The sequence below is a fragment of the Burkholderia sp. AU19243 genome, assembly GCF_018148075.1.
Lineage (GTDB): Bacteria > Pseudomonadota > Gammaproteobacteria > Burkholderiales > Burkholderiaceae > Burkholderia > Burkholderia latens_A.
The window spans coordinates 229,056-274,985 of record NZ_JAGSTV010000009.1 but is presented as its reverse complement, the minus strand read 5'-3'; the positions used below and the strand labels follow the sequence as shown (position 1 = coordinate 274,985).

The 45,930-nt window shown below is 66.5% G+C and carries 37 protein-coding genes, 1 tRNA gene and 1 pseudogene (1 of these 39 cut by a window edge); 15 read left to right on the top strand and 24 right to left on the bottom strand.

Features of this window, described 5'->3' with window-relative positions; translation table 11 throughout:
- Together KDW55_RS19040 and KDW55_RS19035 are read right to left on the bottom strand one after the other, a co-directional pair.
- Positions 1–157: pseudogene (locus tag KDW55_RS19040) on the bottom strand (succinate dehydrogenase, cytochrome b556 subunit); the annotation flags it as partial.
- Between the two features lie 170 nt (positions 158–327).
- Positions 328–1,143, bottom strand: a complete 816-nt coding sequence (locus tag KDW55_RS19035; RefSeq protein WP_040141020.1) for a GntR family transcriptional regulator — start codon at positions 1,141–1,143, stop codon at positions 328–330.
- A 297-nt stretch (positions 1,144–1,440) separates the two neighbouring features.
- Between KDW55_RS19035 and KDW55_RS19030 the strand changes: the two genes are divergently transcribed.
- From KDW55_RS19030 to acnA, 5 genes are all read left to right on the top strand, one after another.
- Positions 1,441–2,427 (top strand): malate dehydrogenase, encoded by a 987-nt coding sequence (locus KDW55_RS19030; protein WP_040139409.1) that lies wholly within the window; start codon positions 1,441–1,443, stop codon positions 2,425–2,427.
- Between the two features lie 181 nt (positions 2,428–2,608).
- A complete protein-coding gene (locus KDW55_RS19025; protein WP_212149814.1) occupies positions 2,609–3,613 on the top strand; it encodes an aldolase/citrate lyase family protein in 1,005 nt (334 codons plus the stop codon).
- A gap of 223 nt (positions 3,614–3,836) precedes the next feature.
- On the top strand, positions 3,837–4,346 hold the full coding sequence (locus KDW55_RS19020) for a hypothetical protein (protein WP_040139407.1): 510 nt from the start codon (positions 3,837–3,839) through the stop codon (positions 4,344–4,346).
- Between the two features lie 22 nt (positions 4,347–4,368).
- Positions 4,369–5,820, top strand: coding sequence for a bifunctional 2-methylcitrate dehydratase/aconitate hydratase (locus KDW55_RS19015; protein ID WP_212161608.1), 1,452 nt, complete (start codon positions 4,369–4,371; stop codon positions 5,818–5,820).
- A gap of 52 nt (positions 5,821–5,872) precedes the next feature.
- The gene (gene acnA / locus KDW55_RS19010) at positions 5,873–8,590 is read left to right on the top strand and encodes an aconitate hydratase AcnA (RefSeq protein ID WP_040139405.1); all 2,718 of its coding nucleotides are present in this window, start codon (positions 5,873–5,875) and stop codon (positions 8,588–8,590) included.
- Between the two features lie 164 nt (positions 8,591–8,754).
- Here the strand turns inward: acnA and KDW55_RS19005 are convergent, their stop codons facing one another.
- Genes KDW55_RS19005 through KDW55_RS18995 form a run of 3 tightly spaced genes read right to left on the bottom strand, consistent with a single transcriptional unit; the run spans position 8,755 to position 9,946 of the window.
- The gene (locus KDW55_RS19005) at positions 8,755–9,195 is read right to left on the bottom strand and encodes a DUF1801 domain-containing protein (protein WP_069242758.1); all 441 of its coding nucleotides are present in this window, start codon (positions 9,193–9,195) and stop codon (positions 8,755–8,757) included.
- Entirely contained in the window at positions 9,192–9,623 is a 432-nt protein-coding gene (locus KDW55_RS19000; protein WP_059544801.1) for an SRPBCC domain-containing protein, read from the bottom strand. Before KDW55_RS19000 ends, KDW55_RS19005 begins: the two co-directional genes overlap by 4 nt.
- The gene (locus KDW55_RS18995) at positions 9,623–9,946 is read right to left on the bottom strand and encodes a metalloregulator ArsR/SmtB family transcription factor (RefSeq protein WP_059544753.1); all 324 of its coding nucleotides are present in this window, start codon (positions 9,944–9,946) and stop codon (positions 9,623–9,625) included. The genes KDW55_RS19000 and KDW55_RS18995 overlap by 1 nt, the downstream gene beginning before the upstream one ends.
- 667 nt (positions 9,947–10,613) lie before the next feature.
- Here KDW55_RS18995 and KDW55_RS18990 point away from each other — a divergent pair.
- Positions 10,614–12,353 carry a S53 family serine peptidase gene (locus tag KDW55_RS18990; protein WP_212161607.1) on the top strand — a complete coding sequence of 580 codons (1,740 nt, stop codon included), beginning with the start codon at positions 10,614–10,616 and terminating at the stop codon, positions 12,351–12,353.
- Positions 12,354–12,442: 89 nt separating this feature from the next.
- Here KDW55_RS18990 and KDW55_RS18985 read toward each other — a convergent pair whose 3' ends face one another.
- The 4 genes from KDW55_RS18985 to KDW55_RS18970 form a co-directional block, all read right to left on the bottom strand.
- Positions 12,443–13,279, bottom strand: a complete 837-nt coding sequence (locus KDW55_RS18985) for an ABC transporter permease (protein WP_040141016.1) — start codon at positions 13,277–13,279, stop codon at positions 12,443–12,445.
- 37 nt (positions 13,280–13,316) lie between these two features.
- Positions 13,317–14,573 carry an ABC transporter permease gene (locus tag KDW55_RS18980; RefSeq protein ID WP_212161612.1) on the bottom strand — a complete coding sequence of 419 codons (1,257 nt, stop codon included), beginning with the start codon at positions 14,571–14,573 and terminating at the stop codon, positions 13,317–13,319.
- Positions 14,574–14,675: 102 nt separating this feature from the next.
- On the bottom strand, positions 14,676–15,722 hold the full coding sequence (locus KDW55_RS18975; protein WP_040139401.1) for an ABC transporter substrate-binding protein: 1,047 nt from the start codon (positions 15,720–15,722) through the stop codon (positions 14,676–14,678).
- A 76-nt stretch (positions 15,723–15,798) separates the two neighbouring features.
- The gene (locus tag KDW55_RS18970) at positions 15,799–16,893 is read right to left on the bottom strand and encodes an ABC transporter ATP-binding protein (protein ID WP_059544759.1); all 1,095 of its coding nucleotides are present in this window, start codon (positions 16,891–16,893) and stop codon (positions 15,799–15,801) included.
- 179 nt (positions 16,894–17,072) lie between these two features.
- Between KDW55_RS18970 and KDW55_RS18965 the strand changes: the two genes are divergently transcribed.
- A complete protein-coding gene (locus tag KDW55_RS18965; RefSeq protein ID WP_040139399.1) occupies positions 17,073–18,596 on the top strand; it encodes a PLP-dependent aminotransferase family protein in 1,524 nt (507 codons plus the stop codon).
- 33 nt (positions 18,597–18,629) lie between these two features.
- On the opposite strand, the gene KDW55_RS18960 is transcribed toward KDW55_RS18965, so the two are convergent.
- The 5 genes from KDW55_RS18960 to KDW55_RS18940 all read right to left on the bottom strand — a co-directional run bounded on the left by KDW55_RS18960 (position 18,630) and on the right by KDW55_RS18940 (position 24,264).
- Positions 18,630–19,670: a lipase secretion chaperone gene (locus KDW55_RS18960; protein WP_209822327.1), complete on the bottom strand. Its 1,041-nt coding sequence runs from the start codon at positions 19,668–19,670 to the stop codon at positions 18,630–18,632.
- A gap of 3 nt (positions 19,671–19,673) precedes the next feature.
- On the bottom strand, positions 19,674–20,768 hold the full coding sequence (locus KDW55_RS18955; protein WP_209822326.1) for a triacylglycerol lipase: 1,095 nt from the start codon (positions 20,766–20,768) through the stop codon (positions 19,674–19,676).
- 227 nt (positions 20,769–20,995) lie between these two features.
- Positions 20,996–23,128, bottom strand: a complete 2,133-nt coding sequence (locus KDW55_RS18950) for a TonB-dependent copper receptor (protein ID WP_212198013.1) — start codon at positions 23,126–23,128, stop codon at positions 20,996–20,998.
- An 82-nt stretch (positions 23,129–23,210) separates the two neighbouring features.
- On the bottom strand, positions 23,211–23,570 hold the full coding sequence (locus tag KDW55_RS18945; RefSeq protein WP_040139395.1) for a DUF2946 domain-containing protein: 360 nt from the start codon (positions 23,568–23,570) through the stop codon (positions 23,211–23,213).
- Between the two features lie 157 nt (positions 23,571–23,727).
- Complete coding sequence (locus tag KDW55_RS18940; protein WP_040139394.1) at positions 23,728–24,264, bottom strand: cytochrome b; 537 nt, start codon at positions 24,262–24,264, stop codon at positions 23,728–23,730.
- Between the two features lie 232 nt (positions 24,265–24,496).
- On the opposite strand from KDW55_RS18940, the gene KDW55_RS18935 reads away from it, so the two are divergent.
- Positions 24,497–25,135: a Pr6Pr family membrane protein gene (locus KDW55_RS18935; protein ID WP_059544771.1), complete on the top strand. Its 639-nt coding sequence runs from the start codon at positions 24,497–24,499 to the stop codon at positions 25,133–25,135.
- A 46-nt stretch (positions 25,136–25,181) separates the two neighbouring features.
- On the opposite strand, the gene KDW55_RS18930 is transcribed toward KDW55_RS18935, so the two are convergent.
- The gene (locus KDW55_RS18930; RefSeq protein ID WP_069242753.1) at positions 25,182–25,916 is read right to left on the bottom strand and encodes a peptidoglycan DD-metalloendopeptidase family protein; all 735 of its coding nucleotides are present in this window, start codon (positions 25,914–25,916) and stop codon (positions 25,182–25,184) included.
- Between the two features lie 452 nt (positions 25,917–26,368).
- Between KDW55_RS18930 and KDW55_RS18925 the strand changes: the two genes are divergently transcribed.
- Entirely contained in the window at positions 26,369–26,689 is a 321-nt protein-coding gene (locus KDW55_RS18925; protein WP_059544775.1) for a hypothetical protein, read from the top strand.
- 127 nt (positions 26,690–26,816) lie between these two features.
- On the opposite strand, the gene KDW55_RS18920 is transcribed toward KDW55_RS18925, so the two are convergent.
- The 5 genes from KDW55_RS18920 to KDW55_RS18900 form a co-directional block, all read right to left on the bottom strand.
- Positions 26,817–27,161, bottom strand: a complete 345-nt coding sequence (locus tag KDW55_RS18920) for a DUF4148 domain-containing protein (RefSeq protein ID WP_059544777.1) — start codon at positions 27,159–27,161, stop codon at positions 26,817–26,819.
- A 200-nt stretch (positions 27,162–27,361) separates the two neighbouring features.
- A complete protein-coding gene (gene gndA, locus KDW55_RS18915; protein ID WP_040139389.1) occupies positions 27,362–28,774 on the bottom strand; it encodes an NADP-dependent phosphogluconate dehydrogenase in 1,413 nt (470 codons plus the stop codon).
- Between the two features lie 97 nt (positions 28,775–28,871).
- A complete protein-coding gene (locus tag KDW55_RS18910; RefSeq protein ID WP_212161604.1) occupies positions 28,872–29,513 on the bottom strand; it encodes a DUF938 domain-containing protein in 642 nt (213 codons plus the stop codon).
- Positions 29,510–30,406, bottom strand: a complete 897-nt coding sequence (locus tag KDW55_RS18905; protein WP_212161603.1) for an NAD-dependent protein deacetylase — start codon at positions 30,404–30,406, stop codon at positions 29,510–29,512. Before KDW55_RS18905 ends, KDW55_RS18910 begins: the two co-directional genes overlap by 4 nt.
- Positions 30,407–30,490: 84 nt before the next feature.
- Positions 30,491–30,835, bottom strand: coding sequence for a hypothetical protein (locus tag KDW55_RS18900; protein ID WP_212161602.1), 345 nt, complete (start codon positions 30,833–30,835; stop codon positions 30,491–30,493).
- A gap of 608 nt (positions 30,836–31,443) precedes the next feature.
- Here KDW55_RS18900 and KDW55_RS18895 point away from each other — a divergent pair.
- The gene (locus tag KDW55_RS18895; protein WP_212161601.1) at positions 31,444–32,403 is read left to right on the top strand and encodes an LLM class oxidoreductase; all 960 of its coding nucleotides are present in this window, start codon (positions 31,444–31,446) and stop codon (positions 32,401–32,403) included.
- A 355-nt stretch (positions 32,404–32,758) separates the two neighbouring features.
- Complete coding sequence (locus KDW55_RS18890) at positions 32,759–35,248, top strand: mechanosensitive ion channel domain-containing protein (RefSeq protein WP_212161599.1); 2,490 nt, start codon at positions 32,759–32,761, stop codon at positions 35,246–35,248.
- 63 nt (positions 35,249–35,311) lie between these two features.
- Here the strand turns inward: KDW55_RS18890 and KDW55_RS18885 are convergent, their stop codons facing one another.
- Entirely contained in the window at positions 35,312–36,106 is a 795-nt protein-coding gene (locus tag KDW55_RS18885; protein ID WP_040139383.1) for a CerR family C-terminal domain-containing protein, read from the bottom strand.
- 92 nt (positions 36,107–36,198) lie between these two features.
- On the opposite strand from KDW55_RS18885, the gene KDW55_RS18880 reads away from it, so the two are divergent.
- From KDW55_RS18880 to KDW55_RS18865, 4 genes are all read left to right on the top strand, one after another.
- A complete protein-coding gene (locus tag KDW55_RS18880; protein WP_040139382.1) occupies positions 36,199–37,317 on the top strand; it encodes an HlyD family secretion protein in 1,119 nt (372 codons plus the stop codon).
- A complete protein-coding gene (locus KDW55_RS18875) occupies positions 37,310–38,890 on the top strand; it encodes an MDR family MFS transporter (RefSeq protein ID WP_212161598.1) in 1,581 nt (526 codons plus the stop codon). Before KDW55_RS18880 ends, KDW55_RS18875 begins: the two co-directional genes overlap by 8 nt.
- A gap of 13 nt (positions 38,891–38,903) precedes the next feature.
- Positions 38,904–40,391: an efflux transporter outer membrane subunit gene (locus tag KDW55_RS18870; RefSeq protein WP_212161597.1), complete on the top strand. Its 1,488-nt coding sequence runs from the start codon at positions 38,904–38,906 to the stop codon at positions 40,389–40,391.
- A 767-nt stretch (positions 40,392–41,158) separates the two neighbouring features.
- The gene (locus tag KDW55_RS18865; RefSeq protein ID WP_212161595.1) at positions 41,159–42,994 is read left to right on the top strand and encodes a S53 family peptidase; all 1,836 of its coding nucleotides are present in this window, start codon (positions 41,159–41,161) and stop codon (positions 42,992–42,994) included.
- A gap of 79 nt (positions 42,995–43,073) precedes the next feature.
- Here KDW55_RS18865 and KDW55_RS18860 read toward each other — a convergent pair whose 3' ends face one another.
- The 3 genes from KDW55_RS18860 to rpoD form a co-directional block, all read right to left on the bottom strand.
- Entirely contained in the window at positions 43,074–44,624 is a 1,551-nt protein-coding gene (locus KDW55_RS18860; protein ID WP_040139378.1) for a phospholipase D family protein, read from the bottom strand.
- A 282-nt stretch (positions 44,625–44,906) separates the two neighbouring features.
- Positions 44,907–44,985 (bottom strand) — tRNA-Ile (locus KDW55_RS18855).
- A 138-nt stretch (positions 44,986–45,123) separates the two neighbouring features.
- Positions 45,124–45,930: the end of an RNA polymerase sigma factor RpoD gene (rpoD, locus tag KDW55_RS18850; RefSeq protein ID WP_209822290.1), read on the bottom strand. The gene runs 1,611 nt beyond the window's last position; the window shows 807 of its 2,418 coding nt (coding positions 1,612–2,418); the start codon falls outside the window, past its right edge; its stop codon occupies positions 45,124–45,126.

Sequence of the window (45,930 nt, the reverse complement as noted above, 5' to 3'; positions counted from 1 at the left end):
GAAACAGCAAGAACGGCAGGAACAGGAACAGCAGCGCGCCGCTGACTCGGTGGAGAATCGACAATATCGCCGCCAGCGGCATCCGATATTTCAACGTGATGTCGCCGATTCCGATGTTCCGGTATTCCGGCCTCGGCTTTCTTACTGCGTCAGTCATGCTAGACCCCTACTATGTTGTCACACTAATCCGCGATTTTAGCGCCTTTTTATATCGCGCTGCAGCGAAAGTCTGCTCTGGATCGTTACGCGAACGGGAATAAAGGCGGCCCGAAACGTGCTATGCGAGCGTGGGAAACGCACATGCACGCCGCTTGTGCCGATACGTCGTCAGCTCAAGTCATTGTGATAGTAATACCCGGTCGTGACATACCATCCGCGCCGCACTTCCACCGGACGGTCGCCGTATGTATACGACACGCGCTCGACCGACAGCAGCGGAAAACCGGCGGGTACGTGCAGCAGGTCGGCTACCGCCGGCTCCGCCGCAACCGCGCGGATCTTCTCCGTCGCGCGGATCATCCGCGTGCCGAATTCCGTTTCGAACATCGCGTAGAGCGGCCCCTTGTACTCGCTCAACCGCTCGAACGTAAGGCCGCGGAACATCGCGCCCGGCAGCCAGATCTCGTCCAGCACCGTCGTTTCGTTCTCGAATTCCAGCAGCCGGCGCACCTGCACGACCGGATCGGCCGGCTTCAGATCGAGCTGCCGCGCGATCTCGGCCGGCGCACGCAGCCGCCGGCATTCGAGCAGACGGCTCACGTGCGGATGCTCGGCACCATCGTCGGCCAGCAGGCGCAGAAACCGGAACTGCGCGCGATCTTCGTTGTGCGTCGCAACAAAAGTACCCTTGCCCTGCCGCCGTACCACGAGGTTTTCGGCGGCCAGTTCGTCGATCGCCTTGCGAACGGTGCCCTGGCTGACCTTGTAACGGGCCGCGAGCTCCACCTCGCTCGGAATGATCTCGCCCGGCTTCCACTCGCCGGACTCGAGACTCTGCGTGATCAACGACTTGATCTGCTGGTATAAAGGACTGAACGTCGGCGACGTCGCGGCCGCCGTGGCCGGCACGGAATCACCCGCGCCCGGCTGCCCTGGGCCGCCTGCGCCGGTTGGATTCGCGTTGTTCGCCTGGTTCGATGTCATGGCGCGCATTTCATCACAAACCGCGCTTTTTCGTCCACTCAAATTCCGCAAAACATCTGTCTTATATAAGACATATGATACCGTTTGACTTTGCACGCGGCGGCTCCTACACTCCGGGGCGAGCAAGGGTTCGCGGGTGCAAAACGCGTCCCCGGCTACGTGCCACGGCCGTCTCCAGGTTCACCGCGTCTGCCTTTCGCGAGTCCTCCGCCCTGCTTCAATGCAACGCTACGCGTAACGCGCATAGAATGGCGTTTTGCCTAGCGTCCACCGCTTCACCCGTCCTGGAGATTTTCAATGGCTAAGCCCGCAAAGCGCGTTGCCGTCACCGGCGCCGCAGGTCAAATCGCTTACTCCCTGCTGTTCCGCATTGCGAACGGCGACCTGCTCGGCAAGGACCAGCCGGTCATCCTGCAACTGCTTGACCTCCCGCAAGCCCAAGCCGCCGTCAAAGGCGTCGTGATGGAACTCGACGATTGCGCGTTCCCGCTGCTCGCGGGCGTCGTGATCACCGACGATCCGAAGGTTGCATTCAAGGATGCAGACGTCGCGCTGCTGGTCGGTGCACGTCCGCGCTCGAAGGGCATGGAGCGCAAGGACCTGCTGTCGGCGAACGCCGAGATTTTCACGGTCCAGGGCGCCGCACTGAACGAAGTCGCAAGCCGCGACGTGAAGGTGCTGGTCGTCGGCAACCCGGCGAACACCAACGCGTACATCGCGATGAAGTCGGCTCCGGATCTGCCGAAGAAGAACTTCACGGCAATGCTGCGCCTCGACCACAACCGCGCGCTGTCGCAGCTCGCGGCCAAGTCGGGCAAGCCGGTCGCGTCGATCGAGAAGCTCGCGGTGTGGGGCAACCACTCGCCGACGATGTACCCGGACTTCCGCTTCGCAACCGCCGAAGGCGAGTCGCTGCTGAAGCTGATCAACGACGACGTGTGGAACCGCGAAACGTTCATCCCGACCGTCGGCAAGCGCGGCGCGGCGATCATCGAAGCGCGCGGCCTGTCGTCGGCGGCGTCGGCAGCCAATGCGGCGATCGACCACGTGCGTGACTGGGTTCTCGGCACGAACGGCAAGTGGGTCACGATGGGCATCCCGTCGGATGGCTCGTACGGCATCCCCGAAGACATCATCTACGGCGTGCCGGTCACCTGCGAAAATGGCGAATACAAGCGCGTCGAAGGCCTCGAGATCGACGCGTTCTCGCGCGAGAAGATGGACGGCACGCTGGCCGAGCTGCTCGAAGAGCGCGACGGCGTCGCCCACCTGCTGAAGAACTAAGCAGGCTGCACGGCCGGCCGCCTTCGGGCGGCCGGTCACGGCGCGAGCGGCGGGCCGACAGCCGGCCCGCCGCCCGATCCGATTCGCGCACGTTCTGCCGCTTCAGGCGCTCCACGCGCCGGCCCAGAGCGCGCCCGAATCCGATTTTCTCCACGTTGGCCGCTTCCTTGACGTAGAAGAGATGTCCGCGCTCACTCCTGCACAAGTGCTGTACGACGGCGCGTCGCCGCCCGCGATCCTGCCCTGCTGCGATCACTACGCGGGCAGCGAGAAGCTGATGCGCAAGTCGCTCGCGCTCCAGGCCGAACTCGGCCCGGTATTCGACATCACGCTCGACTGCGAGGACGGCGCCGCCGTCGGCCAGGAAGCGGCGCACGCGCAACTCGTCGCCGACATCCTCGGCAGCGCCGAGAACCGCTTCGGGCGGGTCGGCGTCCGCATCCACGACTTTTCCCATTCCCACTGGCGCGACGACGTCCGCATCGTGCTGCGCGCCGCGCGCGCACCGGCCTACATCACGCTGCCGAAGATCGCGAACGCCGCCGACGCGGCCGAAATGATCGCGTTCATCGAAGGCACGCGCCGCGAGCTCGGTCTCGCGCAGCCGATCCCGGTCGACGTGCTGGTCGAGACGCACGGCGCGCTCGCGCAGGCGGCCGCTCTTGCCGCGCTGCCGCTCGTCGGCACGCTGAGTTTCGGGCTGATGGACTTCGTCTCCGCGCATCACGGCGCAATTCCCGATGCGGCGATGCGCTCGCCCGGCCAGTTCGACCACCCGCTCGTGCGCCGCGCGAAGCTGGAAATCGCGGCCGCGTGCCATGCGCACGGCAAGACGCCGTCGCACAACGTGACGACCGAGGTCCGCGACATGCGCGTCGTCGCCGGCGACGCGCGCCGCGCGCGCGACGAATTCGCGTTCACGCGGATGTGGAGCATTCATCCCGCGCAGATCCGACCGATCGTCGACGCGTTCGCCCCGCGCACCGATGAAGTCGCGGTGGCAACCGAGATCCTGCTGGCCGCGCAGGCCGCCGACTGGGGCCCGACGCGCCACGGCGACACGCTGCACGACCGCGCGAGCTACCGCTATTACTGGTCGGTCCTGCGCCGCGCGAAGGGGACCGGCCAGCCGGTGCCGGCCGACGCCGCGCCGCTGTTCGGCCCGGCCGCCGGGAACGTTCGGTGAGCACGCGCCGACACACGGATTTCATCGAAGCGCGCACGCGCGAACCGGCGACACGTTTGCGAAACGACAAAAAACGTAACGGAGCCCGAAAACCTGAAATATGCGCGGCCAAATAGGTGAAAATAGCGGCCGCTGCGCGCTTCCGGGGCGCGTGCAGTTTCAAACCGGCCGGCGGCGTCGGCTGTCGGCCCTTGTCAACTGATAATCGAAAGGTTCTGACTCCATGAAGAAACTCCTGATCGCTACCGCCATCGGCGCGTTGTCCGCCACGATGCTGGTGTCGGCTCCGAGCGCGTTCGCGCAGGGCACGGCAACGACCGCGAAGAAGACGGCCAAGCGCCCGGCACCGGCGAAGCGCCTCGTTCCGCGCAGCAAGAAGGCGCAGGCACGTGCCGCAGCCAAGGTCGATCCGGTACCGGACGGCGCCGTCAAGTGGTCGTGCAAGGAAGGCCTGTCGTTCAACCTCGCCGGCGACATGAAGCGCGACCAGGTGGTCACGGTCCACTGGGCGAACAAGAACTACAAGCTGCCGCGTCAGGCGACGACGACCGGCGCAGACACGTTCTACGATCCGGCCGCCGGCTTCAAGCTGGTCGTGATCCCGACCAAGGCGATGCTGTTCAGCGACGCGAACGGCGGCGAGCGTCTCGCCGACGAGTGCATGACGCCGGAAATGGCACAAGGCGGCGCAGCGCCGACGCAGTCGAACGAGCTGAAGCCGGCAACGAACTAAGCGCGTTCCCCAGGGCTCCTCGATGTCCGCCTCGGTCTCCAACGTCCGCCCCGCTCCGGATTCGGTTCTCGTCGATATCGTCGACTACGTGCTGAATACCGGAATCGACAGCGCGCTTGCGCTGGAGACGGCGCGTCATTGCCTGATCGACACGCTCGGATGCGGCCTCGAGGCGCTGTCCTACCCCGCCTGCACCAAGCTGCTCGGCCCCGTCGTGCCGGGCACGATCGTGCCGAACGGCGCGAAGGTGCCCGGCACGTCTTTCCAGCTCGACCCGGTCCAGGCCGCGTTCGACATCGGCGCGATGATCCGCTGGCTGGACTTCAACGACACCTGGCTCGCCGCCGAATGGGGGCATCCGTCCGACAACCTCGGCGGGATCCTGGCGACGGCCGACTGGCTGTCACGCACGGCCGTCGCGGCCGGCAGGCAGCCGCTGACGATGCGCGACGTCCTGGTCGCGATGATCCAGGCCCATGAGATCCAGGGCTGTCTCGCGCTCGAAAATTCGTTCAACGCGGTCGGGCTCGACCACGTGCTGCTCGTGAAAGTGGCGTCGACGGCCGTCGTCGGCCGCCTGCTCGGGCTCACGCGCGATGAACTGATCAACGCGGTATCCAACGCGTTCATCGACGGCCACGCGCTGCGCACCTACCGCCACGCGCCGAACACCGGTTCACGCAAGTCGTGGGCGGCCGGCGACGCGACGTCGCGCGCGGTGCGCCTCGCGCTGATCGCGAAAACCGGCGAGATGGGTTATCCGTCGGCGCTCACCGCGAAAACCTGGGGCTTCTACGACGTGCTGTTCAACGGGCAGCCGTTCCGCTTCCAGCGCCCGTACCGCACGTACGTGATGGAGAACGTGCTGTTCAAGATCGCGTTCCCCGCCGAATTCCATGCGCAGACGGCCGTCGAGGCCGCGCTGCAGCTGCACGCTCGGCTCGCCGAGGTGGGCCGCACGACCGACGACATCAGCCGCATCACGATCCGCACGCATGCGGCCGCGCTGCGCATTATCGACAAGCAGGGGCCGCTCGCGAATCCGGCCGACCGCGACCACTGCATCCAGTACATGGTCGCGGTGCCGCTGCTGTTCGGCCGGCTGACCGCGGCCGATTACGAAGACGCGGTCGCCGCCGACCCGCGCATCGACGCGCTCCGCGCGAAAACCGCGTGCGTCGAGGATCCGCAGTTCACGAAGGATTACCATGACCCGGCGAAGCGCTCGATCGCGAATGCATTGACGATCGAATTCGCGGACGGATCGACGCTTGCCGAAGTGGCGGTCGAATACCCGATCGGCCATCAGCGACGCCGTGCGGACGGCATCCCGCTGCTGATCGAGAAATTCCGGACCAACCTTGCCCGCCGTTTCCCGGCAAAGCAGCAACAAGCGATTCTCGACGTGTCGCTGGACCAGGCAAAGCTCGAAGCAATGCCGGTCAATGAGTACGTCGATCTGTATGTGATATAGCCGTCATCTACAGGACACGTAGTTTCCTAGCCTTAAACCCAGGAAAATCACCATGGCCCACAATCTCCACAAGACTCTCAAGGAATTCGACAGCGGTTCCGGCAAAGGCAAGTTCTACTCGCTGCCGCAGCTCGGCAAGGAACTGAAGACGAAGATCGAACGCCTGCCGGTGTCGATCCGTATCGTGCTCGAGTCCGTGCTGCGCAACTACGACGGCAAGAAGATCACCGAAGAGCACATCGAGCAGCTCGCGAACTGGCAGCCGACCGCGAAGCGTGTCGACGAGATTCCGTTCGTGGTGTCGCGTGTGGTGCTGCAGGACTTCACCGGCGTGCCGCTGCTCGCCGACATCGCGGCCATGCGCGGTGTCGCCGAGCGTTCGGGCAAGAATCCGAAGAAGATCGAGCCGCTGGTGCCGGTCGACCTCGTCGTCGACCACTCGGTGCAGATCGACTACTTCCGTCAGAAGGATGCGCTCGACCTGAACATGAAGCTGGAATTCCAGCGCAACAACGAGCGCTACCAGTTCATGAAGTGGGGCATGCAGGCGTTCGACACGTTCAAGGTCGTGCCGCCGGGCGTGGGCATCGTCCACCAGGTGAACCTCGAATATCTCGCGCGCGGCGTCCACAAGAAGACGGACGGCGGCGACACCGTGTACTACCCGGACACGCTCGTCGGCACCGACAGCCACACGACGATGATCAACGGCATCGGCGTGGTCGGCTGGGGCGTGGGCGGCATCGAGGCTGAAGCCGGCATGCTCGGCCAGCCGGTGTATTTCCTGACGCCGGACGTCGTCGGCGTCGAGCTGAAGGGCAAGCTGCGCGAAGGCGTGACGGCCACCGACCTGGTGCTGACGATCACCGAAATGCTGCGCAAGGAAAAGGTCGTCGGCAAGTTCGTCGAGTTCTTCGGCGAAGGCACGCGCTCGCTGTCGCTGCCGGACCGCGCGACGATCGGCAACATGGCGCCGGAATACGGCGCGACGATGGGCTTCTTCCCGGTCGACGAGAAGACGATCGAGTACTTCGAAGGCACTGGCCGCACGAAGGCCGAGATTGCCGCGTTCGAAAACTACTTCAAGGCGCAGAACCTGTTCGGCATTCCGAACGCCGGCGACATCGACTACACGAAGACGGTGACGCTCGACCTCGCGACGGTCGCACCGTCGCTGGCCGGCCCGAAGCGCCCGCAAGACCGCATCGAGATCGGCAACGTCAAATCGACGTTTACCGAACTGTTCTCGAAGCCGGTCGCGGAGAACGGCTTCGCGAAGAAGGCTGAGGACCTGAACGCGCAGTACACGACGAGCAACGGCGTGAACGTGAAGAACGGCGACGTGCTGATCGCCGCGATCACGTCGTGCACGAACACGTCGAACCCGAGCGTGCTGCTGGCCGCCGGCCTGCTCGCGAAGAAGGCCGTCGAAGCCGGCCTGAGCGTCGCGCCGCACATCAAGACGTCACTCGCGCCTGGATCGCGCATCGTCACCGAATACCTGACGAAGACGGGCCTGCTGCCCTATCTCGCGAAGCTCGGCTTCGAAGTCGCGGCTTACGGCTGCACGACCTGTATCGGCAACGCAGGCGACCTGACGCCGGAGCTGAACGAAGCGATCACGAAGAACGACATCGTCGCGGCGGCCGTGTTGTCGGGCAACCGCAACTTCGAAGCGCGGATCCACCCGAACATCCGCGCGAACTTCCTCGCGTCGCCGCCGCTGGTCGTCGCGTACGCGATCGCCGGCAACATCACGCGCGACCTGATGACCGAGCCGGTCGGCAAGGGCAAGGACGGCTACGACATCTACCTCGGCGACATCTGGCCGACGAGCGAGGAAATCCACGCGCTGCTGAAGTTCGCGCTGGATCCGAAGAAGTTCGAGGACAACTACTCGAAGCTGACCAAGAAGGGCGATCTCTGGAGCAAGATCGAGGGCGAGACGGGCCAGGTTTACGACTGGCCGAAGTCGACCTACATCGCGGAGCCGCCGTTCTTCGGCAACGACTTCTCGATGGAGCCGGCCGCATCGATCCCGACCGTCAAGGGCGCACGCGCACTCGGCATCTTCGGCGACTCGGTGACGACCGACCACATCAGCCCGGCAGGCTCGATCAAGGAAGACTCGCCGGCAGGCAAGTGGCTGAAGGAGAACGGCGTGCAGAAGGCCGACTTCAACAGCTACGGCTCGCGCCGCGGCAACCACGACGTGATGATGCGCGGCACGTTCGCGAACGTCCGGATCAAGAACCTGATGATTCCGGCAAAGGCGGACGGCACGCGCGTCGAAGGCGGCCTGACGATTCATCAGCCGAGCGGCGAGCAGCTGTCGATCTACGACGCGGCGATGAAGTACGTCGACGCCGGCACGCCGACCGTCGTGTTCGCGGGCGAAGAGTACGGCACGGGCTCGTCGCGCGACTGGGCCGCGAAGGGCACGCAGCTGCTCGGCGTGAAGGCCGTGATCGCACGCAGCTTCGAGCGCATCCACCGCTCGAACCTCGTCGGCATGGGCGTGCTGCCGCTGCAATTCAAGGGTGCTGACAGCGTCCAGTCGCTCGGCATCACCGGCGAAGAGACCTACGACATCGAAGGCCTCGGCGACGACTTCAAGCCGCAGCAGGACGTCACGCTCGTGATTCACCGCAAGAACGGCGAAACGACCCGCGTGCCGGTGCTGCTGCGCATCGATACGCCGATCGAAGTCGACTACTACAAGCACGGCGGGATCCTGCCGTTCGTGCTGCGTTCGCTGCTCGCAGCGTAAGCGCCCTGCGTTTGCAGGTGCCGCAGCCGCCTCGCGGTGGCTGCGGCCGATTTGGATGCCCGACCTCGTGTCGGGCTTTTTTTCGTGCCGGTCGGTGGGCGGCTGCCGCCGCGCCGATCGCACGACGGCGCCCGGCTAGCGCGGGACGTCGTCCGCGTCGCGCGTCACGCGGCGTTGCCGGTTCGCGCCTTCGCGCCGGCGGACAAACGCGCTCGCGCGTTCTTCTTCAGATGCGCGCGGTTGTAATCGATTGCCGCGCGCACGAGACGCTTCAGCGCCGGCTCGTCGAGCTTGTCGCCTTCGAGGAAATCGATCGCTCGGCGCGCGTTTCCTTCAAGACCCGCGTTGAACAGGCCGTCCGGATCGGCCAGGTGCGCTCCATGCATGAACGTCAGCTTCACCTTGCCCTTGTGCGCGTTTGCGACCGCAATCATCCCGTCGCACGACCACACGGGGCTGCCCATCCATTTCCATTCCTCGACGATGCCGTCGTCGGCCGCGAGAATCGCGTCGCGCACCGCCGCGAACGTCTTGCCGCGCCAATCGCCGATCCCGGCGATCAATGCGTCGATACGCTGCGACGGCGTAAGGTCGGTCGTGCTCATGCATGTGCCTCCGTGCCTTCATCGGGACGCGCGAGCACCTGTTCGAGCGACGCGAAGAACCGAGCCCATCCGTGCTGCGCACCGCGGTATGCCTGCTCCTGATCCGTGCGGAACCCCGCCTGCTCCATTCGCAACAGCGTGCCGCGCGGCGTCGGCGTGAGCGTCCAGGTAACGACGCTTTCGAGGCCATAGGCGGCCCACGTATACGACAGCACGCGCTGCGGCTCGATCGTCAGCACCTTGCAGTCGACCGAACCCCAGTCCGCGTGGAAGCTGAATGCGCGGCCAGCGACCGGCTCGAAATCGCTCTTCATCAGCCACGCGTCGATCAGATGCGGCTGCGTGAGCGCTCGCCAGATCTTCTCCGGCGGATGCGGCAGTTCCCGTTCGACGACGACAGTACGCGTTTCAGTAGAACCCTGGTTCATCACTGATCCATCCTTTTGAGCAGATCTTCGAGAGCGTCGAACCGGTGCTGCCAGAAGCCGGCCATCTGGCTGGTCCAGTCGATCAACGGGGTCAGCGCCTGCGGCTGCGCGCTGTAGTGCGTCTGCCGGCCTTCGTGGCGATCGCTCACGAGCCCGGCCTGCTTCAGTACGCCCAGGTGCTTCGATACCGCCGGCTGCGACACGCGTGCACGGGCGGTCAGCGCGGCCACCGTCAGTTCGCCCTCCTCGCACAGCCGCTCGAAGAGCGCGCGGCGCGTCGGATCGGCGAGCGTACGGAACAGCATGTCGTGAGCGTTTTGCATGAGGCAATTCATAACCGAAAAGTTATGAATGGAAGGATAGCGGCGGATCCGCGGGCGTCAAGAAGGAATTTCACCGGGATACCGGTCTTACGAGCGCACTCGTCTTGCAATGGACAGCAGGTGACTGTCGGCACGGCGCCGCGATCGCAATTCGAGCACCGACTCTAATGCGCCGATCCGAGCGGCGAACCGAAAGCACGCTGCAAGACTCGGCGATGCGTTGTTCCACAATTCGGGAAACCTCCGCGTTCGACGGGCGCCGTTTTCGTGCCTCCGCGTATCCGGCGACGCCGTCGCGCGCTCGCCGCTACCGCGCTTGACCAAATAGTGCGACTCGTGGCGCGCCCGCGCGCGCGAGCCGGCGATGCGCGCGCACGACGATGCGCTCCGCGATCGCGCACATTCCGATACGGCAACGAACGAGTCGCGCGCACAAGCGTCGGCCACCGTCGCGCGATCGCGCAGCGAACCGGTTCCCTTTGCCGGTCGCCGCTTCGAGACGCCTGAACCGCACGTCGCCCGCGTGTGAGCACGCCAATGTCAGAACTGACAGCTATGGAAACTGGCAGCTACCTGAACGGCGCCGACGCCCTACGCTCGTCACCGCTCGCGGCCCCACAAGGGCCGGGGCTTCCAGCAACGTCGTCTCTCCTAAAAAGGACTCCCGATGAAAAGGAATGCCCGGTTTGCCCTTCCCCTTCCGTTGCCCCGCCGCTTCGCGTGCGCGTGGCCGCTCGTGTTCGCGGCCGGCGCCGCGCACGCGACGACGGACTGGGTCGACACCCACACGAAGACCTTTCTGACCGGCCCGCAGCTGCTGGCCCGCAGCGCGGCGCCGTCGCTCGAGCTCGCGGCCGGCGAAACGGCCGACGTCGTCGTCAGCCTGAAGCTGCGCAATGCGGCGCAACTGAAGCAACTCGCGCACGACGTCAACCGCCCCGGCAACGCGCGCTATCGCCAGTACCTGACGCACGAGCAGTTCCTCGCGAACTACGCGCCGACCGAAGCGCAGGTGAAGTCGGTCGTCGACTATCTGCGCAAAAGCGGCTTCGTGAACATCGAGGTCGCGCCGAACCGGCTGCTGGTGTCCGCGCGCGGTACGGCCGGCACGGTGAAAACCGCATTCAACACGTCGCTCGTGCATTTCGAGTACGCAGGCCGCTCCGGATTCGCGAACGCGTCGACCGCACAGGTGCCGCGCGCGCTCGGCGACGTCGTCGGCTCGGTGCTTGGGCTGCAGAACGTCGCACGCGCACGGCCGATGCTGCGCATCGGCAACGTCTCGAAACCGCAAGCGCTCGCGGCCGGCACGGCTACCGGCCATTATCCGAAGGAATTTCCGGGCCTTTACAACGCAACCGGCGTGCCGACCGCGGCCGGCGTGACGGTCGGAATCGTCACGATCGGCGGCGTGTCGCAGACGTTGCAGGACCTGAAGCAGTTCACGTCGAGCAATGGTTACGGCACGGTCGCGACCCAGACCGTGAAGACCAACGGCACCGGCACGACCGGCAGCTACAGCGACGACCAGGACGGCCAGGGCGAATGGGATCTGGACAGCCAGTCGATCGTCGGATCGGCCGGCGGCCAGGTCGGCAAGCTGGTGTTCTACATGGCGGACCTGAACGCAGCCGGGAACACCGGGCTCACGCGGGCGTTCAACCGTGTCGTGTCGGACAATACCGCGAAGGTGATCAACGTGTCGCTCGGCTGGTGCGAAACGGACGCGGACGCGGACGGCACGCTCGATGCCGAGGAGCAGATCTTCACGACGGCCGCCGCGCAAGGCCAGACGTTCTCGGTGTCGTCAGGCGACGAAGGCGTGTACGAGTGCAACAACCGCGGCTATCCGGACGGCGCGAACTACACGGTGTCGTGGCCGGCCGCTTCGCCGCACGTGCTCGCGATCGGCGGCACGACGCTGTACACCACGTCGAGCGGCGGGTTCTCGAGCGAGACGGTATGGAACGAAGGCCTCGACGGCAACGGCAAGCTCTGGGCGACGGGTGGCGGCGTCAGCTCGATCCTGCCCGCGCCGTCGTGGCAATCGGGCAGCAACCGCCGTTTGCCGGACGTGTCGTTCGACGCCGCGCAGAGCACGGGCGCATATATCTACAACTACGGCCAGTTGCAGCAAATCGGCGGCACGAGCCTCGCCGCGCCGATCTTCACCGGCTTCTGGGCCCGCCTGCTCGCGGCGAACGGCACGGGTCTCGGTTTCCCGGCCGCGAAGTTCTATGCGGACATTCCATCGAACCCGTCGCTGGTGCGCTATGACGTCGTGTCGGGCAACAATGGCTATCAGGGGTATGGCTACACCGCGGGCGCCGGCTGGGACTACCCGACCGGCTTCGGCAGCCTGAACGTGTCGAACCTCAACAAGCTGATCCAGACGGGCGGCTTCTGAGCGTGACGTGACGTGACGTGATGTGATGTGACGGCGCGCGGTGACGTTTCATCGCGCGCCCGCCAGGCATTTCGCGGGGCCGCGCGCCGTTACGACACCGCACGCCGCGCGTTGCGTCCGCGCAGCCATTCGAGCGCGAGGAGCAGGCTCGTCGAAAAAATGATCAGGATCGTCGCGAGCGCGGCGATCGTCGGGCTGATGTTCTCGCGGATCCCGGTGAACATCTGGCGCGGCAGCGTCGTCTGGTCCGCGCCCGCGAGGAACAGCGTGACGACGACTTCGTCGAACGACGTCGCGAACGCGAACAGCGCGCCCGACATCACGCCCGGCGCGATCACCGGCAGCGTCACGCGGAAAAACGTCGTGACCGGATTCGCGCCGAGCGACAGGCTCGCGCGCACCAGATTCTGGTTGAAGCCTTGCAGCGTCGCCGCGACCGTCGTCACGACGAACGGCACGCCGAGCGCCGCGTGCGCGGCGATCAGGCCCGTGTACGTGTTCGCGAGCCCAAGCGGCGCAAAGAACAGGTACATGCCGACGCCGACCACGACGACGGGCACGATCATCGGCGACAGCAGCACGGCCATCAGCAACCCCTTGCCGCGGAAATCCGCCTTCGTGAGGCCGATCGCGGCGAGCGTGCCGAGCACGGTCGCGACAACGGTCGCCGACGGCGCGACGATGAAGCTGTTCTTCGCCGCCATCCGCCATTCGTCGGACGCGATCAGGTTTTCGTACCAGCGCGTCGAGAAGCCCGGAATCGGATACACGAGGAACGTGCTCGACGAGAACGACAGCGGCACGATCGCGAGCACCGGCAGGATCAGGTACAGCAGCGTCAGCACGACGAGCACGCGCAGCGCGACGTACCACGCGCGCTCGACGAACGACATGTGCGGCGCGAACAGCGGCCTGGCGAGTTTCATGGTCGGCACTCCCTTGTCGTTTCCCAGTGCCCGGCGCTCAGCCGAGGCTCACGTTGGTGCGCGCGAAGCGCCCGTACACCGCATACAGCACGAGCGTCGCCGCGAGCAGCAGCCCGCCGAGCGCACATGCCATGCCCCAGTTGATCGTCACGTTCGTGAAGTACGCGACGTAGTAACTGACCATCTGGTCGTTCGGCCCGCCGAGCAGCGCGGGCGTGATGTAGTAACCGATCGCGAGAATGAACACGAGCAGCGCGCCGGCGCCGACGCCCGGATAGGTCTGCGGCACATACACGCGCCAGAACGCGGCGAACGGATGGCTGCCGAGCGACACGGCCGCGCGCTGGTAGGTCGGCGGGATCGACTTCATCACGCTGTACAGCGGCAGGATCATGAACGGCAGCAGGATGTGCGTCATCGAGATGTACACGCCGACGCGGTTGAACAGCAGCGTCAGCGGATGCGAGATCAGCCCGCTGCCGATCAGCGCCTTGTTCACGAGCCCCTCGCTCTGCAGCAGCACGATCCACGCTGCGACGCGCACCAGCACCGACGTCCAGAACGGGATCAGCACGAGGATCATCACGAGGTTCGCGCGGCGCTCCGACAGCGTCGAAATCCAGTATGCGAGCGGATAGCCGAGCAGCAGCGCGAACAGCGTGACGGCGACGCCAATCACGAACGTGCGGCCGAAGATCGCAAGATAGATCGACTGGTCCGGGTCGGCCTGCACGATATGGCCAAAGCCGTCCTGCTTGTGGTCGAGCGCGGCGAGCAAGTAGAACGGCGACACCTGGCTGCCGTTCTTCGCGATCGACTGCCAGTACGCCGCGTCGCCCCAGCGCGAATCGAGGTCGATCAGTTTCGCGCGAGTCTGCGCGGGGGTCAGTGCCGCGTCGCCATCGCCCTTCAGCGGCATCGCGCGCGCCGTCTTCGCGACGAGCGAGCGGTAGCCCGGAATCTCGGTGTTCAGGCGTCGCGCGAGCGCACCCATCGCCTCGCTGTCGGCAACCTTCGTCATGTCGGTCGCGAGCGCGGCATACGCGGCGTCGGGCGGCGGCGCCTTGCGGTCCCAGCCGGACAGCGCGGCGACCGTGTTCGGCAGCGCGGTCGCGATTTCGGGGTTCTGCACCGCGCGCGTGAGCAGCGTGCCGATCGGCACGACAAAGATAAGCAGCAGGAAGATCGCGAGCGGCGCGATCAGCAGCAGCGCCATCGTGCGCTTGCGGGCCTCGGCTGCCTTCAGTTCGCGCTTGAGCGCGGCTGTCGACGGCGAGGAAGAAGCGATCGTCATCGTGTTCAACGGTTCTCTCCGGCCGGGCACGGTCCGGCGGAATGCCGCGCGACGCGCTCGGCGCGCCGCGCGGCAGGTTGCATCAGGACACCCGAGTAGCGGTTACTTCGTCGCCCACGCGGCGAAACGCTGCTCGAGCTCGTCGCTGTGGTCGGTCCAGAAACCGATGTCTTCCAGCACCGCGTTCTTGCCGTTGGCCGGCGAGTTCGGCAGGTTCGCGAGCGTCTTCGCATCGAGCGACTTGATCGCCGCGACGTTCGTCGGGCCGTACGCGATGTGCTGCGCATACGCCTGCTGCGGCTTCGGCGTCAGCGTGTACGCGATGTACTGCTCGGCGAGCGCCTTGTTCGGCGAGCCCTTCGGAATCGCCCAGTAGTCGAGGTCGTAGATGCTGCCGTTCCACACGACCTTCAGGTTCTTGCCTTCCTTCTGCGCGGCGTCGATGCGGCCGTTGTACGCGGTCGACATCACGACGTCGCCGGCCACCAGGAACTGCGGCGGCTGCGCGCCGGCTTCCCACCACTGGATATACGGCTTCAGCTCGTCGAGCTTCTTGAACGCGCGGTCCTGGCCAGCTTTCGTGCCGAGCACCTTGTACACGTCCTTCGTCGCGACGCCGTCGGCCATCAGCGCGAACTCGAGGTTGTAGCGTGCGCCCTTGCGCATCCCGCGCTTGCCGGGGAATTTCTTCACGTTCCAGAAATCGGCCCAGCCGGTCGGCGCGGTCTTCAGCTTGTCCGCGTTGTACGACAGCGCGGTCGACCATACGAAGAAGCCGACGCCGCACACCTGCGGCGCTTCCGGAATCAGGTCGGATTTCTTCGCGATCTTCGCCCAGTCGAGCTTCTCGTACAGCCCTTCGTCGCAGCCGCGGTTCAGGTCGCCCGATTCGACTTCGACCACGTCCCAGTTGACGTGCTTCGCCTCGACCATCGCCTTCACTTTCGCCTGCTCGCCGTTGTACTCGACGGCCGTGACCTTGTTGCCGGTGGCCTTCTCGAACGGCTGGTTGAACGCGGCCTTCTGCGCGTCGCCGTTCGCGCCGCCGAAGTTGACGACCGTAAGTTCGGCCGCCGTGGCCGATGCGCCGACGACGGCAAGCGCCAGCGCGAGTGCCGTGCGACGCGCGGTAGAGTGTGCTGCGTTCATGATGGTTCCTCTCCTCTCGTGGTGGAAGTGGGCGTTGTTGTTGACGACGTGCTGCGAAAAAACGGGAAACCCTGCGTCACGCGAACACGCGCAGATGCTCGGGCGAGAATGCGAGCGATACCGGCGCGCCGGGCGAGAACGCGTCGAGCGCGCCCGTGCCGAGCGGCACTTTCACGAAGCATTCGTCCTGGCCCGGCAACGCGCAGCGCATGCGCACGTGATCGCCGAAATAGATCAGGCTGCGGGCCTCGCCGGTCACCCGGTTCGCGGCACCGCCGTTCAGGTGACCGTTCGCGAGGCTCATGCGTTCGGGGCGGATGCAAGCGACGGCCGGCGCGCCTTCGGCCGCATCGCCGATGCGGCGTCCGACGAGCTGCGTGCCGTCGTCGAGCCGGAACTCGCAGAAGTCGCCGTCGACGCGCGCGATGGTGCCGCGCAGCCGGTTGCTGTCGCCGATGAAGTTCGCGACGAATTCGTTGCACGGCGATTCGTAAAGACGATCGACGGTATCGAGCTGCTGCACGATCCCCTTGTCGAACACGGCGACGCGATCGGACATCGTCAGCGCCTCGCCCTGATCGTGCGTCACATACACGAACGTCACGCCGAGCTTCTCGTGAAGCGCCTTCAGCTCGTACTGCATGTGTTCGCGCAGCTGCTTGTCGAGCGCGCCGAGCGGCTCGTCCATCAGCACGAGCTTCGGTTCGAACACGAGCGCGCGCGCGAGGGCGATACGCTGCTGCTGGCCGCCCGACAACTGCGCCGGATAGCGCTTCGCGAAGCGCTCCATCTGCACCATCTTCAGCGCATGCGCGACGCGCTCGGCACGCTCGCCGGCCTGCAGCTTGCGCACCGTCAGCGGATACGCGACGTTCTGCTCCACCGTCAGGTGCGGAAACAGCGCATAGTTCTGGAACACCATGCCGATGTTGCGCTTGTGCGGCGGGACGGTGTTCAGCAGTTCGCCATCGAGCCGAATCTCGCCGCCCGTCGGAAACTCGAAACCCGCCAGCATCATCAGGCAGGTGGTCTTGCCCGAGCCGGACGGCCCGAGCAACGTCAGGAATTCCCCTCGGCGGATGTCGAGGTCGAGCGATTTGACGACCAGGGTTTCCCCGTCGTAGGTCTTCCGCACGCCGCGAAAGCTGACGATCACATCATCGGACTTCATCGTGGCTGTCCCCTTGCTGCGCGACAAAACGTTTATGAATGCCCTTCAACCCGACGCTGCGCGCCAGGCCCCCCAGGAGGTCAAGAAAACTCGAAAGTGTTTCTTGTGAGATGGACCCACTATACGGCCGGCACGGTTCTATACTAGGGAACCATTTCAATATTCCTAGTAGGACCACTTTGGATACCGTGATCCTCGCGGACTGGCTGTCCGCCCGGCTCGACCGCAGCTCGTCCGAGCCGATGTACCGGCAACTGCTGCAACAGATGCAGCAAGCGATTCTTGCCGGAGAATTAGGGCCGGGGACGAAGCTTCCGAGTTCGCGCACGCTCGCGGCCGACCTGTCGATCGCGCGCAATACCGTGCTGCACGTGTACGACCAGCTGACCGCCGAAGGCTACGTGCTGACGACGACGGGCAGCGGCACCTACGTGGCCGACACGCGCCCGGACGCGGCCGCGATCCATGCGCCGGGCGCCGCGCCGCCGTCGGCCGGTAGCGGCGCGGCGCCGCTGCCGGACGCGCAGGGCGGCCTGTCGATGCGCGGCCGCCAACTGATCGAGCATGCGGGTGTGTCGCGGCGCCAGTGGGGCGCGTTCATGCCGGGTGTGCCGGACGTGTCGGAATTCCCGAGCCGCACGTGGAGCCGCCTGCAGGCGCGACTATGGAAGGAAGCGAATCCGGAGCTGCTGACCTACGCGCCCGGTGGCGGTTACCGCCCGTTGCGTCGTGCGCTTGCCGACTACCTGCGCGTCGCACGGTCGGTCAAATGCTCGCCGGACCAGGTGATCATCACGACCGGCATTCACCAGTCGATCGACCTCGCGGTGCGGCTGCTGTCCGACATCGGCGATCGCGCGTGGGTCGAGGAGCCGTGCTACTGGGGCGTGCGCAGCGTGCTGCAGGCGGCCGGCCTCGCGCTGACGCCGGTGCCGGTCGACCAGGAAGGGATCGATCCGAGTGCGAGCGACATGCAGCAACCGCCGCGGCTCGTGCTCGTCACGCCATCTCACCAGTATCCGCTCGGGATGGTGATGAGCCTCGCGCGGCGCCGGATGCTGCTCGAATACGCGCGCCAGCACCGCTGCTGGATCATCGAGGACGACTACGACAGCGAATTCCGCTACGGCAGCCGCCCGCTCGCGTCGCTGCAAGGTCTCGACGACGGCGGCCGCGTGATCTACGTCGGCAGCCTCGGCAAGATGCTGTTCCCGGGCCTGCGCATGGGCTACATGGTCGTGCCCGAACATCTCGTCGACACGTTCCGCACCGGACTGTCGGAACTGTATCGCGAGGGCCAGCTGATGCAGCAGGCCGTGCTCGCCGAATTCATCATGGACGGGCACCTGACTTCGCACGTCAGACGGATGCGCACGCTGTACGGCGAGCGCCGGCAATTGCTGATCGATGCGATCCATGCGCGGTTCGGCGACGCGCTGCCCGTGATGGGCGACGAAGCAGGGCTGCATCTGGTGCTCGGTCTGCCCGATACGTGCGACGATCGCGCGGTTACGCAAAGCGCGTTCGACGCGGGCGTGATCGTGCGCCCGCTGACGAGCTACTACAGCTGTCGGGACACCGCGCGCCGCGGGCTGCTGCTCGGCTACGCGTGCGTCGCGCACGAAGGCATCGGGCCCGCATTCGATACGCTCGCGGCAACCATCGAGCAGCATCTGCCGCGGCGGTTCACGCGCGCCGCGTGACCGCATGCGGGATTGCGTGCGCGATTGCGCGCGTTACTGTGCGGCCGCCGCGCCGCGATCGAGCGACGCCGCTCGCACCGCTTCGCCGGGTTTCGTGAAGATGCGCTGCCGCAGTGCGGCAATCCGCGCATCGCGATCCTGCGCCGACAGCCCGGCCGCAACGATCTGCGCACGCTGCGCCGCATAGTCCGCGTAGCGGCTCTGCCACGATGCATCGTCCTGCTGCATCTGCGCGACGCGCGCCGCCGCTTCGGGACCAAGCGTCTGCGTCAGTTGCGCGCGCATCGCGTCGGGCGTCGCCCCGCTCTTCTGCAACTGCGCGATCTGGTCGATCGCGGCGCGCTGCCTGTCGACCTTCTGTTGCGCGGCCCGTTCGTCGTCCGGCATCTGCTGCGCAAGCGCCGCGAGCCGTTCCGCCTTCTGCGCGTCGGTTAAGGTGCGATCCTGCGCGATCTTCAGCCGCGCGAGATCGTAGCGCTGCCGCCACTGCTCCGCGCCGAAAAACGGCTGGCTCCAGTCGCCGAGCGTGCGGTATCCGATCGACGCGCGCTGGTCGAGCGCGAGCTGCAGCGCGCCGGGATCCGACTTGTCGACCGCACCGGCCTGCGGTAGCGTCGCGAGCGCGTCGAGATACGCACGGTATCGATGCCACACGTCCAACGCCTCACGCTGCGCGATCGTGCCGTCGAGCTGTGCAGCGATCTCGCGCACGACGAGCGCATCGAGCGCGGTTGCGTTCAGGTCGCTCTGCGCGGTCAGGCAATAATCGAAGAAATCGCGGACCGCGCGCGACTTCGCGAGATGGCCGCCCGCATCGAGCGGCAACCGCGGCGCACTGGCCCCTGCAAGCGACGACGGCAGGCCGGTGCTCGCCGGCACCGCGGCGTGCGCCACGACCGCCGACGCGCTCGCGCCGCCAGGGGCTTGCTCGGCCGCCGACGCATATGCGGCATCCGCCCGGCGCTGTGACGCCGCGCCGCTCCAGAGTGCTGCGACGGCAATCGCAGCCAGTCCTGCCGCACCGTAGATCGCAACGCGCCGCGCAAGCGGCGCGCGTCCTTCACGCACGGCCATCGATCACACGCCCGCGAGCTTCAGCCGGTTCGCATGCGTGCGAATCACCGCGACAGGATCCTCCGCATACGCGCCGCGCACGCCGAGCAACTGGTTGATCTCGTCGAGGTGATTCCACTTGTAGCTTGTGCTCAGCACCTTCCCGTACAGCGCGCTGCACTTCGATACGAGCCCGTCGTTCTGCCCCGAGCCACGATTGATCATCACAGTGCCGGTGCCGAGCAGCGCCAACGTCGACAAGTCCAGCGCGTTCGCCGGATCGATTGCCGGAATCGTGCTCGTATCGGCCGCACCCGTGACGCCGAATGCAGATATCGTCGGCTGGATCGCCGTGCCGGCCCACGAATACAGCAGGTGCGTATTGCCGCCGACCGTCTCCGTCGGCGCGCCCGTCTGGCAACTGCCCGGCGCGCCGAGACCGGCGCTTGGATAGTTCTGGTTGTACGTGGCGGCCTGCGTGGTCGTCAGCGTCTTCAGTGCGGCGAGCGCGTCCTGGTTCGTGTTCTGGCTGCTGCTCGTCAGGATTCCGAATACATTGGCGAACGCGGCGATCACCGACGACGACAACCCGGTCGGATCGTACGCAAGCACGCTCTGTACGAAGTCCGCGAACTCCGAGCCACGGTGCGGCGTGCCGATGGTCGTCACCGATGCGACGAGATCGGGCGCGACGGCCGCGACATAGCGCGATGTGAGGCCGCCCTGGCTGTGGCCGACCAGGTTCACCTTCGCCGCGCCTGTCGCGGCGAGCACCGTCTTCACGTACGCGAGCAGCTGTTCGCCGCGCCCGTTCGGGCCATCGTCGCTCTGGAAGCCGGAGAGGTTGGCGACATACACCGTCGCGCCATGCTGCTGCAGGTCCTGCTGAATGCCGTACCAATAGTCGAGCACGCCGACGTACTTGTCGGTGCCGGTCAGCCCGTGCACGAGAATGATCGGGTAACGCGTCGCCGCATAATCGTCTGCCGGCGCGGCCGCCGCCATCGCCGCGTGCGTCGTCGCGAGCGTCATCATCGCGGTCGTGCCCGCGAACGGCGCGACGCTCATTGCGCATGCCACTGCCCCTGCCACCACCCTGGAACGCATCGATCTGGCCATCCATGTTCTCCTGATTATTGTGCTGCCGGTGCGAATGAGGATCGACACGCGCGGCGGGCCGCGATCGGGCGAACCGGCCTTGCGCGTCGAATGCGGCAGTGAATCACGAGTCGCGAACGTTTGCGCCCTGACTAGATACGGTTCTCTAATCGGTTGACGCGCCTCGCCCGTTCAGGCGGTGTCGCGTCGATGCGCGCGCATGCTGCAACGCACACGCGCGCCGTGCGTCACAGCTTCGCGCTCACGCGCAGCCATGCGGTGCGCCCCGGCTCCATCACCGGCGCGTTCGCGGGATAGCCGAAACCCGCGTTGCCGGCGAGGTTCAGATGCTCGGTATAGGCCTTGTTCAGTACGTTGTCGACGCCGACCGAGATCTGCACTTTCTCGCTGACGTTGTACTGCGCATGCAGCGACAGCACGCCGAAGCCCGCACTCGGACCGAAGTCCTTGCCGACCACGTTGCCCTCGTTCAGCGCATAGCGATGCTGCGGCGCAACGACCCGCCACAGGCCGCCTGCCGACCATGCGCCGCGCGTGTACTCCAACCCGACGCGCGCCTCGAGCGGGGGCATCTGCGGCAACGGATCGCCGCTCGTTGCATTGCGCCCCCATGCATACGCGAGCGACGTGTCGATCCGCAGCGGCGCGACTGGGCGCCATGACATACCGGCTTCTCCGCCCATGATCTGCGCGTTGACGTTCGTCGCCTGTGTGGTCGGGCCCATCATTCCGTGCGCGTAGTTGAACAGGATGTAGTCCTGCACATAGCCGGCGTATGCCGACACCCATGCATCGACGCGGTCGCTCCTGTACTGCGCGCCGATGTCGAGCTGCGTGGTCTTTTCGGGCTGCACGGCGGAGAACGCGTTGATCGAGCCGGCCGGCCCGCGTTTCGCGAAGAACAGCTCCCAGTAGTCCGGATAGCGTTGCGCGTGACCGATGCCGGCATACCAGGTGACCGGCAGCGACGCGAGATCGCGCTCGTAGCGCACGAAGCCGCTCGGCAGCACGCGCGCGCGGTCGTCGTCGAAGGTCGGATTCGGCGTGCTCGTCATCATCCCGCGCGTCGTCGCACGCTTGTCGCGCGCGCTCGCGTAATCGACCCGTGCGCCGCCGATCACGCGCGCCGTATCGCTCGCGTACCACGTCAGTTCGCCGAACGCGCCCGCGTTCCACATCGTCGCCTGCGCATTCCACGGCTGGTCGCCGTAGTTCTGTCGCCCCATCGCCGAACGCGAATCGAGCCGGTTCGACTGCGCGTCGACGCCGGCCACGAGCTTGAAGTCGTCGCCGAAGCGCAACGTTGCCGCGGCCCGCGCACCGAACGTGCGGCGCCGCACCTCGGATGCCATCCGCATCGGCATGCTGCTGGCCGGATCCGGTTGACGCAGCGTGGTGTTGTCCATCACGTGGTCGGCTTCGTTGTAGTACACGCGCGCCTCGACACGGTCGAGCACGTCGCCGAGATGCCGCTTGTCGAACGACAGGCCGAACGTTTCGCGGCGGAAATGCGCTCCGTCCATTCCGCGCCCCGCATAGCGCGCATAGCCGTCGCCGGCGCCCGCCGTCAGCTCCACGCGCGTGCGGTCGTCGGGCGTCCAGCCGAGCGCCGCATCGGCATTCCACTTGTCCCATTGCGACGGCACGGTATTGCCGTTGCCGTCCTTGTAGTCCTGCGCATGCGCGTGGTTGGCGGTCACGCGGCCGTAGACGTCCGGCGTGCCGGCCGTCACGTCGAAGTTCTGGTCGTTGCGGCCGAACGACCCGCCGACCACGCTGCCGTCGAAGCGCATGCCGGCCCGCTCGAAGCGCGGCGTCACGCGCTCGAACAGCACGGTGCCCGCCGATGCGCCGGGGCCGTACAGCACGGTTTGCGGGCCTTTCACGACCATGACCTTGTCATAGCTTTCCGGGGCGATATACGACGTCGGCGCATCCATCCGGTTCGGACACGCGCCGAGCGTCGGCAATCCGTTCGCGAGAATGTTCAGCCGCGAACCGAACATCCCGCGCAGCACGGGGTCGCCGTTCGTCCCGCCGCTGCGAATCAATGTGAAGCCGGGAATCGTCTTCAGATAGTCCGCACCGTCGCTCGCCGGCAGCGGCTGGCGCGGCGCCTTCGGATCGGTGACGACGACGAGCGGCGTCGTCAGCGGCGATGCGACGACCTCGACGGGCGGCAGCAGCGCGCCAGCGTCAGCAGTCGGCACGCCGGCGGCGGCACGCGCGGTTTCGGCGGGAGCCGCCGCGGTCATTGCGCCGACGGCAAGCGCCGGAACGGTGAATGTCAGCATGCGCGGCACGCGCCGCGCAGGGAATTGGCGCGACGCCGTCGGCGTGCGCAACGAAAAAACGGTCATGATCGAAAGCCCGAGTGACGCCCTCCACGCGGCCTCGACGGACTGCACGGATAACGGCGATGAAAGGAACGGAGACAGCGCGTCAGGCGCGCTCGGGCGGTGCGCGCGGATAAGCGCGCGGATAACGTTCGGCGTGTGCGGCGACGGCAGGCGGCGCGGCAGCGGAAACGGTCGCGACGGGGACGAAAGCGAACGACGCGGCGGCCGCGCCGCCAGCCGCGGGCATGTGCGCGAAGAAGCCGCAATAGCCGCATGCATCGAGATGCAACGCATGATCGTGCGCTGGGGCTGCGCGGGCCGCGTCATGCTTTGCACTACAGATGGTCGCATCGGGCGACGCCACGTGCGCGATGCGCCACTGCGACACCAGCGGCGCCGCGATCGCGAGCCAGATCGCGAACACGCCGAGCCAGGCGGTCAGGTGACGATGTCGGTGCAGCATGCGCGGCAATGCGTAAGCGGAATGTAAAAACAGCCGAGATGTTACCGAATGTTCGTCGCGCTGGCCAGCCGTGCACGGCGGTAAACGCACCGGGGGCGCATGGTTGTGTCGACAACCATGCGCCCCCGGGCCGATGCGCGGCTTCAGCGTGCGGCGATCACGGCACCATACGCCGCAGCACGTCGTCGCGCCGGATGAAATGGTGGTAAAGCGCGGCAAGCGCATGCAGGCCGATCACGAAATAGAACGCGTTGCCGATCAGTTCGTGCGCTTCCTTGATCGTCGGCCGCAGCGCCTTGTCGGGGCCGAACAGCGTGAACGACACGCCAATCCAGTCGAGCGATACGGGCTTGCCGCCCATGTTGATCGTCATGATCCCGAGCAGCGGCTGCGCGATGATGAATACGTACAACGCGAAATGCGCGAGCGTCGACAGCCATTTCAGCAGCGCCGCCTGCGGAATCGGCTCGGGCACGCGGCTGACCACCCGCCACAGCACGCGCAGCACCGACAGCACGAGCACGGACGTTCCCGCGAGGAAGTGGACGTTCGTCCAGAACACGCGACTGTCGCTGCCTTTCGGCCCGCGAATCTCGATGGCCAGATAAGCCAGTGCGACCAGCAGGAAGATGGCCCAGTGGAAGAAGATGGCCGGCGAACTGTAGCGCGTCTGTTTCGCGAGGATGTTTTTCATGCTGTGTCTCGTGTTTCTCGTGTGATATGCGGGGCGGGCACATGCCGCAGCGGGCCGGTGCCGCTCGGCTCCCCGATTGTAGCGTCACGCGCGGCCGGCATTGCACGACCCGGTCAAATATCGGACGAATCGGCACTCCCGCCCGAACCGGCCGCGTCATAAGGAAAATCCGCATCGCGCCCGCGCGCCACTGTGGCACGATGAAGCTTTGGTGCGACGTTGCGCGGGCATCATGAGCAAAGCGTTCTTCGTTGCGGCCTACCGGCTGATCGCCGCGTTGCTCGCGGTGTCGACCACGCTGCACAGCGTCGCCGACTACTGGCACTTGCCGAGCTTTCATCTCGGCAATTACCTCAGCTACTTCACGCAACTCAGCAGCCTGTATGCGGCGGCGATGCTTGTCGTCGGGCTGTCGCGCGTCACGCGCGCCGGCTCGGCGCGCTACGAATCGATGCGCGGCGCCGCGGTGCTGTACATGTTGATCACCGCGATCGTCTACGAACTGCTGCTCGCGCGGCTCGATGCGCTGCACCATGTCACGCCGGCGTTCAATAACTGGGTGCTGCACCGGATCGTGCCGCTCGTGGTGCTGTGCGACTGGCTGTACGTGGAGCCGCGCTCGCCAGTCCCGCGGCGCAGCGCATTTGCATGGCTCGCCTTTCCCGTCGTCTATCTCGGCTATACGCTCGTGCGCGGCGCAGTGGAGAACTGGTATCCGTACCCGTTCGTCGATCCGCGTCCGCACGGCTACCTGCCGGTCGCCATTCAATGTTCGGTGATCGCGCTGGGCGCGGCAGGACTCGCACTGGGCATTCGCTGGCTCGGCAATCATGCGAGGCAGTCTGCCACCGCGCAGCTTAAGGAAGGATGAAGGCGCGAGCGTGCGCGCCGTGCGGCGCACACGCCCCGATGCGGCGTCAGCCGCCGTTTCGCGGCAGAAAGCTCAGCGGATCGACGGCCTTGCCGTTCTGCCGGACTTCGAACTCGAACGTCGCACGGCCGCTCGCGTCGGTGCCCATCTCGGCAACCGGCTGGCCCGCGCGTACCGCATCGCCTTCGTTGACGAGCAGTTTGCCGTTGTGCCCGTACGCGGTGATGAGCCCGTTTTCATGCTTCAGGATCACGAGCGGGCCATACGCCTTGACGCCGGATCCGGCGTAGACCACTCGCCCGTTTGCCGCGGCGCGCACCGAATGGTCAGGCCCCGATGCGGCGATCACGATGCCGCGCGTCTTGCCTGCGGAGAACGGCGTTACGACGGAGCCCGTCGCGGGCCATGCCAGCGAGCCCGGTTGTGCCGTCGCCCCAGGCGGCTGCGCGAGCGACGTCGCGGCCGGCGGCGGCGCGACGCGGAGCACCTGGCCGGGCGAGACGGCGTCGTTAGGCGACATGTGGTTCCAGCTCGCCACGTCCTGCACGCGCTGCCCGTACGCGGCGGCAATGCCGGCGAGCGTGTCGCCCGGATTCACGCGGTAATAGCCGGCAATCACACCGGGCGTCGCGGCCGACGTCGACGGCGACGGCCGCACCGGCTGCCAGTTGTCGGTCCACGGCGTCATCGTACAGCCCGTCAGCGCCGCAGCCGCGACGACGAACACCGCCTGCGGCAGCCGGCGCGTCAGCGCATCGTGGATCGGAATCGTTTTTCTCAAGGGTCCTCCCGGATTTGCGTCGTTGCGCCGCTCACCGCCCTCCGGCGCGCGACGCACGATGTCCGGCCGAACGGCCGGACCAACCAGTATCCGACCGCTGTCGCGGCCGTCAGTTTCCACGGCGGGACGCCAGCGCGAAAGGCTCATCGGCCCCTTTTTCACGCGCTTTTCGCGTCGTCCCGAGCGGCAAAGATACCATTTGTCGCGGTCCGGGCCGCGACAGCTGGTTGAGCCGGCAACAATCTTGCGGGTCCGCAGGGCGCGGATCAACCAGCTACGAGCCCAGAGTTGCGGCGCGCCCGCCCCCGCCGGCCGGGACGCCACCGTCGTCCACCGTCGTCCACCGTGCGCCGTCGTGCCGCCCCCCGCCGCGCAAGGCCGCCGCTCCGTTGCCGGCACCGCCACCTATACTCGGAGATGCACCGCGCCATTCAGACAACGAGGAGATAAAGATGAACAATGCGACGTTTGTGTCCGTACAGCTCAACGCCGAGGATTTCGCCGGTAGCAGCGCCCTCGTCGAACTGCTCAACCGGCACCTGCTGTTCGCGACCGACGTCGCGGAAGCAGCGGATGCGCTCGTTCAGCTCGCGAGCGTCGCGCACCTGAGCGGCGCGACGCGGCACAGCGTCGAGCTGCCGGTACTCGCGATCGAGCGGCTGCGCGATGCGCTCGACACGCTGAGCGGCTATGACGAAGCATGGCTGCAAGCGCTGGAACCGGCCGACGCGTTGTTCCGGGACCTTCGCCGCGGCCCGCGGCCGCTGCACTGACGCGCGCGGACGCCGCCAATGAAAACAGCCCGCCGTTCCGTGATGCGGAACGGCGGGCTGTGCGTACTGCGCGGGGGTGGAGCAGGCCGCGGCTGCGGCCGCCCCTCCGATGCCGGTCAACGACCGATTAACGACCCTTGTAGACCGGTGCGCCATCCGACACGCGCTTGACTTGCCAGCCGGTCTTCGCAACCGCCGGAGCGCCCGACTCTTGCTGGCCGGCCGGTTGCGCACCGTAGCCGCTCGTATCGGCGGCGGCGACGTTTTGTTGCGGGTTCAGACGGGCTTCAGCTGCCTGGATGCCTGCCGGATAGTCGGTCCGGTCGCTGCCCAGCTTGTAGCCGGCTTGTTGAAGGGCGGACAGTTCCGCCTTCACCTGCGCACGCGTCACGGGCGCATTCTGTTGAGCAAACGACACGGCGGGGACGGCGAGGACAGCAGCTGCAGCGAACGTTGCGATCAGCGATTTCATGATTACCTCCGGAATTTTTTTGCTTCGCCGCACACACCATGTCTGCAGCGATTGATCAAAGTTTAGTCCGGAGATCACCTAGGGAAAACCATGAAAGAACGAAAACACTGTTTCCGCGGAGCCAACAATTGCAGGATCCGGGACGAAAAAACCCTACTCAAAGAATAGAATTTCGCAACAATGCCGCCTCGCCCGCCCCGTTACGACCAGTTCGCGTGGAAGCTGCCGGGCTTGTCGGTGCGCTCGAACGTGTGCGCGCCGAAGAAGTCGCGCTGCGCCTGCACAAGGTTGGCCGGCAGCCGTTCCGACCGGTAGCTGTCGAAGTACGCAACCGCCGACGCGAACGCCGGGACCGGCACCCCGGCCTGCACCGCGGCCACCACGACGTCGCGCAGCGAGGCCTGGTAATTCGCGGCGATATCCTTGAAGTACGGGTCGAGCAGCAGGTTCGCGAGCGCCGGATCGTTCGCGTAGGCGTCCGTGATCTTCTGCAGGAAGCGCGCGCGGATAATGCAGCCCGCGCGGAAGATCTTCGCGATCGTGCCGAGATCGAGATTCCAGCCGTATTCCTCCGACGCCGTGCGCAACTGCGCGAAACCCTGCGCGTACGAGATCACCTTGCTCAGGTACAGCGCGCGGCGCACTGCTTCGACGAACGCCGCACGATCGCCGGCGAACGGCGCGGCGGCCGGGCCCGACAGGATCTTGCTGGCCGCGACGCGTTCGGTCTTCAGCGACGACAGCACGCGCGCGAACACCGACTCGGTGATCAGCGGCAGCGGCACGCCGAGATCCAGCGCGTTCTGGCTCGTCCACTTGCCGGTGCCCTTTTGCGCGGCGCGATCGAGGATCACGTCGACCAGATGCTTGCCGGTTTCGTCGTCCTTCTTGGCGAAGATCTTCGACGTGATCTCGATCAGATAGCTGTCGAGCTCGCCCTGGTTCCACTCGGTATACACCGCGCCGAGTTCGTCATTTGTCAGACCCGCGACGTCCTTCAGCACCGCGTAGCTCTCCGCGATCAGCTGCATGTCGCCGTACTCGATACCGTTGTGGACCATCTTCACATAGTGGCCCGCACCGTCCGGGCCCATGTATGCGACGCACGGTTCGCCGTCCGACGGCGCCTTTGCGGCGATCTGCTTGAGGATCGGCTCCACGAGGTCGTACGCGTCACGCTGGCCGCCGGGCATGATCGACGGGCCGCGCAGCGCGCCCTCCTCGCCGCCCGACACGCCGGTGCCGATGAAGTGCAGGCCCGACTGCGCGAGCTCCTGGTTGCGGCGGATCGTGTCGGTGAAGTGCGTGTTGCCGCCGTCGATCAGCACGTCGCCCTTCTCGAGCAGCGGCTTGAGCGATGCGATCGTCGCATCGGTCGCTTCGCCGGCCTTCACCATCATCAGGATCCGGCGCGGCGTTTCGAGCGACGCGACGAACTCCTCGAGCGTGTAGGTCGGCACCAGATTGCGGCCGGGGAATTCGGCGATCAGTTCGTCGGTTTTCTCGCGGCTGCGGTTGTACACCGACACCGCGTAACCGCGGCTCTCGATATTGAGTGCGAGATTGCGGCCCATCACCGCGAGCCCGATCACACCGATTGCTTGTTTGCCCATTAGTCAATTCTCCGGAAAAAACGGGGCGCGACCCGAGCCGGGTCGCGCGCACAGGCGAAAGGATAGTGGAAACCCGGCGGCGATGCGCGCCGGCGTGTCATTGCTCCGCGTGCGGCAGTCGGTGGAACACGACGCTCAGGTTGTTGGCGGGCATTTCGACGACTTCGGCGCAGTCGAGCCCGAGATCGAGGCCGAGCGCGACGACCGCCTCGAGATCGCGCACACCCCACGAAGGATCGCGGCTGCGCAACTGCTGGTCGAACGCTTCGTTGGACGGCGACGTGTGGCGGCCTTCGCGGCGATATGGGCCATACAGGAACAATACGCCGCCCGGGCGCAGCACGCGTGCCGCCCCGGCAAACAGTGCTTCGGTGCAGGCCCACGGCGAGATGTGGACCATGTTGATGCAGACGATCGCGTCGAGCGCCGCGCTCGGCCATACCGCGTCGCGCACGTCGAATGCGAGCGGTTCGGCGAGGTTCGCGAGGCCCGCGTGCGCGACCCACGCAGCGATCGAACGGCGTGCGTGCGCGTCGGGGTCGCTCGGTTGCCAGCGCAGGCCGGGCAGCGCCTGCGCGAAGTGCGCCGCATGCTGCCCGGTGCCGCTCGCGATCTCCAGCACGCTACCGGTTGCCGGCAGCACGCGGCGCAGCACGTCGAGGATCGGCCCGCGATTGCGCTCCGCGGCCGGCGCCGACAGGCGGGCGGACGAATCGTGCGATGCCGCGGGCCCGGTCACGATGCACGCTCCGCCGCATCGCACGCGATGCCGAGCCGCGCGTTCAACGCATCGAGCGCGGGCGCGCAGCGCGCCTCGAGCTTCAGCGTCAGCATCGGATCGGCACGCGTATGGCCGAGGTTCAGCGCGGCGACGGGCTTTTGCTGTGCCTGCGCCCACACGCAGAAGCGGTAGCCGGAATACACCATCAGCGACGAGCCGACGACCAGCAGCGCATCGGCCGCGTCGAGCGCCTGCGACGCCAACGCGACGCGTTCGCGCGGCACGTTTTCGCCGAAGAACACCACCGCCGGCTTCAGCAGGCCGCCGCACGCCGGACAGGCCGGAATGCGAAACGCGTCGAGCGCGGCCCATTCGAGGTGCGCGTCGCCGTCCGCGGCCGGTTCGGCCTGCGCGCCCAGCAGTTCGGGATTGTCCGTTTCGAGCACGGTCTGGATCGTCGCGCGCGGATGATGCGCGCCGCAATCGAGGCATGTAACGCCGTGGATGCCGCCATGCAATTCGATCACGTCGCTGCTGCCGGCGCGCTGATGCAGCCCGTCGACATTTTGCGTGACGAGGCGCTCGACCCGGCCGCTGCGGCCGAGCCGTGCAAGCGCGACGTGCGAGCGGTTCGGCTGCGCGCGGCCGACCACGGGCCAGCCGATCATGCTGCGCGCCCAGTAGCGCCGTCGCGCGGCGTCGGATCCGAGGAATTCGTGGAGCTGAATCGGCGGCGAGCGCATCCATTGACCGTTGCGGTCGCGATAGCCGGGAATGCCGGAATCCGTGCTGATGCCCGCGCCGGTCAGAACGAGCAGACGCGGATGGCGCTCGACGAAGCTGTGAAGTGAATCGACCACGGCCGGATCGATACTGGCGGACGAGGAATCGTTATGGTGGGTGTCGTTCATGTCGGCGACGCATGTTCACGCGCCGGGCGCCCCGTGCGGGCGCACGGGCAGCCGACGCTGCCAGCACATGATACCGAACGCCGCTCAATCGGGCGTACGTCCGCGCGTGAATCGCGCGCTGCAAAAAAAGACGCCCATCAGCCACATGGCGATGGGCGCTTCAACAATTGATCCATCGGGGTAGTGGATCAACTGACAGCACAATGTCGTCGAAGCCGCCGCGGTGCGGCCGGCGGCCCGTTCCCCTGGACTACCGCTTCGAATACCTGAAATCGCGCGAACCGCCGCGCCCCCCCTTTCGCTGTTACCCGGCCCGGTCTTGTCGATTCGACGCACATGGCCGCGGGCGGCATGCGGATGCATGCCACCCGCGCGGCGCACGGGCGTTTCGCCCGTCTGAATGACGATCCGGAAATCATGCTCGCCCATCTGCGCGCACGGGCGGTTCCTCCGCGACGGCCGGCCGGCATCGGCCGGCTTCATGCGTCACGCACGCACGCCGTCGTTCGGAACACACACCCGCGTGGTTCGGATGGAACTGAAAGCCGTGCGCTTACGTCGCCGCCACCCACGGCGAAGCGAACGCACTGGCAGGTCGGCGATTCATGTTTGCAACACGATACGTTGCGATTCGGTCTGTTCTCATTGTCTTGTCCCCGTCTTGGATGCGTCCGACCTACTGAAGCGATTGCCCGGCCCGTTGCTGCACCGGCGATCGCGCTCACGGCGCACACAGACATGCAAGGAGCGCACCATGCGTCGCGGCGCAAGGCTGCACGGGCCCTCAATTGCCTCCGATGCACCTCTCGCGACTGCGCATATGCGCGAATGTTTCGAAAGTGAAACTACGGGCAACCGCGCGCGGCGCGGGCGGCCGGCCGCGACGCCGCCGTTGCGGGAATGGAACGGGCGCCGGTCTCGCGAGCACATCGGCACGACGCCGACGATCCGCTTACAATCGCCCAGTCCCGCCCGCGCGAGCAGCGACGATCGAATACGCTCGTCGAACCTGCGCGCCCCGTCTTCAAGGATTCGACATGACCCAGCCCGCCTCCGATCGCGCCGACGTCGCGCGCCGCGTGTTCTCGGCCGAGCGGCTGTCGATCGGCCTGACGCTGCCGCTGTTGCGCAGCGGCCGGACGGTCGCCGATTTCAACGAGCAGCTCGAGCTCGCCGAACTCGCCGATTCGCTGGGCTTCCGCGCGCTATGGATTCGCGACGTGCCGCTGAACAGCGACGACTACCCCGACCCGGTCGGGCATCTCGACCCGTGGGTCCTGCTTGGCGCGCTCGCGTCGCGCACGCGCCGGATCGTGCTCGCGAGCGGCGCGATCGTGCTGCCGCTGCGCCATCCGCTGCACATAGCGAAAGGCGCGCTGTCGGTCGCGACGCTGTCCGGCGGCCGCTTCATTCTCGGGCTCGGCTCCGGCGATAGACCGGCCGAATACGCGGCGTTCGGCGTCGACGCGGATACGCGGCGCGACCGTTATCGCCGCCACTGGGACGTCGTCGCGGCCGCGCTCGGCGTGCCATCGCGCGTGCTGCCCGACGAGACGCCGCCCGGCGCGCCCGACTTCGCGCTCCTGCCGCGCGGCGGCGATCCGGTGCCGATGCTCGCGGTCGGCTCGGGCGGACAAAGCGTCGACTGGATCGCGCGCAACGCGATCGGCTGGATGACGTATCACCGCGACCCGGACACGCAGCGCGCGCGTCATTCGATGTGGCGTGCGGCCGTCGACCGGCTCGCGCAACCGGCGTTTCGCGGTTTCGGCGTGTCGATGCGAATCGATCTCGATGCGAATCGCAACGCGCCGGCCACCGCGCTGTCGCTCGGCTACGCGACCGGGCGCAACGCGCTGATCGACATCCTGCGCGACATGCAGGCGGCCGGCACGCACCACGTCACGCTCAATCCGGGCTGGAACCGGCCTGTGCGCGAGGTCGTCCAGGAAATCGCCGAGCACGTACTGCCGGCTTTTGACGACGGGGACGGTTGATTCGTCAGGAATCCGCAACGCCCCCGAGTCGCGTGCGTCCGCCGCCCGGGCGGCGCGCGCAACGAATGACGCGCCGCCCGACGCACAATTCATTCCCGGCCCGACCGCGGCCGGCGCCGCGTGGCCGAGTGACGATTCAGCCGCACGGACGCGCCGAACTCGGATCGCGATGGTCCCGGCGATGCGCCGGCTGCTGTCGAGGCGCGACGGCCCAACCGTACGGTCGCCGGCTGCGTGCATGCCCGATTTGGAGAGTCGCCGACGGAACTATTCGGTCCCGATCGCGATCATGTTAACTTCCGTCCATCGACACGACCGCCGGGCCACGCATCGATGCGCGCCCGCATGCCCACCCATGCGACATTTCCTGCTCGGCTGGCTGCTCGCCGCCGTCGTATCGGCTGCCCATGCGGCCGCCCCGGCCCCTGCCGCCGCATCGGCTGCCTCCGGCGCCGCGCCCGCGCTGACGCCGCAACAGGCCCAACAGGCGCTCTCCGTGCTGCAGAACCCGCGCGAACGCCAACAGGTCGAGACGACATTGCGCGCGATCGCGGCCGTCGGCGTGCTAAGCACGCCCGCGCTGCCTGCGAGCGGCGCCGCGCCGGCCAGCGCGGCCTCGGGTGCGACTGCGGCGGCGCTTACGACGAACGGCCTCGCATCGATGGTCGTCCGGCAAGGGTCGCACTGGGCCGGGGAAATCGGCCGCTCGCTGAACGAATCGCTGCGCTCGCTGCTCGACGTCGGTTCGGTCGGCGTCTGGTGGCATGAGCGTCTCGCGAATGCCGACGAACGCGCGGACCTCGCGCGTGCGCTCGCGATCATCCTCGCCGTGCTCGTGCCCGCGATCGTCGTCGAATGGGTCGCGAAGCGGCTGCTGCGGCGCGCCCTCGCCGCACTGAGCGCGCGTCGCGCCGAAGCGCCGGAACACGCAGACACCGAACCCTCCGCAACCGGGCGGCCACGCACGGGAGACGATGCCGCGCCAGCATCCGAAGCCGACGCCACCCTGGCCGGCACCGCAGCCGCGACCGGCACGACCGGCGCGCGCTCAGCGTCGGTGCAAGGCCGCGGCCACGCGCGGCGCCAGACCACGCTGCTGCGCCGGATGCCGCGCGCGCTCGTCAGCCTCGCGCTGCGCGCGGTGCCGTTGCTGGTGTTCGTCGGCGTCGCGAGCCTCACGATGTCGGTTCTCGACGGCGCCGACACGCCGACCGGAACCGCGCTCGAATCGCTGATCGACATCTACGTGATCTGCCGCCTCGTGACCATCGTCAGCCGGCTGTTTTTCCAGCCGGATGCGCGACAGCTTCGGCTGCTGCACATCAGCGACGCATGGGCCGCGTTCGCACAGCGTTCGATCGCGCGGATCGCGATCGTCGTCGGCGCCTGCACGGCCGCCGTCGAGATCGCGGGCAGCTTCGGCCTCAGCGACGCCGGTCACGTCGCGCTGTTGAAGGCCGTTGCGCTCGTCGGCCACCTGATGGTCTCGGCGTTGATCCTGCGATGCCGCCAGCCGGTTGCCGTGCGCCTCCGCGCGGCCGGCGAAACGCGCCCCGCGTTCGCGACGGTAGCCCATGCGCTCGCCGACGCGTGGGCGCCCGTGTCGGTGTTCGTCGTGATGGCGTTGTGGTTCGTATGGGCGCTGGACGTCCACAACGGCTACCGCGTGCTGATCTCGCTCGGGGGCCGCTCGATCGCCGTGATGATCGGGATGCGGATCGTATCGATCGTCGTGTTCGGCGCGCTCGCGCGGCTGTTCCAGCGGCGCGACGACGATCGCACGCTCGTCCATCTGCACGCGTATCGCTATTACCCGCTGGTGCGCCGCATCGTGTCGGCGGTGATTGCGGTCCTGACCGTCGTGCTGCTGTTGCAGATCTGGCGCGTGCCGATCTTCCGCGCGTTCGAGAGCGGCACGATCGGTCATCGGCTCGCGTCCGCGCTGATGACGATCGCGATCGCAGCCGTCATCGCGCTGATCGTGTGGGAAACCGCGAACATCGCGATCGAGCGCCGCCTGCAGCTGTGGACGCGCGAAGGCAACCTCGTGCGCGCGGCGCGGCTGCGCACGCTGTTGCCGATGCTGCGCTCGCTCCTGTTCATCATGATCGCGCTCGTCGTCGTGCTGACGGGCCTGAGCGAAATCGGCGTCAACGTCGGGCCGCTGCTCGCGGGCGCGAGCATCTTCGGCGTTGCACTCGGCTTCGGCTCGCAGAAGCTCGTGCAGGATTTCATTACCGGGATCTTCCTGCTGATGGAGAACGCGATGCAGGTCGGCGACTGGGTCACGCTCGCGGGCGTGTCGGGCACGGTCGAATACCTGTCGATCCGCACCGTGCGGCTGCGCGCCGGCGACGGGTCGCTTTACACGATCCCGTTCAGTTCGGTGACGACCGTCAACAACACGAATCGCGGGCTCGGCAATGCAGCCGTGAAGGTGAGCATCGCGTACGGGCAGGACATCGATCAGGCAATCGCGACGCTGAAGGAAATCGGCGCCGCGTTGCGCGACGATCCGAATTACAAAGACGGCATCCTGTCGGACTTCAGCTACTGGGGCGTCGATCAGGTCGACGGCGCAACCATCACGCTCGCCGGGCAGATGCAATGCAAGGACTCCGCGCGCTGGGGCGTGCAACGCGAATTCAACCGGCGCATCGCGGTGATGTTCCGCGAACGCGGGATCTGGATCGCGAATCCGCAGCGCAGCGTCGTCGCGTATGACCCGGGCTCGCGGGCTGTCGCCGGCGCGAACAACGACGGCAACGATAGCGTTGGCAACGCGGGCGGCCCGCCGATTGCCGAACCGCAGCCGCCGGCTGCACCGGCGCGCAAGCCGGGCTGAGTGCGCGGCCGCCGTGCATCGCACCGCGCCGCGCCGATGCCGCTGAATGGCTGATCTCCGCGCTCAGCGCGCGCTCTTCCTCGTGCGTTGAACGCGTTTCGATAGGTTCGCCGGCGCAGCCGAATTCGCACCCGCGCGCGGGTCGGCGCCCGCCGCGTCGCGCTGCGCATGCCAGTGTTCGAGGAGCACGCGTGTCTGTTCGGCAATGGTCGCCAGCACGAGCGCGCCGCCTTCTCCGTCGAAACTGTCCCAGTCGAGCAATTGCAGCGTCGAGCGGGGCACGAGGTGGAATACCGTCAGCTGTCCGAACAGGCTCATCGCGCGCAGTCGCGTGACCGGATCGTCTGCCGGCCGCCCCGAGATCCGGCCGATCAGTTCGGCACTTACGTCGTTGAGCGGCTTGCGCACGCGCTTCATCAGGATTTCCGTCGCGCCCGCCGGCTCCTGCCCGAGTTGCTCGCGCGCGAAGAACATCCGCTGCCCGAGCGTCTTCGGCACCGTGAACATCCGGTCGGCCAGCATCCGGAGAATGCCGATGAACGCGTCGATCAGCGCATCGACGTCCGCATCCGCATCCAGCACCGCCCGTGCATGCTCGACCGCCGGGCCGAGCACGCTCCAGCCGAGTTCGGCCATCGCGTCGACGCACGCGCGATAGACGCCTTCCTTGTTCTCGAAGTAGTACTGCAGCGCCGGTGCATTGACGCCCGCCTTTGCGGCGATGTCGCGCGTCGATGCACCGGCGAACCCGAATTCGCCAAACAGCTCGATCGCAGCGTCGATGATCCGCTGGCGCGTCTCGTCGCCGCGCGCATAGCCGCCTGCCGATGTGCGACGCAGCTTCTTCGCTTCGTTCATGCGTTCCTCGTCATTCGATCGATCGACATTCTACTTGACACAATTTTATCAACTGGAATAATTCTTCCGACCGGAATAAATTGGATAACCACATGTCCACGCAGCAAGACCCGCCATCGAAAGCAGATCGTCAGGAAACCGCATCATCGCCGCGCAACGGGGGCTCGAAGCGGCGCATCCTGATCGCCGTCGTCGTGGTCGCGGCGATCGGCGGCGCCGTATGGTTCGGCCGCTGGTGGACTGTCGGCCGCTTCATCGAAAGCACCAACGACGCGTACCTGCAGGCCGACAACATGACGGCCGCGCCGAAAGTCGCCGGTTACGTGACCGACGTCTACGTGCGCGACAACCAGACCGTGAAAGCCGGCGACCCGCTCGTGCGTCTCGACGTCCGCCAGTACCAGGTCGCGCTCGCGCAATCGACCGCGACCGTCGACGCACGCCGTGCCGACATCGCTCGCGCCGAAGCGGAGATCGGCCAGCAGCGCGCGAACCTCGAGCAGGCCGAAGCGCAGGCGAAGGTTTCTCGGATCAGCGCGCGGCACGCGAGCGACGAGTACGCGCGCTATGCGCCGCTCGCGGCGACCGGTGCCGAAACGCATGAGCACGTCGCGGATTTGAAGAGCACGCGCGACCAGGCCGCCGCGACGCTTGCGGCGAACCTTGCGGCGATCGCCGCGGCCCGCACGCAGATCGCATCGTTCACCGCGCAGTTGCAACAGGCGCGCGCGCAGCTCGAAGCGGCGCAGGCCAGCGCCGCGCAGGCCCAACTGGATCTCGACAACACGATCGTGCGCAGCACGCTCGACGGCCGCGTCGGCGACCGCACGGTGCGCGTCGGCCAGTACGTGCAGCCCGGCACGCGACTGTTGACCGTCGTGCCGGTGGATTCGATCTACCTCGTCGCGAACTTCAAGGAAACGCAGATCGGCCGGATGCGCATCGGCCAGCCGGTCGAGCTGCACGTCGATGCGCTGCCGGATGACACACTCACCGGCACCGTCGACAGCTTCGCTCCGGGCACCGGCGCGCAATTCGCGCTGCTGCCGCCCGAGAACGCAACCGGCAACTTCACGAAGATCGTGCAGCGCGTCCCGGTGCGCATCCGCCTCGCCGCGAACGCGCGAGCGCAACGGATGCTGGTGCCCGGGCTGTCCGTGACCGTCGACGTCGATACGCGTTCGGACGGCGCCGGGAAGCAACATGGCTGACGCCGCAAACACCGCCTCGCCGCACGAAGGCCGCGCGAGCGTCACCGACTGGATCGCGGTCGCCGCCGGTGCGCTCGGCGCGTTGATGGCGACGCTGGACATCTCGATCACGAACTCCGCGCTGCCGCAGATCCAGGGCGAAATCGGCGCGACCGGCACCGAAGGCACGTGGATCTCGACCGGCTACCTGATGTCGGAAATCGTGATGATCCCGCTTGCCGCATGGCTCACGCGCGTATTCGGACTCCGCAACTTCCTGCTGACGAATGCGGCGCTGTTCATCGCGTTCTCGATGATGTGCGGGTGGTCGAACTCGCTCGCGATGATGATCGCCGGACGCATCGGCCAGGGCTTCACCGGCGGCGCGTTGATCCCGACCGCGCAAACCATCATCCGGACGCGGCTGCCGCTGTCGCAGTTGCCGGTGGGGATGACGCTGTTCGGACTGATCGTGCTGCTCGGCCCGCTGTTCGGCCCCGTGCTCGGCGGCTGGCTCGCGGAGAACGTCAGCTGGAGCTGGTGCTTCTTCCTGAACCTGCCGGTGTGCGCGGTGCTGATGGCGCTGCTGGTGTTCGGACTGCCGTCGGACAAGCCGCAATGGCAAACGTTCTTCAACGCGGACTGGCTCGGGATCGCGGGCCTCGCGATCGGGCTGAGTTCGCTGACGGTCGTGCTCGAGGAAGGTCAGCGCGAACGCTGGTTCGAGTCGCACATGATCGTCACGCTCAGCTACGTGTCGCTCGCCGGGATGATCCTGATCGCGCTGTCACAACGCTTCGCGAAACGGCCGATCATGCGCCTGTCGCTGATGCGCAATCCGCGTTATGCCAGCGTGATCGTGATCGTGTCCGCGGTCGGCGCGGGTTTGTACGGCGTGTCGTACCTGCTGCCGCAGTTCCTCGCTATCGTGGCGGGCTACAACGCGGAGCAGGCGGGCGCAATCATGCTGCTGTCGGGCCTGCCCGCGTTTCTCGTAATGCCGATCCTGCCGCGCCTGCTCGGCAAGGTCGACTTCCGCATTCTCGTCATCTCGGGGCTGCTGCTGTTCTGCCTGAGCTGCATGCTCGACATCAGCCTCACCGCACAGAGCGTCGGCCACGACTTCGTATGGTCGCAACTCATTCGCGGCGTCGCGCAGATGCTTGCGATGATGCCGCTGAACCAGGCATCGATGGCGGCTGTCGCGCGCGAGGATTCCGGCGACGCGGCCGGGCTCTACAACATGGCGCGCAATCTCGGCGGCTCGATCGGGCTCGCGATCATCGGCACCGTAATCGACCGGCGTACGACCTTCCATGCGGCCGCGATTCGCGAATCGGTGAGCGCGAATTCGCTGATCGGGCAGGAGCGGCTGTCCGCCTATGCGGCGAACTGGTTCGCACATACGGGCGACCTCGCCTATTCGAACCTGCGCGCGCTCGGCCAGCTTGCCCAGCAAATCCAGATCCAGGCCATCGTGATGACCTACTCCGAAACTTTCTACGTGCTCGGCCTCGCGCTGCTCGCGTGCGTGCCGCTCGCGATGCTGCTGAAGACACCGCGCGGCCCGCAGCCGACATCGTCCGGCCACTGAACCTTCTTACGCGATGAAGCCCCTCTCCTCGCCTCGCCATCCTGTGCTTGCGCTGTGCGCAGCCGCATGCGTGCTCGCCGGCTGTACCGTCGGCCCCGACTACCGCGGCGCGCCTGCGGCACCCGACGCACCGGTCTTCGTACGGGCGCCGGCAACGGGCATCGATACCGCCGCCCCCGCACCGAGCGCATGGTGGCATGCGCTCAACGATCGCCAGCTCGACGACCTGATCGCCGCCGCGCTCGCGCACAACCCCGATCTGCATGCGGCGCGGGCACGGCTGCGCGCCTCGCGTGCGCAGCTGGTGCAACAGCGTGCGGCGCAGCTGCCGAAATCATCGGCGACCGTCGCCGCGATCCGCACGCGCGAGCCCGACGTCAGCGCGCTCGGCACGTTGTTGCCGTCCGGCAACTCGAGCCAGCCGGGCAGTGCGTCACCGTCGTCAGGCGGTACCGGTCCGCTGCAGCTCTTTTCGGCCGGCTTCGACGCAACATGGGAAATCGACCTGTTCGGCGGCACGCGCCGCGCGGTGGAAGCGGCGTCCGCGCAAGCCGAAGCCGTCGACGCCGACCTCGCCGACACGCAGGTATCGATCGCGGCCGAAGTCGCGACCGCGTACATCGATCTGCGCGACCGGCAGCAGCGGCTCGCGCTGTCGCGGCGCACGGCCGAGCTGCAACAGCGGATGCTCGAACTCACGCAGCAGCGCCGTGCACGCGGTGTCGCGGCCGATGCGGACATCGAACGCTTGACCACGCAAGTCGAGAACACGCGTGCGTCGTTGATCCCGCTCGATGCGCAGGTGACCGAGTCGCTCGACCGGCTCGCGATCCTGACCGGGCGGCCACCCGGTGCGCTCGACGCGGCGCTGTCGGCATCGGGCACGCCGCTGCCGACGCTGCCCCGCAGCGTGCCGGTCGGCGATCCGGCCGCGCTGCTAAAGCAACGTCCCGACATTCGCGCAGCCGAGCGCCGGCTCGCATCGAGCAACGCGCAGATCGGCGAGCACATCGCCGACTATTTCCCGAAGGTCACGCTGCTCGGCGATCTCGGCTTCAGCGCGAGCGACCCCGGCCACCTGTTCCGCAAGCAGAACTTCACGTGGGTCGGCGCGCCGTATCTGCAATGGAACATCCTCGACTTCGGCCGCACGCGCGGTGCGGTGCGCGCAGCCGAGGCGTCGCGTGACGAAGCGGAAGCGAACTACCGAAAGACCGTGCTCGGTGCGTTGCAGGACGCGAACACCGCACTCCAACGCTATGGGCACCAGCGCGAACACGTCGTCGCACTCGCCAACGTGCAGACGTCGGCCACGCATTCGGCCACCCTGATCGACCAGCGTTATCGTGCCGGTGTCGCGTCGATGATCGATCTGCTCGATACGCAGCGCGAAGCGCTGGCCGCGCAGCAGAACGTGATCGCGGGCCAGGCGGAATTGCTCAAGGACTACGTATCGCTGCAGAAGAGCCTCGGGCTCGGGTGGCAAACGCACGCGGGATGATTGATGCACGACGCGGCCGGCCACGCCAGCGGCTTGCCGGTTCGATCGCCGTGCCCGTCAATTCCCCCCTTTCTGCATAAAAGACGCGAACCGGCGCCGTCACCGCCGAGCGCATCAACGCAGCCAATGGGCGCGCGATCGAACGCACATTACGAATCGATTCGTCAATGATCCAGCGTTCTGAGTCTTTATTGCACGTCGAATCGGCTTTGAAAATTACAAATCCCCCGCCACTTTTCAAAATCATTTCGCCTTATTCGGTTTAATTTTGTTTCATATAATCAGAAAAAGTTTGACACCGAACTTTCGTTCTTGATACCGTCCGATGCAAGCAATCTGACGAATTGCAACACCCGCAAACGATTCCGCTCGACGCAGTTCGCTTTCGCCGCACCGAAATTTCCGCCGCCGGCCACGTCGTGATCCGTCGGCACCCGATATGCCGATGCACATCACCAGGCGGTTGCCGTCCGGCAGCAGGCCGAAGGACCGAATCGAATGAGCAGGACACCGAAACTGTTGCTCTAGCCTCCCTGCCGGCGTCAGGCCAGCCGGCGCGGCCGCCCCGCATCGCGGTGCGGCACTCCCTTTATCAGGCATTCCAGCATTTCACCCCCGGAGGGTCACCGTCTATCCGGATCGGGTGAAAGGCCCCGTCGCGCCCACGCCATCCGCATGGGTACGGCGGAAACCGGCGGCGCATAATCCGCGCCGTCGTCGATTGCAGTCGTTCGTGCAGTTCGATGTTCAACCGGAGGGGTAATTCAATGAATCAGGTTGCTCACAAGAAACAAAAGCACATTCGCATCGTCAAGCTCGCGCTCGCCGCCGCAGCTGTCGCGTCGTTCGGCATGGCGACGGTCCATGCCGCACCGGCCGCCGGCTGGACCGAAACGCGCACCAAGGGATTCCTGCCGCTCGTCCAGCAAGCCGAAAGCGGCAGCACCGCCGGGACGCCGGCGGCCAGCACCGCTGCTGCGGCCGCTGCCGCGACCGAGATGGCGCCCGGCGAATCGGTCGACATCGTGCTCGGGCTGAACCTGCGCAACGAGGCACAGCTTGACCAGTACCTGCGCGATCTGCACACGCCCGGATCGTCGCACTACAGGCAGTTCCTCACGTCGGCCCAGTTTGCCGCGCAGTACGCACCGACCGATCAACAAGTCGCGTCCGTCGTCGCGCACTTGCGCAAGGCCGGCTTCGTCAACATCGTGGTCGCGCCGAACCGCCTGCTCGTGTCCGCGTCGGGCACCGCGGCAACGGTCAAGTCGGCGTTCCGCACGACGCTCAAGCGCTTCACGCACAATGGCCGGAGCGTATACGCGAACAGCGATGCCGCACAGGTGCCGAACGCGATCGGCGGCATCGTCGGCGCCGTGTTGGGCCTGCAGAACGTCGAGCTCGTGCATACCGGCGCCGGCGGCACGCCGCAGGGCAACACCAGCAACCTGACGATTCCCGCGGGCGCCTCCGCGGTTCCGCACAATCCGACCGAGTTCTCGTCGATCTATGGTGGCGACGGCACGCCGAACGCATCGCAAACCACCGTCGGCGTCATCTCCGAAGGCGACCTGTCTCAAACGGTCAGCGACCTGAACACGTTCGCCGCGAGCAACGGTCTCGGCACGATCAGCAGCAGCGTCGTGCAGACCGGCCCGTCGGGCAGTTCGTACACCGATACATCCGGCACCGTCGAATGGAACCTCGACAGTCAGTCGATCGTCGGCGCGGCCGGCGGCAGCGTGAAGCAGGTCGTGTTCTATGTCGCGCCGTCGATGACGCTCACCGCGATCACCGCCGCATACAATCGGGCGGTGAGCGACAACGTCGCGAAGGTCATCAACGTGTCGCTCGGTGTGTGCGAATCGTCCGCATACAGCACGGGCTCGCAGGCGACAGACGACACCATTTTCAAGCAAGCAGTCGCACAGGGGCAGACCTTTTCCGTGTCCGCCGGCGATCACGGCGCGTACGAATGCGCGAGCGGCAAGCCGTCGCGTTCGACCTACACCGTCAGCGAACCGGCGACATCGCCGTACGTGATCGCGGTGGGCGGCACGACGCTGTTCACCAATACGTCGACCAACGCGTACGACAGCGAAGTCGTGTGGAACGATCCGAGCTGGCAGTCGGGCACCGTGTGGGCGACGGGTGGCGGTTACAGCAAGTACGAGGCCGCGCCGTCGTGGCAATCGTCGGCGCTCACCGGTTCGACGAAGCGCGCACTGCCGGACGTCGGCTTCGACGCCGACCTGCGCACCGGCGCGATCCTCGTGGTGAACGGCAAGACGTCCGACACGCTGTGGGGTGCGGGTTACCTGAACAATGAAGGCGGCACGAGCCTCGCCGCGCCGATCTTCACCGGCATCTGGGCGCGGCTGCAATCGGCGAACAACAATGCGCTCGGGTTCCCCGCGTCGAGCATCTACAAGTACTTCCCGGCCAACGCGACGCTGGTGCACGACGTGACGTCCGGCAACAACGGCAGCGGCGGCTACGGCTATAACGCGAAGGCGGGCTGGGACGCGACGACGGGCTTCGGCAGCGTGAACATCTCGAAACTGAACACGTTCATCCAGAGCACGTCGGATTTCGCGCGCTGATGTTGCGATGACGGGCGGTTCCGGGCAAGAAGGTGCGCACGTCCGGAACCGCGTGCGCGGCCGTCGCGGCCTGCAGAGGTCAGAGCTGCGATTCGATCGGGAACAGGCCGAGAAACCAGACCTCGATGCGCCGCGCCGGCGACACCTCCGGCTCGTGATCGAGTTCGGTCACGTTGCCGTTGTCGTCGGTCTGAATCCACTTGAGCTGTCCGTTCCCGGGCGGATCGGTCCGAGCCTCGACGCGCCACGCGATTCGATCGAGCCGCGGCTCGAGATCGTTCGCGACCTCGGATGCGATCGCCGGGCTCTCGCAATAGACGCCGATCTCGGTGTTCAGATTCAGCGAGCGCGGATCGAGATTCATCGAGCCGATGAAGATGCTCTTGCGATCGAATACGTATGTCTTCGCGTGCAGCGACGCGCGCGACGACCCGATGATGACCTGCTTCGAGATGCTCCGGTCGCCGGACGGCCGCCGCTCGTAGAGCCGCACGCCGGCGTCGACGAGTTCGCGCCGGTAGCGCCGGTAACCGGCATGCACGGCTGCGACGTCGGTGGATGCGAGCGAGTTGGTCAGGATCGTCACGCGCACGCCGCGCGCGGTCAGCGCACGCAGCCGCTCGATCATCTCGCTGCCGGGCACGAAATACGGCGACACGATCAGCAGTTCCTGCTCGGGTCGCAGCGCGAGCGCGCGCAATTGCGGCATCAGGTGCCCTTCACTGTCCTTCGGTGCGCGCGCGATCTTCGCCGGATCGTCGTAGAGCACCGTCGCATGCCCCCACGACAGGTCCGTGCCCTGGCCATGGATGATCTGCCCGAGCCGCTGGTGCGCCTCGAGCACGTACGGATTGTCCTCCATCGCGCGCAGGTAGTCGCGCAACCGTTCCCGCTCGCGATCGAGGCCGCCCGGCGGCGCGTCATGGCCGACGAGCGCGCTGATCGAAAACGCATACGGCGAGTTCCAGAACGTATCGAACTCGGTCGAGATGTCGTTCACGACGGGGCCGTGCACGACCACGTCGAGATCGCCGAATTCGAGCATCGACGACGCGCCGAAGTATTCGTCGCCGATATTGCGGCCCCCGACGATCGCGGCCTGATTGTCCGCGATCATCGCCTTGTTGTGCATGCGCCGGTTCACGCGCGAGAACTCGAACACCGTGCCGATCTTCTTGAAGCTGCGCGTCGCGACCGGATTGAACAGCCGGATCTCGATGTTCGGATGCGAGCTGATCTCGAGCAGCTTTCGGTCGTCCGCGTTCGTACCCAGATCGTCGAGCAGCACGCGCACGCGCACGCCGCGGTCGGCCGCGCGCATCACCGCGTCCGCGAGTTCGTGTCCGGTCAGGTCGTCGTGCCAGATGTAGTACTGCAGGTCCAGCGAGCGGTCCGCGCGATCGGCGAGCAGCACGCGCGCATCGAGCGCGTCGACCGGATCGCGCAGCAGATGAAACGCGTCCTGCCCCGGATGAGCATCGGCCTGCCGACGGAACGCGAGCCCGAGGCGGGTGTTCGCGGTGTCGGTGTACGCATGCGTCGGCACGCGATCGGTCTGTGGCGGCAGGCTCGCACATGCGGCAAGCATCAGCAACGACAGAATCGCACTCCACGAACGCAGCATGGTCATGATGGACGCCCCTCTCTGTCGGGCGAAGTCGGTTTGTGTTTGTTCTGGCGGCCGCGCGAAGCGCGGCGCCTGGCGTCGGTTCGCGCGGTCGACGGACGCCGATCTCGATCGCGGATACCCGAACGCACTACAGCATACTTCGATTGATATCGGGACAGCACGTGCGGCGTGATTCCCCGGTGGCGGCGATACGACATCATGCGGCGCGCCAAAGAAAAAACCCGCGAAGCCTTGCGGCATCGCGGGTTTGGCGGCTTCCTCGAACGACCGTGGAAGCGAATCTGGTGGGCCCCCCGGGAGTCGAACCCGGCACCAACGAATTATGAGTTCGCTGCTCTAACCAAGCATGAGCTAGGGGCCCAAATGGGTAGCACCGCGTGTTACGCGCTGCGCCGGCAATGAAGCCGGGCCGGCATTGTAACAACAAAGAGGATCAAGAGCACAAACGCCACCGGCATCACATGGACACCGGCGGCGTTCGCAGGTGAGACGCCGGAAATCAGTTCCCTTCGAGGAACGACTTCAGCTTGTCGGAACGGCTCGGGTGACGCAGCTTGCGCAGCGCCTTCGCCTCGATCTGACGGATCCGCTCGCGGGTGACGTCGAACTGCTTGCCGACTTCCTCGAGCGTGTGGTCCGTGCTCATCTCGATGCCGAAGCGCATCCGCAGCACCTTCGCCTCGCGCGGCGTCAGCGAATCGAGCACGTCCTTCACGACGTCACGCATGCTCGCATGCAACGCCGCATCCGCCGGCGCGACCGTGTTGTTGTCCTCGATGAAGTCGCCGAGATGGGAATCGTCGTCGTCGCCGATCGGCGTTTCCATCGAGATCGGTTCCTTCGCGATCTTCATGATCTTGCGGATCTTGTCTTCCGGCATCTCCATCTTCTCGGCGAGCGTTGCCGGATCCGGCTCGAGACCGGTTTCCTGCAGGATCTGCCGCGAGATGCGGTTCATCTTGTTGATCGTCTCGATCATGTGAACCGGAATGCGGATCGTGCGCGCCTGGTCCGCGATCGAACGCGTGATGGCCTGGCGGATCCACCACGTCGCATAGGTCGAGAACTTGTAGCCGCGACGGTATTCGAACTTGTCCACCGCCTTCATCAGGCCGATGTTGCCTTCCTGAATCAGGTCGAGGAACTGCAGGCCACGGTTCGTGTACTTCTTCGCGATCGAGATCACGAGACGCAGGTTGGCCTCGGTCATTTCACGCTTCGCCTGGCGCGCCTTCAGTTCGCCGGCCGCCATCTGACGGTTGGTTTCCTTCAGGTCCTTCAGCGGCAGCACGACGCGCGCCTGCAG

What these genes read in the sequence shown, in the direction of transcription:
- KDW55_RS19035 (WP_040141020.1), bottom strand. Translation starts at nt 1,143, where the DNA reads ATGACATCGAACCAGGCGAACAACGCGAATCCAACCGGCGCAGGCGGC.
- KDW55_RS19030 (WP_040139409.1), top strand. Translation starts at nt 1,441, where the DNA reads ATGGCTAAGCCCGCAAAGCGCGTTGCCGTCACCGGCGCCGCAGGTCAA.
- KDW55_RS19025 (WP_212149814.1), top strand. Translation starts at nt 2,609, where the DNA reads ATGTCCGCGCTCACTCCTGCACAAGTGCTGTACGACGGCGCGTCGCCG.
- KDW55_RS19020 (WP_040139407.1), top strand. Translation starts at nt 3,837, where the DNA reads ATGAAGAAACTCCTGATCGCTACCGCCATCGGCGCGTTGTCCGCCACG.
- KDW55_RS19015 (WP_212161608.1), top strand. Translation starts at nt 4,369, where the DNA reads ATGTCCGCCTCGGTCTCCAACGTCCGCCCCGCTCCGGATTCGGTTCTC.
- acnA (WP_040139405.1), top strand. Translation starts at nt 5,873, where the DNA reads ATGGCCCACAATCTCCACAAGACTCTCAAGGAATTCGACAGCGGTTCC.
- KDW55_RS19005 (WP_069242758.1), bottom strand. Translation starts at nt 9,195, where the DNA reads ATGAGCACGACCGACCTTACGCCGTCGCAGCGTATCGACGCATTGATC.
- KDW55_RS19000 (WP_059544801.1), bottom strand. Translation starts at nt 9,623, where the DNA reads ATGAACCAGGGTTCTACTGAAACGCGTACTGTCGTCGTCGAACGGGAA.
- KDW55_RS18995 (WP_059544753.1), bottom strand. Translation starts at nt 9,946, where the DNA reads ATGCAAAACGCTCACGACATGCTGTTCCGTACGCTCGCCGATCCGACG.
- KDW55_RS18990 (WP_212161607.1), top strand. Translation starts at nt 10,614, where the DNA reads ATGAAAAGGAATGCCCGGTTTGCCCTTCCCCTTCCGTTGCCCCGCCGC.
- KDW55_RS18985 (WP_040141016.1), bottom strand. Translation starts at nt 13,279, where the DNA reads ATGAAACTCGCCAGGCCGCTGTTCGCGCCGCACATGTCGTTCGTCGAG.
- KDW55_RS18980 (WP_212161612.1), bottom strand. Translation starts at nt 14,573, where the DNA reads ATGACGATCGCTTCTTCCTCGCCGTCGACAGCCGCGCTCAAGCGCGAA.
- KDW55_RS18975 (WP_040139401.1), bottom strand. Translation starts at nt 15,722, where the DNA reads ATGAACGCAGCACACTCTACCGCGCGTCGCACGGCACTCGCGCTGGCG.
- KDW55_RS18970 (WP_059544759.1), bottom strand. Translation starts at nt 16,893, where the DNA reads ATGAAGTCCGATGATGTGATCGTCAGCTTTCGCGGCGTGCGGAAGACC.
- KDW55_RS18960 (WP_209822327.1), bottom strand. Translation starts at nt 19,670, where the DNA reads ATGGCCGTGCGTGAAGGACGCGCGCCGCTTGCGCGGCGCGTTGCGATC.
- KDW55_RS18955 (WP_209822326.1), bottom strand. Translation starts at nt 20,768, where the DNA reads ATGGCCAGATCGATGCGTTCCAGGGTGGTGGCAGGGGCAGTGGCATGC.
- KDW55_RS18950 (WP_212198013.1), bottom strand. Translation starts at nt 23,128, where the DNA reads ATGACCGTTTTTTCGTTGCGCACGCCGACGGCGTCGCGCCAATTCCCT.
- KDW55_RS18945 (WP_040139395.1), bottom strand. Translation starts at nt 23,570, where the DNA reads ATGCTGCACCGACATCGTCACCTGACCGCCTGGCTCGGCGTGTTCGCG.
- KDW55_RS18940 (WP_040139394.1), bottom strand. Translation starts at nt 24,264, where the DNA reads ATGAAAAACATCCTCGCGAAACAGACGCGCTACAGTTCGCCGGCCATC.
- KDW55_RS18935 (WP_059544771.1), top strand. Translation starts at nt 24,497, where the DNA reads ATGAGCAAAGCGTTCTTCGTTGCGGCCTACCGGCTGATCGCCGCGTTG.
- KDW55_RS18925 (WP_059544775.1), top strand. Translation starts at nt 26,369, where the DNA reads ATGAACAATGCGACGTTTGTGTCCGTACAGCTCAACGCCGAGGATTTC.
- KDW55_RS18920 (WP_059544777.1), bottom strand. Translation starts at nt 27,161, where the DNA reads ATGAAATCGCTGATCGCAACGTTCGCTGCAGCTGCTGTCCTCGCCGTC.
- gndA (WP_040139389.1), bottom strand. Translation starts at nt 28,774, where the DNA reads ATGGGCAAACAAGCAATCGGTGTGATCGGGCTCGCGGTGATGGGCCGC.
- KDW55_RS18905 (WP_212161603.1), bottom strand. Translation starts at nt 30,406, where the DNA reads ATGAACGACACCCACCATAACGATTCCTCGTCCGCCAGTATCGATCCG.
- KDW55_RS18900 (WP_212161602.1), bottom strand. Translation starts at nt 30,835, where the DNA reads ATGGGCGAGCATGATTTCCGGATCGTCATTCAGACGGGCGAAACGCCC.
- KDW55_RS18895 (WP_212161601.1), top strand. Translation starts at nt 31,444, where the DNA reads ATGACCCAGCCCGCCTCCGATCGCGCCGACGTCGCGCGCCGCGTGTTC.
- KDW55_RS18890 (WP_212161599.1), top strand. Translation starts at nt 32,759, where the DNA reads ATGCGACATTTCCTGCTCGGCTGGCTGCTCGCCGCCGTCGTATCGGCT.
- KDW55_RS18885 (WP_040139383.1), bottom strand. Translation starts at nt 36,106, where the DNA reads ATGAACGAAGCGAAGAAGCTGCGTCGCACATCGGCAGGCGGCTATGCG.
- KDW55_RS18880 (WP_040139382.1), top strand. Translation starts at nt 36,199, where the DNA reads ATGTCCACGCAGCAAGACCCGCCATCGAAAGCAGATCGTCAGGAAACC.
- KDW55_RS18875 (WP_212161598.1), top strand. Translation starts at nt 37,310, where the DNA reads ATGGCTGACGCCGCAAACACCGCCTCGCCGCACGAAGGCCGCGCGAGC.
- KDW55_RS18870 (WP_212161597.1), top strand. Translation starts at nt 38,904, where the DNA reads ATGAAGCCCCTCTCCTCGCCTCGCCATCCTGTGCTTGCGCTGTGCGCA.
- KDW55_RS18865 (WP_212161595.1), top strand. Translation starts at nt 41,159, where the DNA reads ATGAATCAGGTTGCTCACAAGAAACAAAAGCACATTCGCATCGTCAAG.
- KDW55_RS18860 (WP_040139378.1), bottom strand. Translation starts at nt 44,624, where the DNA reads ATGACCATGCTGCGTTCGTGGAGTGCGATTCTGTCGTTGCTGATGCTT.